47 protein-coding genes, 1 tRNA gene and 7 pseudogenes (1 of these 55 running past the window's edge) are annotated in these 57,308 nt (G+C 70.8%); 25 read left to right on the plus strand and 30 right to left on the minus strand.

Going from position 1 to position 57,308, the window contains the following annotated elements:
- The 3 genes from AOQ53_RS21690 to AOQ53_RS21700 form a co-directional block, all read right to left on the minus strand.
- A partial coding sequence (locus AOQ53_RS21690; RefSeq protein WP_236711748.1) for an aldo/keto reductase occupies positions 1-334 on the minus strand: 334 nt, incomplete at its 3' end.
- Between the two features lie 158 nt (positions 335-492).
- Positions 493-2,319, minus strand: coding sequence for an AMP-dependent synthetase/ligase (locus AOQ53_RS21695; RefSeq protein WP_059419692.1), 1,827 nt, complete (start codon positions 2,317-2,319; stop codon positions 493-495).
- Between the two features lie 223 nt (positions 2,320-2,542).
- Positions 2,543-3,475, minus strand: coding sequence for a LysR substrate-binding domain-containing protein (locus AOQ53_RS21700; protein ID WP_059419694.1), 933 nt, complete (start codon positions 3,473-3,475; stop codon positions 2,543-2,545).
- A 187-nt stretch (positions 3,476-3,662) separates the two neighbouring features.
- On the opposite strand from AOQ53_RS21700, the gene AOQ53_RS21705 reads away from it, so the two are divergent.
- Complete coding sequence (locus tag AOQ53_RS21705; RefSeq protein WP_059419696.1) at positions 3,663-4,676, plus strand: bile acid:sodium symporter family protein; 1,014 nt, start codon at positions 3,663-3,665, stop codon at positions 4,674-4,676.
- Here the strand turns inward: AOQ53_RS21705 and AOQ53_RS21710 are convergent.
- The 3 genes and pseudogenes from AOQ53_RS21710 to AOQ53_RS21720 form a co-directional block, all read right to left on the minus strand.
- Positions 4,612-5,850: a DUF4185 domain-containing protein gene (locus AOQ53_RS21710; RefSeq protein WP_059419698.1), complete on the minus strand. Its 1,239-nt coding sequence runs from the start codon at positions 5,848-5,850 to the stop codon at positions 4,612-4,614. The two genes, AOQ53_RS21705 and AOQ53_RS21710, sit on opposite strands and share 65 nt — an antisense overlap.
- 11 nt (positions 5,851-5,861) lie before the next feature.
- Positions 5,862-7,736 carry a sialidase family protein gene (locus AOQ53_RS21715; RefSeq protein ID WP_059419699.1) on the minus strand — a complete coding sequence of 625 codons (1,875 nt, stop codon included), beginning with the start codon at positions 7,734-7,736 and terminating at the stop codon, positions 5,862-5,864.
- A gap of 155 nt (positions 7,737-7,891) precedes the next feature.
- Positions 7,892-8,278 (minus strand): annotated as a pseudogene (locus tag AOQ53_RS21720) (zinc-binding dehydrogenase); the annotation flags it as partial.
- A 1-nt stretch (position 8,279) separates the two neighbouring features.
- Between AOQ53_RS21720 and AOQ53_RS46425 the strand changes: the two are divergent.
- Together AOQ53_RS46425 and AOQ53_RS41410 are read left to right on the plus strand one after the other, a co-directional pair.
- Positions 8,280-8,494, plus strand: a pseudogene (locus tag AOQ53_RS46425) (MarR family winged helix-turn-helix transcriptional regulator); the annotation flags it as partial.
- Positions 8,495-8,625: 131 nt separating this feature from the next.
- A pseudogene (locus AOQ53_RS41410) lies at positions 8,626-8,769 on the plus strand (helix-turn-helix domain-containing protein); the annotation flags it as partial.
- 175 nt (positions 8,770-8,944) lie between these two features.
- Here the strand turns inward: AOQ53_RS41410 and AOQ53_RS21725 are convergent.
- Positions 8,945-9,019: transfer RNA gene (locus AOQ53_RS21725), tRNA-Arg, on the minus strand.
- 699 nt (positions 9,020-9,718) lie between these two features.
- Between AOQ53_RS21725 and AOQ53_RS21730 the strand changes: the two genes are divergently transcribed.
- The gene (locus AOQ53_RS21730; RefSeq protein WP_059419700.1) at positions 9,719-10,729 is read left to right on the plus strand and encodes a helix-turn-helix domain-containing protein; all 1,011 of its coding nucleotides are present in this window, start codon (positions 9,719-9,721) and stop codon (positions 10,727-10,729) included.
- A 67-nt stretch (positions 10,730-10,796) separates the two neighbouring features.
- Here the strand turns inward: AOQ53_RS21730 and AOQ53_RS21735 are convergent, their stop codons facing one another.
- The 15 genes and pseudogenes from AOQ53_RS21735 to AOQ53_RS21780 all read right to left on the minus strand — a co-directional run.
- The gene (locus AOQ53_RS21735; protein WP_059419702.1) at positions 10,797-12,059 is read right to left on the minus strand and encodes a YcaO-like family protein; all 1,263 of its coding nucleotides are present in this window, start codon (positions 12,057-12,059) and stop codon (positions 10,797-10,799) included.
- The gene (locus tag AOQ53_RS21740) at positions 12,056-13,306 is read right to left on the minus strand and encodes an iron-containing alcohol dehydrogenase (RefSeq protein ID WP_059419704.1); all 1,251 of its coding nucleotides are present in this window, start codon (positions 13,304-13,306) and stop codon (positions 12,056-12,058) included. Before AOQ53_RS21740 ends, AOQ53_RS21735 begins: the two co-directional genes overlap by 4 nt.
- Positions 13,307-13,751: 445 nt before the next feature.
- Entirely contained in the window at positions 13,752-15,008 is a 1,257-nt protein-coding gene (gene mpaD, locus AOQ53_RS21745; RefSeq protein WP_078945432.1) for a daptide-type RiPP biosynthesis aminotransferase, read from the minus strand.
- On the minus strand, positions 15,005-15,850 hold the full coding sequence (gene mpaM / locus AOQ53_RS21750; RefSeq protein WP_059419706.1) for a daptide-type RiPP biosynthesis methyltransferase: 846 nt from the start codon (positions 15,848-15,850) through the stop codon (positions 15,005-15,007). The genes mpaD and mpaM overlap by 4 nt, the downstream gene beginning before the upstream one ends.
- Entirely contained in the window at positions 15,847-16,887 is a 1,041-nt protein-coding gene (mpaB, locus tag AOQ53_RS44760; RefSeq protein ID WP_059419708.1) for a daptide biosynthesis RiPP recognition protein, read from the minus strand. Before mpaB ends, mpaM begins: the two co-directional genes overlap by 4 nt.
- Positions 16,888-16,941: 54 nt before the next feature.
- Positions 16,942-18,615 (minus strand): daptide biosynthesis intramembrane metalloprotease, encoded by a 1,674-nt coding sequence (mpaP, locus tag AOQ53_RS21760; protein ID WP_059419709.1) that lies wholly within the window; start codon positions 18,613-18,615, stop codon positions 16,942-16,944.
- Positions 18,616-18,625: 10 nt separating this feature from the next.
- Positions 18,626-19,408: an ABC transporter permease gene (locus AOQ53_RS21765; protein WP_059419710.1), complete on the minus strand. Its 783-nt coding sequence runs from the start codon at positions 19,406-19,408 to the stop codon at positions 18,626-18,628.
- Between the two features lie 3 nt (positions 19,409-19,411).
- On the minus strand, positions 19,412-20,110 hold the full coding sequence (locus AOQ53_RS21770) for an ABC transporter ATP-binding protein (protein WP_236711747.1): 699 nt from the start codon (positions 20,108-20,110) through the stop codon (positions 19,412-19,414).
- The gene (locus AOQ53_RS47425) at positions 20,107-20,235 is read right to left on the minus strand and encodes a hypothetical protein (RefSeq protein WP_269085460.1); all 129 of its coding nucleotides are present in this window, start codon (positions 20,233-20,235) and stop codon (positions 20,107-20,109) included. Before AOQ53_RS47425 ends, AOQ53_RS21770 begins: the two co-directional genes overlap by 4 nt.
- A 490-nt stretch (positions 20,236-20,725) precedes the next feature.
- The gene (locus tag AOQ53_RS44765; RefSeq protein WP_167745746.1) at positions 20,726-20,899 is read right to left on the minus strand and encodes a hypothetical protein; all 174 of its coding nucleotides are present in this window, start codon (positions 20,897-20,899) and stop codon (positions 20,726-20,728) included.
- Between the two features lie 157 nt (positions 20,900-21,056).
- A complete protein-coding gene (locus AOQ53_RS44770; RefSeq protein WP_167745747.1) occupies positions 21,057-21,194 on the minus strand; it encodes a daptide-type RiPP in 138 nt (45 codons plus the stop codon).
- Between the two features lie 45 nt (positions 21,195-21,239).
- A complete protein-coding gene (locus AOQ53_RS47430; RefSeq protein ID WP_269085461.1) occupies positions 21,240-21,374 on the minus strand; it encodes a daptide-type RiPP in 135 nt (44 codons plus the stop codon).
- Positions 21,375-21,416: 42 nt separating this feature from the next.
- Entirely contained in the window at positions 21,417-21,551 is a 135-nt protein-coding gene (locus AOQ53_RS47435; protein WP_269085462.1) for a daptide-type RiPP, read from the minus strand.
- Positions 21,552-23,330: 1,779 nt separating this feature from the next.
- Positions 23,331-23,831 (minus strand): hypothetical protein, encoded by a 501-nt coding sequence (locus AOQ53_RS21775; protein WP_148640364.1) that lies wholly within the window; start codon positions 23,829-23,831, stop codon positions 23,331-23,333.
- An 84-nt stretch (positions 23,832-23,915) separates the two neighbouring features.
- Positions 23,916-24,142 (minus strand): annotated as a pseudogene (locus AOQ53_RS21780) (IS630 family transposase); the annotation flags it as partial.
- A gap of 41 nt (positions 24,143-24,183) precedes the next feature.
- Here AOQ53_RS21780 and AOQ53_RS41415 point away from each other — a divergent pair.
- A pseudogene (locus AOQ53_RS41415) lies at positions 24,184-24,443 on the plus strand (IS630 family transposase); the annotation flags it as partial.
- Between the two features lie 29 nt (positions 24,444-24,472).
- Here the strand turns inward: AOQ53_RS41415 and fdhD (AOQ53_RS21785) are convergent.
- The 5 genes and pseudogenes from fdhD (AOQ53_RS21785) to AOQ53_RS21805 all read right to left on the minus strand — a co-directional run bounded on the left by fdhD (AOQ53_RS21785) (position 24,473) and on the right by AOQ53_RS21805 (position 30,392).
- Positions 24,473-25,321, minus strand: coding sequence for a formate dehydrogenase accessory sulfurtransferase FdhD (fdhD, locus tag AOQ53_RS21785; RefSeq protein WP_059419715.1), 849 nt, complete (start codon positions 25,319-25,321; stop codon positions 24,473-24,475).
- A gap of 7 nt (positions 25,322-25,328) precedes the next feature.
- Positions 25,329-26,189 (minus strand): 2Fe-2S iron-sulfur cluster-binding protein, encoded by an 861-nt coding sequence (locus AOQ53_RS21790; protein WP_059419716.1) that lies wholly within the window; start codon positions 26,187-26,189, stop codon positions 25,329-25,331.
- Positions 26,186-27,492 (minus strand): annotated as a pseudogene (locus tag AOQ53_RS21795) (NAD(P)H-dependent oxidoreductase subunit E). Before AOQ53_RS21795 ends, AOQ53_RS21790 begins: the two are co-directional and overlap by 4 nt.
- A 6-nt stretch (positions 27,493-27,498) precedes the next feature.
- Complete coding sequence (locus tag AOQ53_RS21800; RefSeq protein ID WP_059419718.1) at positions 27,499-29,424, minus strand: molybdopterin oxidoreductase family protein; 1,926 nt, start codon at positions 29,422-29,424, stop codon at positions 27,499-27,501.
- On the minus strand, positions 29,421-30,392 hold the full coding sequence (locus tag AOQ53_RS21805) for a 2-dehydropantoate 2-reductase (protein ID WP_059419719.1): 972 nt from the start codon (positions 30,390-30,392) through the stop codon (positions 29,421-29,423). Before AOQ53_RS21805 ends, AOQ53_RS21800 begins: the two co-directional genes overlap by 4 nt.
- A 241-nt stretch (positions 30,393-30,633) precedes the next feature.
- Here AOQ53_RS21805 and AOQ53_RS21810 point away from each other — a divergent pair, with 241 nt between their 5' ends.
- The 19 genes from AOQ53_RS21810 to AOQ53_RS21895 all read left to right on the plus strand — a co-directional run bounded on the left by AOQ53_RS21810 (position 30,634) and on the right by AOQ53_RS21895 (position 54,259).
- Positions 30,634-31,965, plus strand: coding sequence for an OFA family MFS transporter (locus AOQ53_RS21810; protein WP_059419721.1), 1,332 nt, complete (start codon positions 30,634-30,636; stop codon positions 31,963-31,965).
- Positions 31,934-32,074, plus strand: coding sequence for an MFS transporter small subunit (locus AOQ53_RS44775; protein WP_167745748.1), 141 nt, complete (start codon positions 31,934-31,936; stop codon positions 32,072-32,074). Before AOQ53_RS21810 ends, AOQ53_RS44775 begins: the two co-directional genes overlap by 32 nt.
- Positions 32,075-32,226: 152 nt before the next feature.
- The gene (locus AOQ53_RS21815; RefSeq protein ID WP_059419722.1) at positions 32,227-33,165 is read left to right on the plus strand and encodes a beta-ketoacyl-ACP synthase III; all 939 of its coding nucleotides are present in this window, start codon (positions 32,227-32,229) and stop codon (positions 33,163-33,165) included.
- 147 nt (positions 33,166-33,312) lie between these two features.
- On the plus strand, positions 33,313-33,990 hold the full coding sequence (locus AOQ53_RS21820) for a GntR family transcriptional regulator (protein WP_059419723.1): 678 nt from the start codon (positions 33,313-33,315) through the stop codon (positions 33,988-33,990).
- A gap of 252 nt (positions 33,991-34,242) precedes the next feature.
- A complete protein-coding gene (locus AOQ53_RS21825) occupies positions 34,243-35,424 on the plus strand; it encodes an ROK family transcriptional regulator (protein ID WP_059419725.1) in 1,182 nt (393 codons plus the stop codon).
- A 115-nt stretch (positions 35,425-35,539) separates the two neighbouring features.
- Positions 35,540-37,057 (plus strand): sugar ABC transporter ATP-binding protein, encoded by a 1,518-nt coding sequence (locus AOQ53_RS21830; protein ID WP_059419727.1) that lies wholly within the window; start codon positions 35,540-35,542, stop codon positions 37,055-37,057.
- A complete protein-coding gene (locus tag AOQ53_RS21835; RefSeq protein WP_059419729.1) occupies positions 37,054-38,073 on the plus strand; it encodes an ABC transporter permease in 1,020 nt (339 codons plus the stop codon). The genes AOQ53_RS21830 and AOQ53_RS21835 overlap by 4 nt, the downstream gene beginning before the upstream one ends.
- Positions 38,074-38,090: 17 nt before the next feature.
- The gene (locus AOQ53_RS21840; RefSeq protein ID WP_059419730.1) at positions 38,091-39,137 is read left to right on the plus strand and encodes a substrate-binding domain-containing protein; all 1,047 of its coding nucleotides are present in this window, start codon (positions 38,091-38,093) and stop codon (positions 39,135-39,137) included.
- A 59-nt stretch (positions 39,138-39,196) separates the two neighbouring features.
- Positions 39,197-40,408: a Gfo/Idh/MocA family protein gene (locus AOQ53_RS21845; RefSeq protein WP_059419758.1), complete on the plus strand. Its 1,212-nt coding sequence runs from the start codon at positions 39,197-39,199 to the stop codon at positions 40,406-40,408.
- Between the two features lie 14 nt (positions 40,409-40,422).
- Entirely contained in the window at positions 40,423-41,421 is a 999-nt protein-coding gene (locus AOQ53_RS21850; protein WP_059419732.1) for a sugar phosphate isomerase/epimerase family protein, read from the plus strand.
- 263 nt (positions 41,422-41,684) lie between these two features.
- A complete protein-coding gene (locus tag AOQ53_RS21855; RefSeq protein ID WP_059419733.1) occupies positions 41,685-45,407 on the plus strand; it encodes a ThuA domain-containing protein in 3,723 nt (1,240 codons plus the stop codon).
- Positions 45,408-45,505: 98 nt separating this feature from the next.
- Positions 45,506-46,723, plus strand: a complete 1,218-nt coding sequence (locus AOQ53_RS21860; protein ID WP_059419734.1) for an inositol-3-phosphate synthase — start codon at positions 45,506-45,508, stop codon at positions 46,721-46,723.
- Positions 46,720-47,778 (plus strand): SCO3242 family prenyltransferase, encoded by a 1,059-nt coding sequence (locus tag AOQ53_RS21865; protein WP_059419736.1) that lies wholly within the window; start codon positions 46,720-46,722, stop codon positions 47,776-47,778. The genes AOQ53_RS21860 and AOQ53_RS21865 overlap by 4 nt, the downstream gene beginning before the upstream one ends.
- Complete coding sequence (locus AOQ53_RS21870) at positions 47,775-48,770, plus strand: sugar phosphate isomerase/epimerase family protein (RefSeq protein ID WP_059419737.1); 996 nt, start codon at positions 47,775-47,777, stop codon at positions 48,768-48,770. Before AOQ53_RS21865 ends, AOQ53_RS21870 begins: the two co-directional genes overlap by 4 nt.
- The gene (locus tag AOQ53_RS21875) at positions 48,767-49,609 is read left to right on the plus strand and encodes an EboA domain-containing protein (protein WP_099054660.1); all 843 of its coding nucleotides are present in this window, start codon (positions 48,767-48,769) and stop codon (positions 49,607-49,609) included. The genes AOQ53_RS21870 and AOQ53_RS21875 overlap by 4 nt, the downstream gene beginning before the upstream one ends.
- Positions 49,609-50,529: a TatD family hydrolase gene (locus AOQ53_RS21880; protein ID WP_059419738.1), complete on the plus strand. Its 921-nt coding sequence runs from the start codon at positions 49,609-49,611 to the stop codon at positions 50,527-50,529. Before AOQ53_RS21875 ends, AOQ53_RS21880 begins: the two co-directional genes overlap by 1 nt.
- Positions 50,530-50,532: 3 nt before the next feature.
- Positions 50,533-51,702, plus strand: coding sequence for a metabolite traffic protein EboE (gene eboE / locus AOQ53_RS21885; protein WP_059419740.1), 1,170 nt, complete (start codon positions 50,533-50,535; stop codon positions 51,700-51,702).
- Positions 51,699-53,117: a nucleotide pyrophosphatase/phosphodiesterase family protein gene (locus AOQ53_RS21890; protein ID WP_059419742.1), complete on the plus strand. Its 1,419-nt coding sequence runs from the start codon at positions 51,699-51,701 to the stop codon at positions 53,115-53,117. Before eboE ends, AOQ53_RS21890 begins: the two co-directional genes overlap by 4 nt.
- A gap of 80 nt (positions 53,118-53,197) precedes the next feature.
- The gene (locus AOQ53_RS21895) at positions 53,198-54,259 is read left to right on the plus strand and encodes a sugar phosphate isomerase/epimerase family protein (RefSeq protein ID WP_059419744.1); all 1,062 of its coding nucleotides are present in this window, start codon (positions 53,198-53,200) and stop codon (positions 54,257-54,259) included.
- 91 nt (positions 54,260-54,350) lie between these two features.
- Here the strand turns inward: AOQ53_RS21895 and fdhD (AOQ53_RS21900) are convergent, their stop codons facing one another.
- From fdhD (AOQ53_RS21900) to AOQ53_RS21910, 3 genes and pseudogenes are all read right to left on the minus strand, one after another.
- Complete coding sequence (gene fdhD, locus AOQ53_RS21900; protein WP_059419746.1) at positions 54,351-55,199, minus strand: formate dehydrogenase accessory sulfurtransferase FdhD; 849 nt, start codon at positions 55,197-55,199, stop codon at positions 54,351-54,353.
- 8 nt (positions 55,200-55,207) lie between these two features.
- Positions 55,208-55,627 (minus strand): annotated as a pseudogene (locus tag AOQ53_RS48125) (molybdopterin dinucleotide binding domain-containing protein); the annotation flags it as partial.
- 377 nt (positions 55,628-56,004) lie between these two features.
- Positions 56,005-56,976 carry a 2-dehydropantoate 2-reductase gene (locus AOQ53_RS21910; protein ID WP_059419750.1) on the minus strand — a complete coding sequence of 324 codons (972 nt, stop codon included), beginning with the start codon at positions 56,974-56,976 and terminating at the stop codon, positions 56,005-56,007.
- 263 nt (positions 56,977-57,239) lie between these two features.
- Between AOQ53_RS21910 and AOQ53_RS21915 the strand changes: the two genes are divergently transcribed.
- Positions 57,240-57,308, plus strand: the beginning of a protein-coding gene (locus AOQ53_RS21915; RefSeq protein WP_174523327.1) for a GntR family transcriptional regulator. Its footprint extends 609 nt past the window's final position; 69 of the gene's 678 nt are visible here — the first part of the coding sequence; the start codon lies at positions 57,240-57,242; the stop codon falls past the right edge of the window.

Raw genomic sequence — 57,308 nt, forward strand, 5'->3', positions numbered from 1 at the left:
CGAACGCCTTGTACGTGTCGACGTAGGTGCCCCGGGCCGGCAGCGGCCAGTGGATCAGGTACAGGTCGACGAAGTCCAGGCCGAGCTTTTCCAGCGACGTGTCGAAGGCGCGCAACGTGGAGTCGTACCCCTGGTCGGCGTTCCAGAGCTTCGTGGTGACGAAGAGCTCTTCGCGCGGAAGACCGGACGCGGCGATGGCCTTGCCCGTGCCCTCCTCGTTGCCGTAGATCGCCGCGGTGTCGATGCTGCGGTACCCGGCCTCCAGCGCCGTCGCGACGGCCGACTCGGCCTCGTCGTCCGGCACCTGCCAGACACCGAAGCCCAGCTGGGGCATCTCGACGCCGTTGTTCAGGATGATCGGGGGGACCTTGCTCACGAGCTCTCGATCCTTCGGTTTGTGGTCAGGTGTACATCTCATCGTCAACGATCACGAGCCGTGATGCATTCCTGACGGGAGAATTCAGGTGTGCGATTCATCTGTCACCTGGTAATTCACGCCCGGTACAGCGCCTCGATCTCTTTCTCGTACGCCTTTTCGATCGCCTTGCGCTTCAGCTTCAGGGACGGGGTCAGCAACCCGTGTTCCTCGGTGAACGGCTGGGCCAGGATGCGGAAGGTGCGGATCGACTCGGCCTGCGAGACAAGGGTGTTGGCCGCGACCACCGCGCGCCGCACCTCCGTCTCCAGATCCGCGTCGCGCACCAGCTCCGCCGCGGACATCCGCGGCTTGCCCCGCATCGTCAGCCAGTGCTCCACGGCCTCCTGGTCGAGGGTCACGAGGGCGGCGATGTACGGGCGGTCGTTGCCGACGAGGATGCACTGGTTGACCAGTGGATGGTCACGGACGCGTTCCTCCAGTACGCCGGGCGAAACACTCTTGCCGCTCGATGTGACCAGGATCTCCTTCTTGCGGCCGGTGATGGTGAGGTAGCCGTCCTCGTCGAGCGCGCCGAGGTCGCCGGTGGCCAGCCAGCCGTCGTGCAGGGTCTCGTCGGTGGCCTTGGGGTTGTTGAGGTAGCCCTGGAAGAGGTTCCGGCCGTGCAGCCAGATCTCGCCGTCGTCCGCGATGTGCACGGTCATGCCCGGGATGGGCTGCCCGACCGTGCCGAACCGGGTGCGTCCGGGCGGGTTGGCGGTCGCGGCGGCCGTTGACTCGGTCAGGCCGTAGCCCTCGTAGATGTGCACGCCCGCCCCGGCGAAGAACAGGCCGAGCCGCCGGTCCATCGCCGAACCGCCGGACATGGCGTGCTTGATACGGCCGCCCATCGCGGCGCGGATCTTGGAGTAGACGAGCTTGTCGAACAGCTGGTGCTGCATGCGCAGGCCCGCCGAGGGACCGGGGCCGATGCCCCAGGCCTTGGCCTCGATGGCTTCCGCGTACTTGATGGCGATGTCGACGGCCTTCTCGAACGGGCCGGAGCGCCCCTCCTTCTCGGCCTTGCGGCGGGCGGCGTTGAACACCTTCTCGAAGATGTACGGCACGGCCAGGAAGAACGTCGGCTTGAACGCGGCCAGGTCGGGCAGCAGGGCCGCCGCGTTCAGCTGCGGCTGATGACCGAACTTCACCTTGCCGCGGATCCCGGCGACCTGGACCATCCGCCCGAAGACATGGGCGAGCGGCAGGAACAGCAGGGTGGCGGCCTCGTCGCCCCGCTTGGAGTGGAACACCGGCTCCCAGCGCTCGATGACGGTGTCCGCCTCGTACATGAAGTTGCCGTGCGTGATGACACAGCCCTTGGGGCGGCCGGTGGTGCCCGAGGTGTAGATGATCGTGGCGACCGAGTCGGGGGTGACGGCCTGCCGGTGGCGGTGCACCACCTCGTCGTCGAGGCTCGCACCGGCGTCGTACAGCTCGTGCAGGGCGCCGGAGTCGAGCTGCCACAGGCGGCGCAGTTGCGGCAGCCGGTCGATGACGGTGGCGATCGTCATCGCGTGGTCCTCGTGCTCCACCACCGCGGCCGTCACCTCGGCGTCGTACAGCATCCAGAAACACTGCTCGGCCGAGGAGGTCGGGTAGACCGGCACGACCTGGGCGCCGATCGTCCACAGCGCGTAGTCGAACAGCGTCCACTCATAGCGCGTACGGGAGATGATCGCGACCCGGTCGCCGAACCGGATGCCGCTCGCCAGCAGGCCCTTGGCCAGGGCGAGCACCTCGTCGCGGAACTCGGCGCTGGTGACGTCCCGCCACTGCCCGGACTCGTCCTTGCGGCCCAGCGCGATGCGCAGCGGGTCCTCCTGGGCATGCTCGAAGACCACGTCGGCCAGACCGCCCACCGGAGGTGCCAACGCCAACGGAGGGTTGGTGAACTCGCGCAAACCCCGCTCCCCGCTCCTCAGCGCTTCGGTTGAGTGACGCTCCGCACAGCGCGGTGAAAGCTACCCCAACCGGGCAGAGGGCGGGAGGGGTGGCGAAGCGAGCAGCGCTCTTGTCCGCGCTGGTCAGGGAGGGAAAATGCGCTCACATGGGGAAGGGTCGGACAGAATCCTGACGGTTGAGTAAGTTTCGGAGCCGTAATCTCCACCGAATCTGTACGACCCGTTACGGCCCGAGGCTCGCCGTGCGCGGTGCCCGGCCGTCTCTTCTGTCAGCGCCCCGGGGGCGGATTTCGTCACTCCGGTTCAGTCGGTCACCGCCCGACAGGATCGCCGCGGCCAGGGCGTCCGCCGCGCCCTGGGCGGAGGGGCGGCGCCGGCCGTGGACCACGACGAAGTCCACCTGCCCGAGTTCCGGCAGCCCCGCCCGGTCCGGGACGCGGACCAGGCCCGGCGGGATGAGGCCGCGGGAGTGGGCCATCACGCCGAGCCCCGCCCGGGCCGCGGCGACGAGACCGTTGAGAGAGCCGCTCGTGCACACCACGCGCCACTCGCGGCCCTGCCGCTCCAGCGCCTCCAGGGCGAGCGCGCGGGTGATGCCCGGCGGCGGATAGACGATGAGCGGCACGGGACGGTCCGGGTCGAGCCGGAGGCGCTTTGCGCCGATCCACACCAGCCTGTCGTGCCGGACCAGCTCGCCGCGCGGGTCCTCCGGCCGCCGCTTGGCCAGGACCAGGTCCAGCTTCCCGGCGGCGAGCTGCTCGTGCAGCGTGCCCGACAGCTCGACCGTCAGCTCCAGATCGACCTCCGGGTGGTCGTGCCGGAAGCCCTCGAGGATCTCCGGCAGCCGGGTCAGCACGAAGTCCTCCGACGCGCCGAAGCGCAGCCGGCCGCGCAACCGGGTGCCCGTGAAGAACGCCGTCGCCTGCTCGTGCACCTCCAGGATCCGGCGCGCGAACCCGAGCATGGCCTCGCCGTCCTCCGTGAGCTCCACCGAGTGCGTGTCCCGGGTGAACAGCGTCCGCCCGGTGGCGTCCTCCAGCCGTCGCACGTGCTGGCTCACGGTGGACTGCCGCAGCCCGAGCCGCCGGGCGGCCTGCGTGAAGCTCAGCGTCTGCGCCACCGACAGGAAGGTGCGCAGATGGGAGGGGTCGTACATGGCGCCAGGCTATCGCGGAACACGATGACAGTGAGAGCGGTATGCGGGATTCCCGATCGCCGGTCCGAGGAGCAGGATGGAAGGGGGCCGTACCGGCCCTGAAGCGCACGTGAGTACCGCACGTATGTACCGCCCGTAAGAACTGAGCAAGTGGAGCACCGTGAAACGCCTGCGCCGGCCGCGTCGGATGCCGATCGACCCGTACATCCTTCTCCTCCTCGCGACGGTGGGCGTCGCCGCCCTGTTCCCGGCGCGCGGGACGGTCGCCGATGTCACGTCCGGTGCCTCCACGGCGGCGATCGCCCTGCTGTTCTTCCTCTACGGCGCGCGGCTGTCCACCCGTGAGGCACTGGACGGACTGCGCCACTGGCGGCTCCACGTCACCGTCCTGGCCTGCACCTTCCTCGTCTTCCCGCTGCTCGGCCTGGCGGCCCGCGGACTGGTGCCGGTGATCCTGACGCACCCGCTGTACCAGGGCCTGCTCTTCCTCACGCTCGTCCCGTCGACCGTGCAGTCCTCGATCGCCTTCACCTCGATGGCCCGCGGCAACGTGCCCGCCGCGATCTGCGCGGGCTCCTTCTCCTCCCTCGTCGGCATCATCGCCACCCCGCTGCTCGCGGCCTCGCTGCTCGGCGGCAACGGGGGCGGGTTCTCCGCCGACTCGCTGCTGAAGATCGTGCTGCAACTGCTCGTGCCGTTCCTCGCGGGACAGCTTCTGCGCCGTTGGATCGGCGGCTTCGTCACCCGTCACAAGAAGGTCCTCGCACTGGTGGACCGCGGCTCGATCCTCCTCGTCGTCTACACCGCGTTCAGCCAGGGCATGGTCCAGGGCATCTGGCACCAGGTCAGCCCCCTCCGGCTGGGCGCACTGCTGGTCGTCGAGGCCGTGATCCTCGCCGTGATGCTGCTGCTGACCTGGTACGGCGGCAAGGCGCTGGGCTTCGGCCGGGAGGACCGGATCACCCTCCAGTTCGCCGGCTCGAAGAAGTCCCTGGCCGCCGGACTGCCCATGGCGAGCGTCCTGTTCGGCCCGCAGGCCTCGCTGGCCGTGCTGCCGCTGATGCTCTTTCACCAGATGCAGCTGATGGTCTGCGCGGTGATCGCCAAGCGCCGCTCGAACGACCCCCGCCCGGAGGTCACCGGGCCGGAGCCAGCCGCAGCGTCACGAACCGCGGTCGGTACAGGGACACGTTCCGGCTGAGCTGGACGGCGGCGCCCGTCGTCTCCAGCCAGTTGACGTCGTAGCTCAGCACGAGACGCCCGTCGCCGCTCAGCACCGGGTGCGCCTGCGGGTTGTAGGCGGCCACCTGGCCCTGCGGCAGCGACGGGCTGAACTCCTTCGCGGGCCCGTGCCACGGCCCGGCCGGGGAGCACGCCCAGTACGAGGCCACGGTGGTCAGGCCCTTCGCGCCCGCGGCCATCGTGAACAGCACGTACGTCCCGCCGTCCCGGACGACCGAGAACGCGCTTCCCACGCCCCTGCGCTGCCCGTCCCCGAGCACCGGCCGGGGGCGGGCACCGGCCGCCCAGGCCGAGCCGGTCCAGTACCGCCAGGCCGCCGGATCCCCGAGCCTGCCCTCCGGCACCCGCGCCACGTACGCGTGCGACGCCGGGCGGGAGGCGGCCTGGCCGTCGTCGCCGCCGAAGACGTACGTCCAGCCGTCCTCCTCGACCAGCGTCGTACCGAACAGCACCCGCCGGGACGGGTCCGGTACCAGTTGCTGGTCGAGCACCTTTCCGATCGACTCCAGGCGCAGATCGGGCAGCGACAGCGTGGCCACCTCGGTCGCGGTGGGCACGCCGTAGATCCACGGGGCCTGGCCGGCCGTGCGCACCCACAGCAGCACCCGGACGACCTGCTCCGAGGAGCCGGGGGAGCGGGGTTCGACGCGGGCGGCGACCGGCCAGCGCCACTGGTTCGGCGCCGGGTCGGCGAAGAGCGGGGCGGGCAGGGTGGTCTCCAGCCGGCCGTCGCGCATCAGCACGGCCGAGTTGCGCACCAGCGGCGCGGTGGGGTCCCGCCAGGCGTGGGACTCGCCGGCCGGGTTGGGCGGGCCGTACACCCGGCCCAGGTAGGTGTCCGAGAACAGCCACAGCACCCGGCCGTCCGGCAGCCGCACCGAGTGGGTGCCGTCGCCGCCGGTCCAGTCGTCGGTGCGGGACGCGTCGTCGCCGTAGCGGGCGAACTCGGCGGTGAGGCCGTCGTCCGCCTGCCAGGAGCGGACCGTGCGCGCCCGGCAGGCGGCCTCGTCGTCCGGACTGTCGTCCTCAGGGAGGGCGATGAGCAGCGCTGCCCCGAGAACCAGGACCAGCAGCAGGCCGATCCCGGTTCCCGTGCGCTGTCGTGCTCGTGCTGTTTCTGCGTCGTCGGGCACGTGCCGTGACGTTAGTTGCTGCCGCTCACCTGGTCCATGGGGAGCCACAGCACCGTGCCCCTGGCGGCCGCGCCCTTGGTGCCCGCGGCCACCTCCCTGTCGGTGAGGGCCCGGTTCCAGACGCGGACGTCGTCGATCGCCCCCGTGAGGAACGCCCGGCTGTCCATGCGCTGGCCGATGTGCACGCCGAAGGGGGAGTTGCGGCTGACCGAGCCCGGCACGTCCGGGGTGCTGATCGGCGTGCCGTCGAGGAAGAGGGTCAGTTGCCCGCCGCCCCTGCGCAGGACCAGGTGGTGCCAGCGGCCGTCGTTGTGGGCGCCGGAGGTCCACACCGAGGCCGTCCTGACGGTCGTCGCGCCCGACCGGGTGGTGACGAGCGCCCGGACCCGGTCGCTCGCCGGCTCCCCGCGCAGCCAGACCTGCGGCTGGGTGCTGCCGATGCCGCCCATCCACAGGAAGGGCTGTTCGCCGGTCGTGGCCGTATAGCGGAAGAACAGCGAGGCCGTGAAGTCCCCCTCGCCGAGCGGCAGTCGGGACCGGTACGGCAGGCGTACGGCGTCGTCGGTGCCGTCGAAGGACAGCGCGCCGCCGCGGACACCGGCCGTCCGCCCGGCATCGCCGAGCACGGCCGCGGGCCGCGCGCCCGACGCCGCGTCGCGGGTGGTCGGGTCGGCGCCACGGCGTGGCTTCAGCCAGTCCTCGGTGAAGCGGGCGAAGCGGATCTCGTCGCGGGCGTCGACCGCGCCGCCCTCGTAGAGCAGGCCCACCGTCGAGGAGTCGACCGCCGCCATGTCGGAGTAACCGGACCAGTCCGTGGTGACGACCGTGCCCCGGTCCACGCTGTCCCAGGTGCGCCCGCCGTCGTAGGAGGAGCGGACCATCATCGTCCGGCGGCGGTCGGGATCGGCCGGGGCGGACAGCAGCATCCGGTCGCCGAGGCGCAGCGTCGCGCCCTGGACCTGTGGGGTGTAGAGGTCCGGGAGGGCGCGGAAGGGCGTGGCGAAGCTGTCGCCGCCGTCCAGGCTGAGGGTCTGGGAGCGGTGCCCCAGATCGGTGCCGTCCTGTTCGCGGCCGCTGACGAGGACGGCCCCGTCGGAGCGTTCGGTGAGCGTCACCTCCGAGGGCTTCTGCCGGAACATGCCGTCCTGCGCTATCGGCCAGGAGTCCGTGGCGCCGATCCGCCAGTGGTCGCCGCCGTCGTCGCTGACGATGAGCGCCGCGTGGTTCGCGGTGACCCGGCTGCCGTCCCACGTCTCGGTGTTGACGCCGAACACCAGCCGTCCGGCGTGCTTCCCTCGGGTGAGCTGGATGCCGTGCACGGGCCCGGTGGCGTACCAGGAGTTCCAGTGCCCGGGCAGGATCTGGTCGCTCAGGTCGCGCGGCTCGGACCAGGTCCGCCCGTCGTCGTCGCTGTACTGGAGGTGCGGTGTGCGGTCGCAGGGGACGGTGCAGTTGCCGGCGTCCGTACGGCCCGTGTTGTACGTCTCGGCCAGCAGGATCCGGCCGGTCCTGCGGTCCACGAGGGGCGCCGGGTTGCCGTGCGTGTCGCCGGCGCCCTCGTTGACGACCTGGAGCGGTCCCCAGGTGCGGCCGCCGTCGGTGGAGCGTTTGAGGACGATGTCGATGTCGGCAGCGTCACCGCAGTTGAGGACGCGGCCCTCGGCGAAGGCGAGCAGCGTGCCGGCCGTGGTCCGCACGATCGCCGGGATCCGGAAGCACGCGTAACCGGGGTCCTGGGAGGCTTTGAAGAGGACCTGTTGGTCGAACTCCGGTAACGATGCGAAGGGTTGGGCATGGGCCGCCGGGCCTGCGGGCGCGAGCAGCGCCGCGGCGGTGAGAACGGCTGTCAGGGTGGATCTCAGACGTGCGCGAAGACTTGACGGCATGGTGCGACCTGCCCTTCATGCGTCTGTCGGCTGGACCACCGGGGCATGGGAACAGACATCCGGGGAGCGGACATTCGGTCAATCGGACATCCCACGTCCCATGTGTGGGCCACAGACGGTACTTGGCTTCACAGACCCCCCACAAGGAGCGTGCGTCAGGGGATCAGGACGACCTTGCCGAGGTTGGCCCTCGCCTCGATCTCCCCGTGTGCCTTCGCCGTGTCCTGAAGGGTGAACTCCCCATGGACGGCGGGCTGGAGCTCTCCGGCGGCGAACAGCCGCTACAGCTCCTCGCGCCACTGCTCGTACAACTCCGGTTCGCCGCGGGCGATGCGGGCCATCTGGAACCCGATCACCGACTTGGTGCCCACGAGCAGGTCGTACGCCTGGACGGTGCCGCCGCCCGAGCTGTACGCCACCAGCCGTCCCTCCGGGGCGAGTGCGGCGAGGGCCGGGGTGAGCAGCTCGCCGCCGACCGCGTCCAGGGCGTAGTCGACCGGGGCGCCCCAGGTGTCGTCGCCGTAGGTGACGACATGGTCGGCGAACGACCTCCGGGCGGCGGGCCTGGTGGTACGCGAGTCGGCCTCGAAGGACCGGCGGAAGAACGCGGTGTCCCTCACCGCCCGGGGAGCCCGGCTGCTGACGCGCTGCGAGAGGCGGCCCGCGCGGCCAACGATGAGCTGCTCGCCCCGCTGTCGGAAGCCGAACGCGAGCAGTTCACGGGCATGCTGCTCCGGATATCCGGCACGGCGGACTAGTGTCCTGCGCCAGTTCCTCGTCGAGGCCCGAAGCTGGAACCGCTGTTGCTCTCCGCTGATGAGCGGGCGATGTTGGAGCGGTGGACGCGTCGGGCCACATCGGCCCAGGCCTGGCCCTGCGCGCACGAATTGTGCTGGCGTGCGCGGGGCCGGACGTGCCACTGATCGTCGCGGTCGCCCGGGACCTGCGGGTGACTGCCGACACGGTCCGCAAATGGCGGCGGCGGTTCCTCGCCGACCGCCTGGACGGCCTCGTTGACGAGCCCCGGCCGACCCGCTCGTACGCCGTGACGGGGGAGCCCAGTGCCTGTGCTCAGGACCTCGATGACGCACCGCCGCAAGCGGACCCTGGCATACAGCCGCTCCGAGCGGCACACGTCTGCACACACGCGAAGACCTCGACCGCAGCGTTTCCGCTGGTAACGGGGTCTCTGGGCACCTCCTCCAGGGTGCCCCCGGCAGGATTCGAACCTGCGCACACGGCTCCGGAGGCCGTCGATATTTTCATATGTTTACCAGGCCGGCGGCCTTTATGGCGCTGTGTCAGATCCGCCGTCTCGCATATAGCCCACGAAAAAGAAATACCCTCTGGCTGTCTAGATCCGATCGCTTGCGAATTGTTGATTTTCGGGATGCGGCCTTTTTTGGGGCGAACAGGGCGTGGCGGTGGTTCCCTGAGAATGTGGACGATCGCCGGTTTGGCTAACCGGCGATCCCGCGCTATGGTGCGCCGCTCAAAGTTGCCTCTACGTCTGAGAGCGATCTCTGTGTGCGGTCCCCATGCGGAAGACGGCTGACCCGCCAGGCGCCGAATTCCGGCCGCCTGCGGGGATGGGGCTCCTTGGATACGTCATCAAGCAGCCGCAGTTGGGGCTTGGCCGCCGCGTACCGTGTGTCCGAGCCGTGACTCACCCGGATCTCACGACGCCGTCCGGCACATCACGTGGCTGTCCTCGCGGTCACAGGCTCAAAAAGCAACCGTCTACCCGCAGGCGGTTTACGTAAACAGTCCTCACAATGGCCATACGGAAATCAGATGTGGGGAACCGGTGTGCGCCGGCGTCAAGTGATCTGATTTGTCAAGTTTTTGCTTATTCCTGATGAACAAGAGGCTTGGTGGCAGGCTAACGTGCCTGCCACTCGCGCTGAAGTTTTCGCTCCGGCTAGGACGGCCGTCGGCGCGGCCACGCCCTTGGCCGGGGCCTTTCTTCCTTAGGGGAAGCCGTGCAACGAAACATCATTGCCGATCTGGGGCTTTCGGAAACCGAAGAGGCGGCCTACCGCTACCTTCTGTGCACCCCAGGCGCGACCGCCCAGGAACTGGCTACCGCCCTCGATGTTCCCGCGGCAGATGAGGTAATCAAGCGGTTGCTCGATCAAGGGTTGATCCGCCAGCAGTCACCGGACGGGCGTGTCATGGCATACCCGCCGGTGAGTGCCATGGAAGCCCTGATCGACAGACAGCTCCACGACCTGCACGAGCGGATGCGGCGCACCACCGCGTGCCGCCACGTCATCGACACGTACATGGACATCTGGACGCAGGGCATCCGGGAGCAGAATGCCGACCAGGGGCAGGCGCTCGGTGTCGAGCGTGTGGAGGGAATCGACAGCATCCGCGCCCGGCTGGACGATCTTATTTTCTTCGCGCGCGATGAGGTCCTGTGCACCCACCCGCGCGGCCCGCTGTCCCCAGAAGCGCTGGCGGACGCGCGGCCCCGGGACGCCTTGCTGCTCAAGCGGGGTGTCAGCATGCGTTCGATCCTGCACACGAGCGCCCTGTCGGACCCGCTCACGGCCACCCGGCTGCGGGAGATCGCGGCCGCCGGAGCCCGGGCCCGGGTGTCGGACTCGCAATTCGAACGGATGGTCATAGTCGACCGCAGTAAGGCCCTGGTCCCCATCGACCCGGGGAACACCGCACGTGGTGCGCTGCTGGTGCACGAACCCGGCGTTGTGGCCAGTTCGGTTGCTCTCTTCGAGCGCATCTGGGAGGGCGCGCAGCCTTTGGAGAACGTGACTGCCGACGATGCGGGACCGACTCATGAGCTTCAGGAAGTCGAGCGGAAAGTGCTCGCCACACTGTGCCGGGTGGACAAGGACGAGATCGGGGCGAGGGAAATCGGTGTCTCCGTACGGACCTATCGTCGGCACGTGGGGGATCTGATGCGGCAGCTGGGCGCCAGCAACCGTTTCCAGGCCGCGTTGCTGGCCCGCGACCGCGGCTGGATCTGACGTGACGAGCGGCGGTGGGCCAAGGGCACGCAGATGAACATCTCAGACCACACCGTCCGTACGCGATTCATATCAGCGGGTGGGGGTGCGGCGAATGGCCGGACCGTGCCCGAAGCCCCGTACGTGCCTCGGCGGTCTCCAGCCGGAAGCGGTTCCAGCCGAATGAGCACCGTTCGTCGATGCGCAGCGGCTGCAGTCCGGCGGGTATCACCTTCACCACGGCCCAGCCCATGGCGCGCACGGCCGGCGGCAACCGGTGGCTCAGGTCGACGGCCAGGGGACGTGCGCCCTGGGCATGCAGGCCCGCCAGGATTTCCTCCGTCGACGGCTGCCCGGGGGTGAGCCGCAGGGCCGCGGAGCCGGGCTCGAACCCGTCGCACCACCGCCTCACCGTCTCCCTCCCCTCAGCCGATGCGAACCACCGTGCCCGGTCCATGTCTTCGGTGACGATGCCGGGCACGGGCTCGTCCGCGTACCGGGGACCGACCAGCCGCAGACACGACATCACCTGGAGGGCCTCCTGCAGCGCGCCCGCAAGGCTCTGGCCAGGGTCGGTGGAGGCGTTGCATCCGACGGCCGCGCCCTGGTCCCCCAGGAGGATGCCCACCACGCACGTCACGCCGTCCACCGCGGTGGGCACCTCGGCCAGTACCGGTTCCCATCCGCCTGCCCGGGCGTGGCGCAGGGCGGAGCCGAACCTCCGCCAGGACGGAGAGCCGGGGGCTGCCGCGATCGAGACCTCCGGGTCGATGCGCCGCAGGGTCAGCGCACGAACCCAGGCGACGGTCAGCGCGTCCCGTTCGATGACCTCAAGCAGCGCCGAGCGCAGCGCCATCCCGGGCCCTGCGCCGGCGGCCGCCCCGGACGGGGTGGGGTCGAATCCGTCGCTGTCCTCCGGCCGGGGTGGGTGGTCGACGAGCCCCGCCGGCACCCACATCCGGTGGCCGTCGAGCAGCCTGCGCGCCGGGTACCAGGTCCGCACCTGTCCCACGCAGTCCTCGGCGCCCAGCCCGGCCTCGTGGAAGCCGAGTACGTCGCCGTCCAGGGCGGTGGATGGGCCCCTGCGGCCCTCTCCGGGCAGCGGCTGGAGCGCGAACCGTTCGACGGCTTCTCCCGTGGCCCGGACCAGCACGTCCGCACGGTTCACCCCGTACGCGCCGACCACCTCGTGGGAGATCGGCTGGGACGGGCCGCCGGACACCGGCTCTCCCTGCTGCCCGGCCAGATGAACCAGTCCCCGCCACTGGGGCTCGCCGGTGCCCGGGGGGTGCAACTGCCAGCCGCGGGTGAGCTGTGCCTCAGGGGCGAGGGTCGCGAGGACGTCGATCACAGCTGGCTCCTCCGCGGTCGCGGCTGGTCGATGATCTCCCGGTAGAGGGCGGTCAGTTCGGCGGCGCTGAAGGCGCCCAGCATGGGCTGGCTCCCGCCCCAGGCTTGTGCGGTTCGCCAGGCCAGCTCCTGGGGCGGCGGGGCCTCGGTCTTCCGCAGCGCCGGTACGTCCCACGCGGCGACCAGGGCGCGGAATCCGGCGACGGGGTCGGTGGGCAACCGCATGGGTCCCAGGGCGCGCCACAGAGCCTGCCAGGCGGTGTGCAGCCGGGCCGGGTCGCCGAACCGGGTGTCACCAGCGAGCAGCCTGGACCACACCACGGGTGCCACCGAGACGGTGGCAGTCATCTTGCGTACGCCGGCGAGCGTGGACAGTTCGTTGGACAGGTACCAGATCTTCCCGCCGAACGGGTCACGCCCCAGCGCCGTCCAGCCAAGCACGGTGCGTGCGCTGAGCAGGGCGATGTCGATGCGCAGCGGGGCGGGCACGTCGTACCGCGCGTTGGCCGCCTCAGCCCCCGAACGGCCCAACTGGGCCAGCAGCGTCAGCAGTTCGGCATCGGAGGCACCCGGGCACTGTCCGACCGGCGGCAGGGCACAGATGTTGAGCAGCCGCATCATCGCCTCAAGCACCCCTTCCAGCAGCAGCCGCCGGGGCAGGCCCGCCGTGGCCGCAGGGTCGAGGGCGGCGGTGCCCGGGGTGAGCGCGTCACCCGTGACGAGCTTTCGCCGGTCGCAGGCGAGGACGGTCGCCAGGGAACTGACCTCGGCGGCGGTTCCCACGGTGGTGGGGACGGCGGTGAACCGGGGCACCGGCCTTCGCCCGGGCGGACAGAGGATCAGGCCAGGCATGGTGGGGCGGCGTATGAGAGTGGACAGCTCAGGGCGGCTGAGGATCGCCCGGGCCACGGCGGCGGCGTCCAGCACACTGCCGCCGCCGATCGCCACCACGTGCCGGACATCACCCAGCGAGTCGGCGATTTCCCCCGAGCTCGCGAGGGTGATGGACCCCGGGTGCAGCCCAAGGCGCCGCAGCCGTTTCCCGGCTGGGCCGACCAGACGGTCGACGAGGCCCTCGGGAAGGCTGGTGTCGGTCACGAGCACCGTCGTGCCATCGGAGCGGGCCTGGCGAACGGCCTCGCGGGCGGCGCCCTGGCCGATCAGGAGTTCTGTGGGCCGACTCCACCGGGCCGGCTGAAAGGCAGTGGCGGGCTCGGCACGAACCGCGAGCGGTACCACGGTGGTCACTGGTGGGCCCTCCCTTCCGCGGGCCCTGAGAGGCTCGTGGTCAGATGCCGGTGAGAGCGGGGGTGACGGCCTGGGGCGGTCGCTCTGCGAGAGCCCCGATGACACTGCCGCCCCCGGCTCTTCCGGAGCTGTCGACCGGAAACAGAGGGACGCGCCGCAGAGCGCCAGTCAGTGACCGCCCGGCAACCAGCTCCGTCACCGGCCTGTCGCTGCTGGACAACAGCCGCCACGAGGGCGCCTGGGCGGCCGACATCCACCCATGGGTCCGAGGCCGCGGCATGGACCACCCGCACGCCACCCGGGTCCCGGCCCGCGCACGGGCCCGCGTGATCCACCGCTGCTGGCTCGACCACGAGCCCAACGACCCCGCCCGAGACGGTGCGGTACGACACTTCTTGGCCCAGCCCGAACTGGTTCAAGCGGCCCGAGGGTGACACAGGGGGTGTCATCGCGCCTCCACCAGTCCCTTGTGTACGGCCGTGCCCAGTTCGTGCGCCTCCTCGTCGGTGAGGGTCAGCGGCGGGACGAGCTGTACGCTCCCCGGGCCCGGGTGGGCCAGCGTCCCATGGCCGCGGATCGCGGCGATGGCCTGCTGCACCCGCTCGGCGCTGTACGGGGTGCCGTCGGGCTCGGCCAGCTGGATCCCGCGGAAGCAGCCCCGGCCGGTGACGGCGGTGACGGAGGGCAACTCGGCGACGAGCTCCGCCAGCAGCGCGTCGAGCGCGCGCGCCACCCGGGCGCCGGACTCCAGGGCGGACAACTCCGTGAACTGTGCCAGCGTCGCCAGGATCGCGGCACATGTCGGCGGTGTCCCGGCCTGTGTCTCCCCGTGCACCAGCAGCGCGTCGGCCCGCTCGAAGGCGTCGCAGACGGCGTGCGACGCCAGAACCGCGGAGGCGGCGCAGGTGCCGTTGGTCAGCCCCTTCGAGGTGACCATCAGGTCCGGGGCCTGCGCCCAGGCGGAGCTGGCGAACAGCGGCCCGGTACGGCCGTATCCCGTGGCCACCTCGTCGGCGACGAGCAGGAAGCCGTACTCCCGGCGGAGTTCCAGCAGCGCCTCCAGCGTCGTGCGCGGCAGTTCGTGGGCGCCGGAGCCGAACACCGGCTCGCACACCACCGCCGCCACCCGGTGGCCCTCGCGCCGCATCAGCCGTTCGAGGTCCTCCGGGCGGCCGGCGTCGACATGGCGGACGAGCCGTGTGTCCACTCCGTACAGTTGCTGGCCCAGTTCCTCACCGGACAGGGAGAACGCCCCATAGGTCAGCCCGTGGTAGCTGCCCTTGAAGCCGACGATCAGGCGGCGCTGGGGCTCGCCGGTGAGCAGGGCGTGGTGGCGGGCGACCTTCATCACCAGGTCGTTGGCTGAGCTGCCGGAGGTGGAGAAGATCACCCGGCGGAAGACCGCCGGCCCGGCGGCTTCTGTCAGGGCGCGGGCGGCCTCCAGGGCGTAGGTGTGCGAGTAGCGGAAGAGCGTCAGGTACGACGCCTCGCGCATGGCCCGGTCCACTGCGTCGGCGATGGCCGTGTTGCCGTAGCCGAGGTTGACGTTCCACAGGCCGCTGGTGGCGTCCAGGACCTCGGAGCCGTCGTCGAAGCGGAGCCTGGCGCCGGCCGCGGCCACGGCCCGCCGCTCCGGCTTGGCGTACGCCCCGGGCGGTACGAGCAGTTCCCACAGTGGGTAATGCGGCTCACGAGGGTTCACGACGGCCTCCTGGCGATGACAAGGGTGTTCCCGTCGGCGGTGCCGGCGAGGGGATCTCGCACCGGGCTGACGGACTCGATCTCGAAGCCCGCCGCGACGAGTTCGGCGCTCAGCCGGTCAGGGGTCACCAGGTGCACGAACGAGGTGAGCAGCAGAGGGCCGGCACCTCGGGCGACGCTCAGCGCGGCTACGTGGCGGGCGGCGAGTCCCGGCTCCACGTACGAGATGAGGGTGATCACGGCGTCGTCGGCGACGAAGGTGTGGATCTCCTCCTCTCCGGGTCGGACCCGCGGCGTCTCCACGGTGACCAGGAAGCGGCCACCGGGCAGCAGGTGCCTGTGAACGTTGCGCAGGAAGCCGGGCCGTTCGCCGGGGGGCACCAGCCCGATGGTCGTGATGCCGAGCAGGGCGGCCGCGAAACGCGTGTCCAGATCGAGCGCGGTCATGTCCTCGCGGAGCACGGTCAGACGGTCCGCGGCGCGGTGCGCAGGGAGCCGCCCGACCTGGGCGGTGAGTTCGCCCAGCAGCGAGTCGGACGTGTCCACCCCGGTGACCTGGTGCCCGGCGAGCAGCAGCGGCAGGGTCAGCCTTCCGGAACCGCAGGCGAGTTCCAGCACGGGCCCCCCGGTGCCGCGCAGTGCGGTGAGGACCTCGGTGATCTCGCTGCGGTCATGGCTGGTGACCAGGTGGTAGACCGGGCCGCCGAGATCGTCGTACAGGTCGGCGATCCTGAGGTCATCGCCCAGCGCCGCGGCGATTCGGGTGGCGGTGCCCGGCGGGATGTGCCGGGCACCGGTCCGCGGCGCCACCGACGGCGTGCTGATCGCTGTCCGGCCGTTCATGCCGCCCTCATCTCCGGCAGCCGCAGGCGGGAATAGAGGCCGGGGACCTCGTCCGCGCCTACCCCCAGCGCCGCGGCGGCGACCGCGTCGGCCTGGCGCTGGTCGCCACAGGCGATCTTCGCTTCGACGAGTATCGCCACGTCCTGGCCGACCTTGAACGCCCGGCCGCCGTTCGGATAGAGCAGGAAGCATGTGCCGTCGTCGGCCCTGGCGATCAACGGGAGAGCCGCGCTCTCGACCGGCTCGGCCGGGGCCTGCGGGCACAGCCGCATACCGAATCCCGATATCCGTACGGGGCCGCCCGCAACCCTGCTCAGGGCTCGGACGGCGTCCAGCGCCTGTAGGTATCGGGGCAGCCAGGGGCGTTCGGCACGGGCCCGCTCCAGCGTCCTGGACGGGAGCACCCCGTCCAGGGAGGGATCGGTGGCGTGGGTGGCGACCGCGGCCCGGATCGCGGCGGCACCGTCCCTGAGCGGCGCGAGGTCGGCACCGCCCGGCGCGGTGCGGACCATGCCGTCCGCGGTGACGTACAGGCGAGCGACCCCGGTGGGCGCCATGCCGGCGAGCGCCGGGGCGTCGGCCAGTACGACGCCTGGGTTCAGCAGCCACTGAGGCAGGCTGCCGTCGGAGACGGCGAGGTCGGCGTCGGCCAGGAAGGCGGTCAGATCGTCCTCTCCGGTGATGCGCACGACCGTCGGGCCGACCAGCGCGACGAAGCCGAGCGCGACATAGTCGAACACCTGGATGTGGAACTCGCCCCCGACCACCAGGTCATCACCGCAGTTGAGCACGCTGCCCTCGAGGGCCACGGCGGGAACCGGCAGGCTGTCCGCGACGCCCGGCTCCGCGAAGATCACCCCGTCCGCGTCCAGCAGTCCGGAGGCGGCCAGCGCCGGCAGGTCGGCCCCGGCCTCGGCGACCACCTCGAAGGCGGTGTCGGACACCGCGTCGTAGTGTCCGCGGAGCCAGCGCTCAAGGTGGACGGTCGCCTGCAGGGGGGATCGCTCCGGCTGCGGCCGGAGAGGTGTTGTGGTCATGAGCACTCCAACATGAAGCGAGGAAACGGAAGGTGACGTTCCGAGGCGAGTTCGTCAGTGGATCAGGGAGGAAGTCAGGTAGTCGCACAGACGGGAGCCCAGCGACTCCCGGCCGAGGTCGACCCGCGCGGCGCCCGCGGCGGCGGGAAGTACGGCATCCCCGCTGAGCGGACGCACGGTGGTGGGGACCTTGAGGTCAGTGCGCACGGGGATGACGGCGCTGAGCGGAACCCTGGCGGTGCGCGCGGCACCGGGGGCGAGGGTGGTGCGGCCGAGTGTCCTGCCGAACAGGAAACCTTGAGTGCGCAGCAGCACGGGCGCGCCGACCGTTACGGAGGACGAGTCGGTACCCGGCGGCAGGACGAGGACGGGCCGGCCGTGCACCGTCGCGTAACCCGCCGGCATCTGCCGGTCGACCGTGACCTGGGTGAGCAGCACGGTGACGGCGGCCAGCGCGGTCAGCGCGACACCGGCCAGGCGCAGGACCGATCCGCCGGCTGTCCGGACCTCTCCCACAACGCGGCGCAGCACCTTGCAGGCCTGGAAAGCCAGCGCCAGCACCAGGAGCCACAGCAGGAGGGCTCCGAACGGGAGACCGCCGATCAGTCCGGCGACGACCGTCAGCCCGGTGCCGATCAAGTACAGCGGGAAGACCTGGCAGGCCACGCCGTAGGCGACGGCCCAGCGTATCTGGGGCAGTTCCCGCGGACGGTGGCCTCCCGCGACGCGGATCAGCGTCGCGGCGCGAGCGTCGGCCATGGCCTTGGCCCGGAGGTTGGGGATGTCCACGTGGCTCATCAGCGCCAGGTAGCCGTCGAACTTCACCAAGGGCAGGAGGTTGAAGACGCCGTACAGATAACAGACAACCGCGAAGATGAGCAGGCTCGAACGGACCTGCCCGCTCGTGGCCGGCGCAGCGAGTGCGGCAGTCGCGCCGATGACGGTCTGGACGCCGACCCCGGCGAGCGCGACGGCCACCCGCTGCTCCTTGCGGGGCAGCCGCCAGCCGTCGGAGACATCGCAGAAGAAGGCCGGGGTGAGGTAATAGAACATCATCCCGACCCGGGTGGGGCGCTGACCGTAGTGGGCGAGCACCGCGCCGTGGCCGACCTCGTGCACCCCGGTGACCAGCAGCACCCCGGTGAAGACGCTGAGGTACGTCTGTGCGCTCGGGGGTGTGGACACGGCCTGCCACACCGTCTGCGCCTGGGCCGTCAATGCCATCAGCCCCGCGATCACCAGCAGGAGAAGGACCGTAAGGCCGCGCCGGGAGAGCAGCGCGCGAGTGACCGGGAGAAGCCGGTCCATCAGGCGGTCCGGGTTCCACAGGGTGAACTGCAAAGTCATCGGCGGTACGAAGCGCAGCCGGCCCGCAGTGACTTGGGCAGACCGACCCGCCGGCTTCCGGCGGACGCTGCCCCCGCCTGACGTACCGTGCGCGCTTTCGCCCGACGCGCCGCCCACCCCGTCGGAGTCTGCCAGCAGGCCGAACCGGGCGAATGACTTCAGCGCCTCCCGTACGCGCTGTTCCGTCCAGGGAGCGCCGAGGTCCTCGGCGAGCCCGGCCGGTGAGCAGGTGCCGTCCAGGCGGTCGAGCAGCCGGGCGGCGTCCGCCCCGACCCTGAAGTAGCGCTCACCGTTCTGTACGAGCCAGGGTGCCCCGTCGTCCTGCGGTGGATGCACCCGCACGTCCGGCAGCCGGGCAAGCAGGGGTGTCGTGGTGGCCATGACTGCTCCTTCACACCAGATCGCGGCGGGTGAATGCCTGCTGGGCGGCCAGGGCCGCGGCAGCGCCCCAGGCGAGCAGCAGCAGCACCCCGTACGGAGCGGCCAGCCGGTCGGGGAACGCCGGGTCGCCCAGCACCGCGTCCTGGGCGCCACCGGGCAGGAACCGCCCCACGGAGGGGAAACTCTTCAACACCAGCGTCTCGGCCGTGGTGGTCCACACCATCAGAACCACGATCGCCAGTACCTGGCTGCGCAGCAGGAAGCCGATCGCGGCGCCCCACGGACCGGCGAACACGCAGACCAGGACGATGGCCCCGCTGATGGTCCACGTACGGCTGTCCATGACCAGCGAGACGTCATGGGCCCGGAACGCCAGCCAGGCGACCACAAGGGCACCGCCCGCTGAGGCGATCCCGAAGATCAGCCCTCCGATCGTGGCCGTGCCCAGCTTGACGGCCAGCAGAACCGTCCGCGAGGGAGCGTGCAGCACGCTGCGGCCGATGGCACCGGACCGGTACTCGTTGGTCACCAGAACCGCGCCGAAGAGCATCGCGAACAGCGTTCCGGCGAAACCGAGACCGACGACGGTGTGGGAGACTTCCGCCAGGCTGGCTGGTTGCGGGCCACGGGTGGCGGTGGACAGTTTCTCGCCGAGGCCGCCCAACTGCGATGCGGTGATCAACACGGTGTTGACGACAAGCATGGTGGGCAGCGCGAATCCGCTGCGGGCCTTGAGCAGTTCGGCCGACATCTGATGGCGGACACGGCGGCGGAGGACGGTGGACTCAGACATGGGTCAACTCCTTTGCGCGCTTGCCAGTCCGAGGTAGGCACTCTCCAGGCGCTCCGGGTCTCCGTCGCCCAGCTCCCGCAGCGATCCGCAGAACAGCACCTGTCCGCGGAGCACGACGACGTCATCGACGCTGCGCGCCACTTCGGAGAGCATGTGACTGGCCAGGAGCACGGTCCGGCCCTCGGCGGCCAGTGCCCCGACGAGGTCGCGCATCCAGTGGATGCCCTCCGGGTCGAGGCCGTTGAGGGGTTCGTCGAGTACCAGCAGTTCAGGGTCGGGGAGCAGTGCGGTGGCCAGGGCGAGTCGCTGACGCATGCCCGTGGAGCAGGAGCGGACCCGTTTCCCTGTGGCTCCCTCCAGGCCTACCGTGCGCAACACCTCGTCGGTCCGTTCCGCTGACAGGCCCAGGGAACGGGCGACGATGTCCAGTTGGCGCCGCACGGTGACATTGGGGTGGAATCCCAGGGAGTCCATGGTCACACCGACGCTGCCGTGGACCGTCACCGTGCCGGAGTCGGGGCGTACCAGGCCGAGCAGACACCGCAGGGCGGTGCTCTTGCCCGCGCCGTTGGGCCCGAGCAGCCCGGTGACCCGGCCTGGCCCGACCTCGAACGACACGTCCCGCAGTACGTGGTGGTCGCCGTAGCTCTTGTTGAGCTTCTCGAACACAGCGGTGGGCGGCGACGCGGAACCCCCGATCACGGCCGCTGTCCGTCCCCCCGGCGCATGGCGAGCATGCTGCCGAGCACGGTGACCCCTCCGACGAGCGCCGCGATCGGGGGGAGGGTTGTCTGGTTGGCCAACGATGAGCCAGAGAGCTTGGGCATGGCAGGTCTCCTGCGGTGAAACTGCTGCATATTGGGGGTAAGTGCCCGAGGTGGAAGGGGGCCGGGTGACGGTCGGCCCCGCTCCACCCCAGGCGTTCGTCTCCGCCGGGACGCAGATGGTCAGTTCGCGTCCATGGAGAGTGAGATCACGTGAGGGCGACCGCACCCGCGACGGCGAAGGGATAGACCACGTGGCCGATGGCTCACGTGGTGCCGGCGATCACGGGGCCGGGTTCGAGGCCGGCAGGAACGGGCCGAGACCGGGAGCGTGGAGTCCCTCGAGTTGCTCGATCCCGAAGGCCGTGTCCGCGGGGTTGTGCATTCATTCATGTCATGTACCTTTCAAGACTGCCGCCCCTGCTGGGGATGAGCCTGAGACGTGCTGCTCGGTACGACGCTCAGGTGGTGCCCGGGGTGGAGGGGGCCGTGTGACGGTCGGCCCCCCTCACCCCGGCGCTCAGCCTGAGGGACTTGCCGGGCGGTACGACTCTCAGGTCAGGGCGATGGCGACGCCACCGGCGACGGCACCGGCGGCAGCGGCGACGGCGGTACCGGCGAGCGGGCCGCCGTGCAGCAGCCAGTGCAGGAAGCCGGGAGCGTGGAGCCCCTCGAGCTCCTCGACCTCGAAGGCCGTGTCCGCGGGGTTGTTCACGTGCTCGTTCATGTCATGCACCTTTCGGGTAGTCCTTGCTCGGTCTGAGACTTGACCGGTGTGTGGTACGACGCTCAGGTGATGCCCGGGGTGGGAGGGGGGCCGAGTGACGGTCGGCCCCCCTCCACCCCGGCGCTCAGCCTGAGAGGCTTGCCGCGCGGTACGACTCTCAGGTGAGGACGAGGCCGATGGACGCGGCCAGGGCACCGGCGGAAGCGCCGGCGTAGGCACCGGCGACGATCTCCCAGAAGCCGGGAGCCTGCATCGGCTCGAGCTCCTCGATCTGAAGCTCCGTGACGTTCTCCATGATGTTTCTCCTTTCAGATTCTGCTTGTCAGTCGATACGTTGCGGTCAGGTGAGGAAGACGGTCACGCCGGTGACGAAGACGGTCGCGCCGCCCCCGAAACCCTTGAGGAACTCACCCCAGTTCCACAGGGCTTCCAGCGACTCGAGTTCCTCGACCTGCAGTTCCATCAGGTTTTCCACGATGCACTCTTCTTCGTTTGTTCGTGAGCCGGGACGTCGCTGTCAGGTGAGGAAGACGGCAACGCCGACGGAGAAGGCGGTCGCGCCGGCCCCGAAGCCCGAGCCGAACTCGGCCCAGTTCCACAGAGCGTCCAGCGTCTCGAGTTCCTCGAACTGCAGATCCAGATCGGTGCTCATTTCTCCACCGTCCTTTCGTTGGTTGGTATGGCGATCCCGCACACCGCTCCGGTGTGCGTAAGCCGGCCGGCCAGGTGAAAGACGCACTTTCATTTCCGTCACCCCTGCGGACGACAAAGGATCTCACGCGCGCCAGATGATGTCCCGCGCGGGCGGGACAGAAATCGGATGCGTTCGGTTCCGTTGCGCTGAACGCAGTTCGGACGTTCATCGGAACCTTATTCTCTGCCGATTTCCTCCGGCACGAAGAACAATGCCAGAGGGTCACGTCTCCCGGGGAGAGTAAGAGGCTTCAGCTTTGTGCAGTGCGCATTGCAGCCTCCTGCCACAAAGTCAGGCGCTGTTCCCTTCCCGACCCCGTCCCCGGGGGCCACGGCCTCGGGACAGGGCTGTCCGTTCTTGCCGAACGCACGACCTGTGGAGGCTGTCACCTGGACCGGGGCGCCGACTGTGCGCTCGCGAGGCTCGAAGGACGGCGGGACCGGGGCCTCCGGCAGGGAGTGCCGGGCGTCAGGGGTGATGCGGCCGACGACCCCCGGTGCGGCGCAGTCACCCGCGCCCAGGTCATTCCTCCGTCCCGTCCCCGAAGCCGCATGGCGCCGCGACGGCTGGGGCGTGGCATGGTTGCCGTCCAAGGGACCGCAGCTCTGAACGCCTGCGCCGGGCCTGCCTGCGGCGGACGTATATGGGGAGCGCTCGCGGTCCGGGGGACAAGGGTGTTGCCCGGCTCCTCTGTTGCGGCGGTGCAGACCGGAGGCGGAGCCGGGGAGACGTGTCCGAGCGCCGCGCGAGGCGTAGCGGGAAGCGGTTCACGGCAGACGAACACGCAGGTCTGCAGACGGGTGCTGCCGCTCACGCGATCCGTGGCTCGACGCCGCCCGCCCGGACCGGAACACGGTGATCCGTGCTGCTCCTCAAGCACGCGAATCGCCAGGTGACCGGCGGCCCAGGCGGGCCGCCGGTCACCTGGCGACAGTGCTGAGGTGCTCAGCGAGACGATTGACTCGCGACCTCCGCGCAATATTCGGGAGTGTGCCTGCTCAACCTCCGCAACAGGAGGCTCTGGCGAACCTGAGCTGAGTCCGCCAAGCCAGGAACGGGAATCAGGTAAATGGGCCGGTCCTCAGTGCCTTTCGGCGGTGCCTCATTACGAGCTTGCCGACAGCGGCCGCATGCAATGGGGGTGATGACCTGTTATGGGATCAAAAACCTGAGGCCGGTGCTCAGCCGGGACCGCTCCGGGCGCGGCACCGACGGCAGTCGTCAACGGCCGGACAATAGGCCCGTACGGCCTGCCGGCGCAACAGCTGCCAGGGTCGCCAACTCCTTCCCCGGGCGAAAGCAGAACGTAGCAGTTGCTGCGGGCCGGGATGGGGGCCGCGTGAGCAGGCACTGCCATCGCCACAGAGGTGATGATTGCCATGGTTCCCACAGAGGCGAGGCTGACAGCGCCGCGTGAAACAGAAATGGTCTTTCTCATCGAAGGCTCCTCGGGTCGGGTTTCCTTGCGCGCTGAGCTTATTGCCGGTGCCGACGTCGTTGAAGACAGCGAGATTGCAGTTTCATGCATGCGACTGGCAGGGGTGTGCCATGCGGAGTCAGGAGGCGCGGACCGCTGTCGTCGGAGCGAACTGACGGCGGGAGTGAGCCGGCCCGGCACGGGGTGCTATCGACGTGAAGCGGAATCGGATCCGGGCGCACCGGTGGGCAACAAAAAAGGCCTTTCGCCCCCGATCAACGGGGGCGAAAGGCTCTTCGCTGAGCAGACCTTACGTCCGCTCACTTCTCCCAGGTGGTGAAGCGCATAGTGGTGTGCAGCCCGGAGGCGGTAACAGCCCACTTGGAGTTGCCGTCCTGCTGACCGCCACGGGCGTTCACGGACTGCGGCGGCGAGGGGGAGTCGTCGGAGACCGGCTTCTCGTCGCCACCTGTGGTCTCGTCGGCGGGAGCACAGCCATAACGCGGGCCGGAAAGGCAGTGGTCTGTCTCAGCTGAAGTGGCGGGGCCGGCCCCGCCACTGGTGTTCTGGCTGACCGATGAAGGCCGGAAGTAGTGGCTCACCTCCCCTCCGGCATCCGCAGACACGCACATCGCGGCGATGCCGAAGGCGCCTGCAATGACGGTGACGATTGCTCTGCGACAAGTCGATCCGACGTTCATCTGGGCACTCTCCTTGTTGTCTCGCCCCCGCGGAAAATGCTCGCGAGACCGGTTGCTCATCACAAGGTGAGAGTTCTGCAGGTTCGTGCACTCCGGCTGCAGGATCATGCCAGCTGCCATCCCGCCCCTGCACCTGCACTCCGTGCAGCGACCCCGAGACGGTCCCACGGCGCCGCCGAAGCGGGAGCGAAACAGGGAGGCTCACGCTTTCTCCGATGGGTCCAAGTAGAGGCCCACGACGTCGCGGACCTTGTCGATGAACAGCGGATCGGTGGACGACAGCTGGAACGTCTGCGAACGGTGCGGGGCGAGCGCGCATGCCCGCCAGATCCGTGAGACGGCCGACTGCGACATGCCGTGGCCGCCGCCATCGACCTGGTTGACCAATGGGTGGCGTTCTTCGGCTTCTCCTCCAGCGTCTTGACGATGACCCGCTAGACATCCGCGTCGGTGATCTTCCGGGGAACACCGTCAACTGTGCTTCACTCCGACCTACGCGTCCTGGGCCAACCCGGTCGAAGCCCACTTCGGACCACCGCGGCAGTTCACCATCGCCAACTCCCACCACCCGACCACGCCGTGCAGACCCGGGCCCTGCACGCCTACCTGCGCTGGCGCAACGCCAACACCCGCCACCGCGACGTCCTGGCCGCCGAACGCCGCGAACGTGCCCGCATCCGTAGCGAGAAAGGCATCCGCTGGGGCGGCAGACCCCTGCTTGAGGCGGCATGACTCCGCGTATCACTGCCGAGAAATGATCTTCAGTCCTGGGCGGCCGCGGCCCGCAGGGCGATCCGGTCCTCACCCGCGTACACGTTCATGGAGCTGCCCCGCAGGAAGCCCACCAGCGTCAGGCCCGCCTCGGCGGCCAGGTCCACCGCGAGCGAGGACGGCGCCGACACCGCCGCCAGGACCGGGATACCGGCCATCACGGCCTTCTGCGCCAGCTCGAAGGAGGCCCGGCCCGAGACGAGCAGGACCGTCCGCGACAGCGGCAGGTCCCCGTTCTGCAGGGCGCGGCCGACCAGCTTGTCGACCGCGTTGTGCCGGCCCACGTCCTCGCGGATGTCCAGCAGCTCGCCGTCCTCCGAGAAGAGGGCCGCCGCGTGCAGGCCGCCGGTCCGGTCGAAAACCCGCTGGGCGGCGCGCAGCCGGTCGGGCAGGCTCGCGAGCAGCTCGGGGGTGACCTGGAGCCGGGGAGTGTCGGCGATGGGCCAGCGGGCCGTCGTGCGCACCGCGTCCAGCGACGCCTTGCCGCACAGGCCGCAGGAGGACGTGGTGTAGACGTTCCGTTCCAGCGTGATGTCGGGGATCACCACGTCCGGGGCGGTCTGCACGTCGACCACGTTGTACGTGTTCGAGCCGTCGGCGGTCGCCCCGGCGCAGTAGACGATGTTCCGCAGGTCCCGCTGCCCGCCCAGCACCCCCTCGCTCACCAGGAAGCCCGCCGCCAGCGCGAAGTCGTCGCCCGGCGTCCGCATGGTGATCGCCAGGGGCTTGCCGTTCAGCCGGATCTCCAGGGGCTCCTCGGCGACGAGCGTGTCCGGACGGCTGGAGACCGCCCCGTCCCGGATGCGGAGCACCTTGCGTCGTTCCGTGACTCGTCCCATGTCCTGATCAGCCCCGGTTCTGTACGTGCTGGTAGCCGAAGCGGCCCTTGATGCAGAGATTGCCGTGGGTCACCGGGTTGTCGTGCGGCGAGGTGACCTTCACGATCTCATTGTCCTGCACGTGCAGCGTCAGGTTGCAGCCCACTCCGCAGTACGCGCACACCGTGGTCGTCTCCGTCTGCCGCGACTCGTCCCAGGTACCCGCCGCGCGCATGTCGAACTCGGACTTGAAGGACAGCGCGCCCGTCGGGCACACCTCGATGCAGTTCCCGCAGTACACGCACGCCGAGTCGGTCAGCGGCGCGTCGTGCTCGACGGCGATCCGGGCGTCGAAACCGCGCCCGGCGACCGAGATCGCGAAGGTGTTCTGCCACTGGTCGCCGCAGGCGTCGACGCACTTGTAGCAGAGGATGCACTTGTCGTAGTCACGCACGTACAGGTCGTTGTCGACCTTCGGTTCCTCGTTGAGGCGGGCCGCGTCCGGGCCGAAACGGTCGGGCTTCGCCTCGTACTCCTTGAGCCACTCGGCGACCCGCGGTGTCGTCGACAGATCGACCGAGGACGCGAGCAGTTCGAGGACGACCTTCCGGCTGTGCCGGGCCCGCTCGGTGCCCGTGCGCACCTCCATGCCCGGCTCGGCCTTGCGGGAGCAGGCCGGAACGAGGATCCGGGCCCCCTCGACCTCGACGACACAGACCCGGCAGGCGTTCTTCGGCCGCAGGGTGTCGCCCTCGCACAGGGTCGGGATGTCCTTCCCGGCCGCCCGGCAGGCGTCCAGAATGGTCGAGCCCTCGGGGACCCTGGCCTCCTCGCCGTCGATCGTGAACTCCAGCATGCGGCGCGGGATCCCCAGCGGTGTGACGGTCATTCGTACGCCCCCAGACGGTCGATGGCGGATTCCACGGCATTCCACGCGGTCTGGCCGAGACCGCAGATCGAGGCGTCCCGCATCGCGCGGCCGACCTCCCTCAGCAGGGCGATGTCCCCGGCGGCGTCGGCGCCGGTGCGCTCCACGATCCGGTGCAGCGCCTCCTCCTGCCGCACGGTCCCGACCCGGCAGGGCACGCACTGCCCGCACGACTCGTCGCGGAAGAACTCCGCGATGCGCAGCAGGAGCCGGGGGAGGGGCACGCTGTCGTCGAAGGCCATGACGACCCCCGAGCCGAGCGTCGTGCCCGCCTCCCGCGTGCCCTCGAAGGTGAGCGGGGTGTCCAGCTCGTCGGCCCGTACGAAGCCGCCCGCCGCCCCGCCGAGCAGCACCGCCCGCAGCCCGTCCCGCACGCCGGCGAGCGTGAGCAGGTCGCCCAGCGTCGCGCCGAACGGCACCTCGTAGACGCCGGCCGCTCCACGGTCCCGGAGACGCAGAACAGCTTCGGCCCGGTGGACCTGCCCGTGCCGATCGCCGCGCCGCGCCCGACCAGGCCCGAGTCGGTGACCTCGCGGATGACCCCGGCGGGGCCCAGCTCGAAGGCCCGGCGCAGGGCCGTGTAGCCGCCGTGGGCGCGGTAGTCGTCGAGGGACGCCGGGTCGACCACGCCGACGCGGTGCAGCAGCATCAGGCCGTCCTGTCCGGCCTGGGGCACCGCGAGCGCGGCCGGGGGCTCTTCCGGCGCCGAATCGGGGGCGCTCGCGGCGAGGACGGCTCGTTCGACGGTCGTCGGTGCCGACACCGCCGTCCGCACCGGATCCCCGGCCCTGATCGCGAGCGCGGCCGGGGCCCGCTCGCACAGGCCCAGACAAGGGCTGCGCTCCACCGCGACGCCACTGCCGGGACCGAGCCGGGCCTCGATCCCCGCGCACAGCTCCGGCGCCCCGGCCGCCGCGCACGCCAGGTCCGTGCACACGTGGAGCACGGTCGCCGGACGCGGCTTGACGGAGAACATGGCGTAGAAGGTGGCGACCCCGTACGCCTCCGCCGGCGGCACCGTCAGCCGCCGGCACAGGTAGTCGAGGGCGCCGTCGCTGATCCAGCCGACCCGGTCGTTGATCGCGTGCAGCCCCGGCAACAGCAGGTCGCGGCGGTCCCGGGCCGCGCGCCCGCCACGGGCCCACCTCAGATCCGCGTCGGAGCGGTCGGCGCCCTCCCAGGAGGACTCCGGAGGGCCCAGCAGGGCGTCGACGGCCGCCCGTTCGTCGTCCGTCGGTTTGCTGTCACCGAAGTGCAGGTCCACGGTGCGTCACCCCACGATGGTCGCGACGGGCAGCTTCTCGATCCGGATCGCCGACGCCTTGAACTCCGCCGTCCCCGCGATCGGGCAGTTCGCCTCGATCGTGAGCGCGTTGGTGTCCACCTCGTCCGGGAAGTGCATGGTCATGAAGGCGAGCCCGGGCCGCAGCGCGGTGTCCACCCACACGGGCGCGGTCACCGACCCGCGCCGCGAGGTGACCTGGACCTGCTCACCGACCACCACCCCGTAGCGCTCGGCGTCCTCCGGGCACAGTTCGATGTACTCGCCGCGCCGCAGCGGCGAGGCGTAACCGCCGCTCTGCACACCGGCGTTGTACGAGTCGAGCCGTCGCCCGGTGGTGAGCCGGATCGGGTACTCCTCGTCGGTGAGGTCCACGGGCGGGTCGTGCTGCACGATCCCGAAGGGCGCCGGCCGTCCGCGCCTGTCGGGGTCGGGCTCCCACAACCGGCCGTGCAGATAGGTCGGTTCGAGCCGGTCCGTGCCCGGGCAGGGCCACTGGATGCCCTGGTGCTCCTCCAGACGCTCGTACGTCATGCCGTAGTGGTCGGGCGAGACCGACCTGAGCTCGTTCCACACGGTCTCGGCGTCGGCGTACTTCCAGTCGTGGCCGAGGCGGGCCGCCAGGTCGCAGATGATGTCGATGTCCTCGCGGGCCTCGCCGGGCGGGGTGACGGCCTTGCGGACGCGCTGCACGCGCCGTTCGCTGTTGGTGGTCGTGCCGTCGGTCTCCGCCCAGCCGGCGGTGGCCGGCAGGACGACGTCCGCGAGTTCGGCCGTCTTCGTGAGGAAGATGTCCTGGACGACGAGGAAGTCGAGGGCCTTCAGCCGCCGTACGGCCTGCTCGCTGTCCGCCTCCGACTGGGCCGGGTTCTCGCCGACGCAGTAGACGGCCTTGAGCGTGCCGTCCTCCATCGCCTCGAACATCTCCGTGAGGTTCAGGCCGTAGTGCGGCTGGATGACGGTGTCCCACGCCGACTCGAACTTCACCCGTACGTCCGGGTCGAGGATGTCCTGGAAGCCGGGCAGGCGGTTGGGGATCGCGCGCATGTCGCCGCCGCCCTGCACGTTGTTCTGCCCGCGCGGGGGTTGCAGGCCGGCGCCGTAGCGGCCGACGTGCCCGGTGAGCAGGGACAGATTGATCAGGGCACGGACGTTGTCGGTGCCGTTGTGGTGTTCGGTGATGCCGAGGGTCCAGCACAGCTGGGCGCGCTCGGCGCGGGCGTAGGCGTGCGCCAGCTCGCGGATGGCGGCGGCCGGTACGCCCGTCACCTTCTCGGCCAGCGACAGCGTCCACGGCTCGACCAGCGCCCTGTACTCCTCGAAGCCGGTGGTCGCCCGCTCGATGAACGCCTCGTTGGCGAGGCCCGAGTGGATGATCTCGCGGCCGATCGCGTGCGCCATCGGGATGTCGGTGCCGACGTTGAGGCCCAGCCAGCTCTCGGCCCACTCGGCGGTCGACGTCCGGCGTGGATCGACCGCGTACATCCGGGCGCCGTTCTTGATCCCCTTCAGCACGTGCTGGAAGAAGATCGGGTGCGCGAAACGGGCGTTGGAGCCCCACATCACGATGACGTCGGTGTGCTCGATCTCCTCGTACGACGACGTCCCGCCGCCCGAGCCGAACGCCGCCGACAGGCCCGCCACGCTCGGGGCGTGGCACGTGCGGTTGCAGGAGTCGACGTTGTTGGTGCCCATGACGACCCGGGCGAACTTCTGGGCGACGTAGTTCATCTCGTTCGTCGCCCGGGCGCAGGAGAACATGCCGAACGCGCCGCGGTAGCGTGCCAGACCCCGGGCCGCCCGGTCCAGGGCCTCCTCCCAGGTGGCCCGGCGGAAGGGCTCCTCGCGTGAGTCCCTGACCAGGGGGTGGGTGAGCCGGGTGTAGGTCTTCGGGCTTCGGTCGCGTTTGCTCATGCGGCGCTCCTCAGCGCGAGCAGGTCCGAGATGGCGTGCACGGTGCGCAGGGTGGGCACGTCCACGCCGGTGATGTCCGCCAACTCGACGACTGCCGCGAGGAGTGCGTCGAGTTCGAGCGGTTTGCCGCGCTCCAGGTCCTGGAGCGTGGAGGTCCGGTGGTCGCCGACCCGCTCGGCGCCCGCGAGCCGGCGCTCGATGGAGACGCCGACCTCGCAGCCGAGGGCGTTCGCGACCGTGAGCGTCTCGGTCATCATGATCTCGATGACCTTGCGGGTGCCGCCGTGCAGGCACATCTGCCGCATGGTCGCGCGGGACAGCGCGCTGATCGGGTTGAAAGAGATATTGCCGAGCAGCTTGAGCCAGATGTCGCTCCGGAGGTCCGGTTCGACCGGGCACTTCAAGCCGCCCGCCTGCATGGCCTCGCTGAACGCCACGCACCGCGTGGACACGCTGCGGTCGGGTTCGCCGACGGAGAACCGCGTGCCCTCCAAGTGCCGGATGACGCCCGGCCCTTCGAGCTCGGTCGCCGCGTAGACGACACATCCGACGGCCCGTTCGGGCGCGAGCACCGCACTGACCGCGCCGTCCGGGTCCACGCTCTCGACGCGGTGGCCGTCGTAGGGGCCGCCGTGCCGGTGGAAGTACCACCAGGGGATGCCGTTCTGGGCGGCCACGACCGCCGTCGTGGCGCCCAGCAACGGCGTGATCAGCGGCCCGCAATCCGCGTACGCGTTGGCCTTCAGGCCGAGGAAGACGTAGTCGACCGGGCCGACCTCGGCCGGGTCGTCGGTCGCGTGGGGGTGCGCGGTGAAGTCGCCGCGCGGGCTGCGCACACGGACTCCGTGCTGCCTCATGGCCGCCAGATGCGGTCCACGGGCGACGAGATGAACATCGGCGCCCGCGCGGTGGAGCGCGGCGCCGACGTAGGCGCCGATGGCACCGGCGCCGAGAACTGCGACTTTCACGGGAACACTCCGTTCGGTTTGAGGGATACCGCGGAGGTGACTGCCGTCGGGCGGGTGAGTGCCGTCAGGCGAGTGAGTGCCGTCCGGCTTGAGTCCGACCTTGTGTCGACGAAATATTGTCTACAGTGTGGATGATGGGGTCCGCGCGATGACCGTTCGGCGCATGCTGGATACCGCTCACCGCATACGATCGACGCGCCGCCTTCTCAACTCCCCTGCGACTGCCTACCGTTCCGGGTTCATGAGTCCCCCAGTCGCGCCCCCGGGCTGGAGCCGCTGGCTCGTCCCGCCCGCCGCTCTCTCCGTACATCTCTCCATCGGCCAGGCTTACGCCTGGAGCGTGTTCAAGCCGCCCCTGGAGTCCGCGCTCGGCCTGAGCGGCACGCAGAGCGCGCTGCCTTTCCAGCTGGGCATCGTCATGCTGGGCCTGTCCGCCGCGTTCGGCGGCACGCTCGTGGAGCGCAACGGCCCGCGCTGGGCGATGACCGTCGCCCTGGTCTGCTTCTCGTCCGGCTTCCTGCTCTCCGCGCTGGGCGCGGCCGTGGAGCAGTACTGGCTGATCGTCCTCGGCTACGGCTTCGTGGGCGGCATCGGCCTCGGCATCGGCTACATCTCACCCGTCTCCACCCTCATCAAGTGGTTCCCCGACCGGCCCGGCATGGCCACCGGCATCGCCATCATGGGCTTCGGCGGGGGCGCGCTCATCGCCTCGCCGTGGTCCGCGCAGATGCTGGAGTCGTTCGGCGGCGACAGCTCCGGCATCGCACTGGCCTTCCTGGTGCACGGGCTGACGTACGCGGTCTTCATGCTGCTCGGTGTGCTGCTGGTTCGGGTGCCGCGCACGGAGAAGCCGGTGGGCAGCGGGCCGAGCGTCCTCACCGGCCCGCAGGTCTCCGCGAACCAGGCCATCCGCACCCCGCAGTTCTGGTGCCTGTGGATCGTGCTCTGCATGAACGTCACCGCGGGTATCGGCATCCTGGAGAAGGCCGCCCCGATGATCACGGACTTCTTCGCGGACACCTCCACGCCCGTGTCGGTGACGGCCGCCGCCGGCTTCGTCGCGCTGCTGTCGGCGGCGAACATGGCGGGCCGCATCGGCTGGTCGTCGACGTCCGACCTGATCGGCCGCAAGAACATCTACCGCGTCTACCTGGGCGTCGGCGCGCTGATGTACGCGCTCATCGCCCTGTTCGGCGACTCCTCCAAGCCGCTGTTCGTCCTGGGCGCGCTGGTCATCCTGTCCTTCTACGGCGGCGGCTTCGCGACGATTCCGGCGTATCTGAAGGACCTGTTCGGCACCTACCAGGTCGGTGCCATCCACGGGCGGCTGCTCACCGCCTGGTCCACGGCCGGGGTGCTCGGACCGCTGATCGTGAACTGGATCGCCGACCGGCAGGAGGAAGCCGGCCGGCACGGCGCGTCCCTGTACGGAATGTCGTTCGTCATCATGATCGGGCTGCTTGTCGTCGGCTTCGTCGCCAACGAACTCGTCCGGCCCGTCCACCCGCGTCATCACATCCCGGCACCGAGGGAGGCCGCCCATGTCCGGCGACAGCAGTCAGAGTCCGCCTAGCCCGGACCGGCGGTGGCTGATCGCCTTCGCCTGGGTGTGGGTGGGCGTACCGCTCGCCTACGGGCTGTACGAGCTGGTCCGCAAGGCGACCCAGCTGTTCACCGGCTAGGCGTCCGACAAGTGCTCGGTCGTCCGAGGTCCTGACCGAAGCTGACAACGCGAGCACCTGTTTCCTGTCGCCTTGCCTGCCGTCGTACCCGCGAGTCACTGATCACACTGGTGGATCCCGCTACCCAAGTTTCCACGAGGGGGACCGCCCACATGAACGGCTCGCGCATCGCCGCCGTCGGCCACTACCAGCCCGCCAAGGTGCTCACCAACGCGGACCTGGCGGCCATGGTCGACACCAGTGACGAGTGGATCAGGAGCCGGGTGGGCATCAGCACGCGCCACATCGCCGGCCCCGACGAACCCGTCGACGAGCTGGCCGCCCACGCCGCCGCCAAGGCCCTCGCGGCGGCCGGGCTGACACCCGCCGACATCGACCTGGTGCTGGTCGCCACCTCCACCGCCGTCGACCGCTCGCCCAACACGGCCGCCAGGGTCGCCTCCCGGCTCGGCGTTCCGCAGGCCGCCACGATGGACCTCAACGTGGTGTGTGCCGGCTTCACCCACGCCCTGGCCACCGCCGACCACGCCGTCCGCGCGGGGGGCGCGAGCCGCGCCCTGGTCATCGGGGCCGACAAGATGTCCGACGTGACCGACTGGAGCGACCGCACGACGTGCGTGCTCGTCGGCGACGGGGCCGGGGCCGCGGTCGTGGAGGCCGCCGACGAGCCCGGCATCGGGCCGGTGCTGTGGGGCTCGGTGCCCGAGATGGGGAACGCGGTGCGGATCGAGGGCACGCCGCCGCGTTTCGCGCAGGAGGGGCAGAGCGTCTACCGCTGGGCGACGACTCAGCTGCCGCCCATCGCGCGGCGGGCGTGCGAGCGGGCCGGGCTGGAGCCAGCCGACCTCGCGGCGGTCGTACTGCATCAGGCCAACCTGCGCATCATCGAACCCCTCGCGGAGAAGATCGGCGCCGTGAACGCGGTCGTCGCGCGCGACGTCACGGAGTCCGGCAACACGTCGGCCGCGAGCATTCCGCTCGCTCTGTCGAAGCTGGTCGAGCAGGGTGCGGTCGCCACGGGCGACCCGGTTCTGCTGTTCGGCTTCGGCGGAAACCTGTCGTACGCCGGGCAGGTCGTCCGCTGCCCGTGAGCCCCGTTGCCGTGTGACGCGGTCAACTCCCCGAAGCCCTGGCTCTTGTGCGCCGTAGACTGTAGACGAAAGACAATCGATACTGGCTCTGTGGCGACACCGGCTTCCGCCGCGCTGTGCACGGCCCTGCCGAGGAGGGGGACCGCGATGCTGTCGACAGGACTGCCCCAGGGGGCGGTACCCAAGCTGGAACGCCCGGGTCCGCTGCGCGACCGCGTCTACGAGGCGCTGCTCGAACTCATCACCACCCGTGCCCTCCAGCCCGGCCAGCACCTCGTGGAGAGCGAGCTCGCGGGGCATCTGGGGGTCTCCCGGCAGCCGGTGCGCGAGGCGTTGCAGCGGCTCAACACCGAGGGGTGGGTCGATCTGCGGCCTGCCCAGGGAGCTTTCGTGCACGAGCCGACGGAGGAGGAGGCCGACCAGCTCCTCACGGTCCGTACGCTCCTGGAGGCCGAGGCGGCCCGGCTCGCCGCGGCGGGCGCGGACAGCGCCGGCGTCGCCGCGCTGGAAGCGCTGTGCGCGGAGGGCGAGAAGGCCGTCGAGGCGGACGACGTGGACGGGGCCGTCACCATGAACGCCCGCTTCCACGCGAAGATCATGGAACTCGCCGGCAACGCCGTGCTCGCCGAACTGGCCGCCCAGGTCGACCGCCGCGTCCGCTGGTACTACACGCCGGTCGCCCGCCAGCGGGGCCACCAGTCCTGGATCGAACACCGCGCGCTCATCGCCGCGATCACCGACCGCGACGAACAGCTGGCCACCCGCCTGATGCGCGAACACACGGAGCACACGAGGCGCTCGTACCATGCGCGGGCGCGTTCGTAGGTCCGAGCGGACGGTCAGCACCACCTGAGTCCGGGGCGCTGTCCCAGAGCGCTTGCCTTGCAGCCGACAGCTGCGAGGCAGGGCGCCCGCCACTCGCCTTTGTCCAGTGAGTGGGAAAAGTAGGGGGCAATTCCTGCGCGACTTCTTCCCACCTTCGGCAGCCGCTGCTACGTTCCCTCCGAAAGCAAGCCACCGATGTGGCGGAAAACCGGCGCAGAGGCCGATTGAGGCGGGGAGGGGCTCGTGAGACGTATGACCGCGCGACCCGGAAACGCCCACCAGGCCCGGCTGCTCAAGCTGTTGCGCGACGGCGGCCCCAACTCCCGGGCCCAGCTGGGCGACCAGGTCGACCTCTCGCGGTCCAAGCTCGCCGTGGAGGTGGACCGGCTGCTGGAGACGGGGCTGGTCGTGGCCGACGGCCTCGCCGCCTCGCGCGGCGGTCGCCGCTCCCACAACATCCGGCTCAACCCCGGGCTGCGCTTCCTCGGCGTCGACATCGGCGCGACCTCGGTCGACGTCGCCGTCACCAACGCCGAACTGGAGACCCTCGGGCACATCAACCATCCCATGGACGTACGCGAGGGCCCGGTCGCGGTCTTCGAGCAAGTCCTGGCGATGGCCGCCAAGTTGAAGGCCTCGGGACTCGCGGAGGGGTTCGACGGCGCCGGCATCGGCGTCCCGGGCCCGGTCCGCTTCCCCGAGGGCATCCCGGTGGCGCCGCCGATCATGCCGGGCTGGGACGGCTTCCCCGTGCGGGAGGCGCTCAGCCAGGAACTCGGCTGCCCGGTCATGGTCGACAACGACGTGAACCTCATGGCGATGGGGGAGCAGCACGCGGGCGTCGCCCGCACCGTCGCCGATTTCCTCTGCGTCAAGATCGGCACGGGCATCGGCTGCGGCATCGTCGTCGGCGGTGAGGTCTACCGCGGTACGACGGGCAGCGCCGGCGACATCGGGCACATCCAGGCCGTGCCCGACGGCCGTCCCTGCGCCTGCGGCAACCGGGGCTGCTTGGAGGCCCACTTCAGCGGGGCGGCCCTCGCCCGTGACGCCACGGAGGCCGCCCAGCAGGGACTTTCCGCCGAACTGGCCTCGCGGCTGGAGACCAACGGCGGGCTCACCGCCGTCGACGTCGCCGCCGCGGCCGCCGCCGGCGACGCCACCGCACTCGACCTGATCCGCGAGGGCGGTAACCGCACCGGCCAGGTCATCGCCGGCCTGGTCAGTTTCTTCAACCCCGGCCTGGTGGTGATCGGCGGCGGGGTGACCGGCCTCGGCCATACCCTGCTCGCCGCGATCCGCACGCAGGTCTACCGCCAGTCGCTGCCGCTCGCGACCGGCAACCTGCCCATCGTCCTGGGCGAGTTGGGACCAGCCGCCGGAGTCATCGGCGCGGCCCGGCTCATCAGCGACCACCTGTTCTCACCCGCGTAACCCTTCTCGACAGCACGGCTCACCCAGCACAGCTCCCTGCTCCGCCCTGCCTCGAAACACGCCTGCCCGACAAGCGCCCTGCAACCGGCCCGCACGCCAGCCAAGGGGAATCCGCATGGCACCACAACCACCGCTGCTCAGCATGTCCGGCATCACCAAGTCGTTCCCCGGAGTCCGGGCCCTCGACGGCGTCGACCTCGACGTCCAGGCCGGCGAGGTGCACTGCCTGCTCGGCCAGAACGGCGCCGGGAAATCGACCCTCATCAAGGTCCTGGCCGGCGCCCACCAGCCCGATACCGGCACCATCCGCTGGCGCGGCGAGGAGGTCGCACTCCGCTCGCCGATCGCCGCCATGCGTCTTGGCATCGCCACCATCTACCAGGAACTCGACCTGGTGGAGCACCTGTCGGTCGCCGAGAACGTCCACCTGGGCCACGAGCCGACCACTGCCGGGTTCGTCGTCCGGGGGAAGGCCGCGAAGGAGTCGACAGCCGCCCTGCTCAAGCGACTTGGACACGCGGAGATCGGTCCGGCCCGGCTCGTCGGGGAGCTGCCCGCGGCGCAGCAGCAGATCGTGTCCATGGCCCGGGCGCTCTCCCACGACGTGCGGCTCATCGTGATGGACGAACCGTCCGCCGCCCTCGACCCGGACGAGGTCGACAACCTCTTCCGCATCGTCGGCGACCTGACCGCCGCCGGTGTCGCCGTCGTCTACATCTCGCACCGCCTGGAGGAGATCCGGCGCATCGGTGACCGGGTGACCGTGCTCAAGGACGGGCGGGCCGTGGCGAACGGACTGCCCGCGAAGACGACACCGACCCGCGAGGTCGTCGCGCTCATGACGGGCCGCAACGTCGAGTACGTCTTTCCCGACCGGCCCGTCTCCCCGCCGCCCGGCGAACCGGTGCTCACCGTCCGGGGCCTGTCCCGCGCCGGGGAGTTCGAGCCTCTCGACCTTGAGGTACGGCCGGGCGAGATCGTCGGCCTGGCCGGACTCGTCGGCTCGGGCCGCTCCGAGATCCTGGAGACCGTCTACGGCGCCAGGAAACCGACGTCCGGACAGGTGCTGGTCGACGGCGAGCCCTTGAAGCCGGGCAGCGTCCGGGCCGCCGTCCGGGCCGGACTCGGACTCGCCCCCGAGGAACGCAAGGCGCAGGCCCTGCTGATGCTGGAGTCCGTCACCCGCAACGTGTCGGTCTCCTCCATGTCCCGTTTCTCGCGCGGCGGCTGGATCGACCGGGGCGCCGAACTCGGCGCCGCCCGGGCCGCGACCCGCGAACTGTCGCTCAGGCCCGACAACCCGTCGGTGCCCGTGCGCACCCTGTCCGGCGGCAACCAGCAGAAAGCCGTCCTGGCCCGCTGGCTGCTGCGCGGCTGCCGGGTGCTGCTGCTCGACGAACCCACTCGCGGCGTCGACGTCGGCGCCCGCGCCGAACTGTACGCGGTCGTCCGCCGGCTGGCCGACGAAGATCTCGCCGTGCTGCTGGTCTCCAGCGAGGTGCCCGAGGTGCTCGGCCTCGCCGACCGCGTCCTGGTGCTGCGCGAGGGCCGTGTGGTCCACACGGCACCCGCGCGCGAACTCGACGAACACCGCGTACTCGACCTGGTCATGGAAGGAAGCCCGGCGTCATGACGCAGCCCGTCTCCCCGCCGCGGGACAGCAGCACCGACAAGGTGCCCCCGGCCCAGCCCCCCGCCTGGCGCGGCACGCTGGCCCGCGCCGACGTCCGTACCCTCTCCCTGCTCGGCGTGCTCGCCGTGCTGGTCCTCATCGGCGCCGTCACCAAGCCCGACGCGTTCCTCGACACCCGCAACCTGCAACTCGTCCTGACCCAGGCGTCCGTGATCGGCGTCGTCACCGTCGGCATGACCTTCGTCATCGTCTCCGGCGGCATCGACCTGTCGGTCGGCGCGATCGTCGCCCTCGCCTCGGTGTGGGCGACCACCGTCGCCACCCAGGAGTACGGCTTCGCCGGAATCCTCTTCACGGCGGTCGTCGTCGGGGTCGGCTGCGGCCTGGTCAACGGGGTGCTCATCGCCTACGGCGCGATGGTGCCGTTCATCGCCACCCTCGCCATGCTGGCCTCCGCCCGCGGCCTCGCCCTCCAGATCACCGACGGCAAGACGCAGATCGTGACCGTGCCGGCCGTCCTCGACCTGGGCGAACGCGATGCCTACGTCCTCGGCGTCCCGCCCCTGGTCCTGGTCTTCGCGGTCGTGACCGTCATCGGCTGGCTGGTGCTCAACCGCACCACCTTCGGCCGCCGCACGGTCGCCGTCGGCGGCAACCCGGAGGCCGCCCGGCTCGCCGGCATCGACGTCCGCCGCCAGCGGCTCTACCTCTACCTGCTGTCCGGGCTGTGCTGCGGCATCGCCGCCTTCCTGCTGATCGTCCTGTCCGGCTCCGGACAGAACACCAACGGCAACCTCTACGAACTCGACGCCATCGCCGCCGCGATCATCGGCGGCACCCTGCTGACCGGCGGCCGCGGCACCATCACCGGCTCCGTGCTCGGCGTCCTGATCTTCACCACGATCACCAACATCTTCGCCCTGAACAACCTGCAGAGCGACGTCCAGCAGATCGCCAAGGGCGCGATCATCGTCGCCGCCGTGCTGGTCCAGCGCCGTACCGCGAGCACGACCTGAGGAAAGGGTTCACCGCCATGACCGAGACCACGAGCCGCAGAGGACTGCTCTTCGGAGCCGCCGCCGTCTCCGCCGGTGCCCTCCTCACGGGGTGCACGAGCAACGAGCCCTCCGACTCCAAGGACGAGCCGGCCGCGAACGACCAGCCCGCCGCCGACGACAAGCCCGGCAAGCAGGTCACCATCGGCTTCGCCGGACCCCAGGCCGACCACGGCTGGCTCAACGCCATCAACGACAACGCCGAGAAGCGGGCCGAGAAGTACTCCGACGTCACCCTGGAGATCACCGAGGGCTCCAACGACACCGCCCAGCAGATCGGCCAGATCGAGACACTCATCAACAAGAAGGTCGACGTCCTGGTGGTGCTGCCCGCCGACGGCAAGGCCCTCACCCAGGTCGGGCTGAAGGCGATGCGCGCGGGTATCCCGGTCGTCAACCTCGACCGCATCTTCAACTCCCCGCAGGCCTACCGCTGCTGGATCGGCGGCGACAACTACGGCATGGGCCTCAACGCCGGCCACTACATCGGCGAGAAGCTCAAGGGGAAGTCGAACGCCCGCGTCATCGAACTGGCCGGCCTGGACAACCTGGAGCTGACCAAGCAGCGCACCCAGGGCTTCGACGACGCCCTGAAGAACTACCCCAACATCAGGAAGGTCGCCCGTCAGGCCGCCGAGTTCACGGTCGAGTCCGGGCAGGCCAAGATGGCTCAACTGCTCCAGGCACAGTCGAAGTTCGACGCGCTGTGGAACCACGACGACGACCAGGGCGTGGGCGCGCTGCGCGCCATCGAGCAGGCGGGGCGCGACGACTTCCTGATGGTCGGCGGCGCCGGCGCCCTGTCCGCCTTCCAGGCCATCGAGCAGGACGACGGCGTGCTCAAGGCGACCGTCCTCTACCCGCCGACCATGGCCGCCTCCGCGATCGACCTCGCCCGCGCCCTCGGCCAGGGCAAGGGCATCGGCGGCATGGCCGAGTTCGAGATCCCGGCGTCCATCACGCTCTACTCGGCCGTCGTCGACAAGACCAACGTCGACCAGTACATGCCCACCGGCTTCCGGTGACCGGTTCCGCCCGCACCCCCCACGTGCGCCACCCCGACCAGGACGAGGAGGACACCCGTATGGGACAGCCGCAGCAGCAGTCAGATGGGACCGAGGCAGGCAAGCCACCCCTGCGCGTCGGGATGGTGGGCTACGCCTTCATGGGCGCCGCCCACTCCCAGGGCTGGCGCACCGCGGGCCGTGTCTTCGACCTGCCGCTGAACCCCGTGCAGGCCGTGATCTGCGGCCGGGACGCCGCCGCCGTGAGGGCGGCGGCCGACCGTCACGGCTGGGCCTCCACCGAGACCGACTGGCGCGCCCTCGTCGAGCGCGACGACATCGACCTCGTCGACATCTGCACCCCCGGCGACAGCCACGCCGAGATCGCGCTGGCCGCCCTGGCCGCGGGCAAGCACGTCCTGTGCGAGAAGCCGCTGGCCAACACCGTCGAGGAGGCCACCTCGATGGCACGGGCGGCCGAGGAGGCGTACGCACGGGGGCAGGTGGCGATGGTCGGCTTCAACTACCGCCGGGTGCCGGCCACCGCCCAGGCCCGCCGGATGGTCGCCGAGGGCCGCCTGGGCAGGCTCCGGCACGTGCGCGTCACGTACTTGCAGGACTGGCTGGTCGACCCGGAGTTCCCGCTGACCTGGCGGCTGCGCAAGGAGCAGGCCGGCTCGGGCTCGCTCGGCGACCTGGGCGCGCACATCATCGACCTCGCGCAGTACCTCGTGGGGGAGCCGCTGGCAGGCGTCTCCGCGCTGACGGAGACCTTCGTACGGCAGCGGCCCCTGCCCACCGGCGCCACCCGCGGCCTGTCCGCCGTCTCGTCCGCCGGCACGGGAGAGGTCACCGTGGACGACGCCGCCCTGTTCACGGCCCGCTTCCCCTCCGGCGCCCTCGCCTCCTTCGAGGCCACCCGCTACGCCACCGGCCGCAAGAACGCCCTGCGCATCGAACTCAACGGGGAGCGCGGGTCGCTCGCCTTCGACCTGGAGCGGCTCAACGAGCTGTCCTTCCACGACGGCACCGAACCCGGGGCGGAGGCGGGCTTCCGCCGCATCCTCGTCACCGAACCCGACCACCCCTACCTGGAGGCCTGGTGGCCGCCGGGCCACGGCCTCGGCTACGAGCACACCTTCGTCCACCAGGCCCGCGACCTCGTCCACGACATCGCCGAGGGCCGCCGCCCCGAACCCTCCTTCACCGACGGGCTCCAGGTGCAGCGCGTGCTCGCGGCCGTGGAGGAGAGCGCCGAGAAGAACTCCGTCTACACGCCGATCGCGGTCTGAGGAGGCTGACGCGCATGGCGCGCACGTTCACGCTGTTCACCGGCCAGTGGGCCGACCTGCCGCTGGAAGAGGTCTGCCGGCTCGCCCGCGACTTCGGCTACGACGGGCTGGAACTCGCCTGCTGGGGCGACCACTTCGAAGTCGACAAGGCGCTCTCCGACCCCGGGTATCTCGACGGCCGCCGGGCGCTCCTCGACAAGTACGGCCTCAAGTGCTGGGCCATCTCCAACCACCTGGTCGGACAGGCCGTCTGCGACGCCGTCATCGACGAACGCCACCAGGCGATCGTGCCGGAAGAGGTGTGGGGCGACGGGGACCCGGAAGGGGTCCGGCAGCGGGCAGCGGACCGAATCAAGGACACCGCGCGCGCCGCGGCCGCCTTCGGCGTCGACACCGTCATCGGTTTCACCGGCTCCGCCATCTGGCACCTGGTCGCCATGTTCCCGCCCGCCACCGACGCCATGATCGAACGCGGCTACCAGGACTTCGCCGACCGCTGGAACCCGATCCTGGACGTCTTCGACGCGGAGGGCGTGCGGTTCGCGCACGAGGTCCACCCCAGCGAGATCGCCTACGACTACTGGACCACGGTACGTGCCCTGGAGGCCGTCGACCGGCGCCCCGCCTTCGGCCTCAACTTCGACCCGAGCCACTTCGTGTGGCAGGACCTCGACCCGGTCGGCTTCCTCTGGGACTTCCGCGACCGGATCTACCACGTCGACTGCAAGGAGGCCCGCAAACGCCTCGACGGACGCAACGGCCGGCTCGGCTCCCACCTGCCCTGGGGCGACCCCCGGCGCGGCTGGGACTTCGTCTCCGCCGGGCACGGCGACGTCCCCTGGGAGGACGTCTTCCGGATGCTGCGCTCCATCGACTACCAGGGCCCGGTCTCGGTCGAGTGGGAGGACGCCGGCATGGACCGGCTCCAGGGGGCGCCCGAGGCGCTGACCCGCCTCAAAGCCTTCGACTTCGAGCCGCCCAGCGCGTCCTTCGACGCCGCGTTCAACAGCTGAACCACGCACTCGGCGCTGGTCGGGGACGGGACCCGGTATCACCGCCGGCTCCCCCTCCGACCTGCCCGGATCCTGCTTTGTCCTGTGATGGGAGAAAGTCCAACCGGCCCTGACCCAAGGGGTGTTCGCCCCGGGCGGGCGCGGTTACCTTCCTTGAAGTGTTCAGGACACACACACCTCCGGGGTGACGGCGCACCCCGGCGCCCGCACCGCACGTCTTCGCACCCATTCCGTACGGCCCACCCCGTTCCCGGAGGGACTTCGTGCACAGAACGAGACCAAGAAGCACCCGCACTCCCAGGCGTCCCAGGCTTCACACCGCCGTCGCTCTGTTCACCGGCCTGCTCCTGGCCGTGGGCACCCCGGCCACCGTCGCCGTGGCCCACCCCGGCCAAGCGGAGCAGGACGAACCGGCTGCCGCAGAGGGCCAGTTCCAGCAGGTGCCGCTCGCCAAGGGCGAGCCCGAGACGGGCGAGCCGATGTCGCTCGCCGTGCTCCCGGACCGCAGCGTCCTGCACACCTCGCGCGACGGCACGCTGCGCCTCACCGACCAGGGCGGCGTCACCCGGATCGCCGGCAGGATCCCCGTCTACAGCCACGACGAGGAAGGCCTCCAGGGCGTCGGCATCGACCCGGACTTCAAGAACAACCGGGCGATCTACCTCTACTACGCCCCACCGCTCGACACGCCCGCGGGCGACGCCCCGGAGACCGGCACCGCCGAGGACTTCAAGAAGTTCGACGGCGTCAACCGCCTCTCCCGCTTCGTCCTCAAGGCCAACGGCACGCTGGACATGGCCAGCGAGAAGAAGGTCCTCGACGTCGCGGCCTCCCGCGGCACCTGCTGCCACGTCGGCGGCGACATCGACTTCGACGCGGACGGCAACCTCTACCTGTCGACCGGTGACGACACCAACCCTTTCGCCTCCGACGGCTACACGCCGATCGACGACCGCGAGGGCCGCAACCCCGCCTTCGACGCCCGCCGCAGCTCCGCCAACACCAACGACCTGCGCGGCAAGATCCTCCGCATCAAGGTCGCCGAGGACGGCTCGTACACCATTCCGGCGGGCAACCTCTTCGCCCCGGGCACCGAGAAGACCCGTCCCGAGATCTACGCCATGGGCTTCCGCAATCCGTTCCGGATGAGCGTCGACGACAAGACCGGCATCGTGTACGTCGGCGACTACGGCCCCGACGCGGGCGCCGCCGACCCGAAGCGCGGCCCGGCAGGACAGGTCGAGTTCGCCAAGGTGACCAAGGCGGCCAACTTCGGCTGGCCCTTCTGCACCGGCGACAACGACGCCTACGTCGACTACGACTTCGCCACCAAGGAGTCCGGCGAGAAGTTCGACTGCAACGCCCCCAAGAACACCTCGCCGTACAACACGGGCCTGGTCGACCTGCCGCCCGCGCAGGCCGCCTGGATCCCGTACGACGGCGGCTCCCTGCCCGAGTTCGGTGACGGCTCCGAGTCCCCGATGGCCGGCCCGGTCTACCGTTACGACCCCGGACTCGACTCCAGCGTGAAGTTCCCCGAGGCGTACGACGGCGACTTCTTCGCGGGTGAGTTCGGCCGCCGCTGGATCAAGCGGATCGAGCAGAACGACGACGGGTCCGTCGCGAAGATCAACGACTTCCCGTGGACCGGCACCCAGGTCATGGACATGGAGTTCGGCCCCGACGGCGCGCTCTACGTCCTCGACTACGGCGTCTCCTGGTTCCAGGGCGACGAGAACTCCGCGCTGTACCGGATCGAGAACGCCGAGGGCGGCTTCTCGCCGATCGCCGAGGTGAGCGCCGACAAGACGTCCGGAGCGGCCGGCCTGAAGGTCAAGTTCACCGGCTCCGCCAAGGACGCAGACTCCCCGGACCTCACCTACAGCTGGGACTTCGGCGACGGCACCAAGGGCGAGGGCCTCAACCCCACCCACCAGTACAAGAAGGTCGGCACCTACAGCGCCACCTTCACCGCGAAGGACCCCGAGGGCAACACCGGCAACGCCAGCGTCCGGATCGTGGTCGGCAACACCGAGCCCAAGGTGAGGATCGACGTCCCCGGCAACGGCACCCTGGCCGAATTCGGCAAGCCCGTCCCGTTCAAGGTGACCGTCACCGACCCCGAGGAGACGATCGACTGCTCCAAGGTGAAGGTCGTCTACAGCCTCGGCCACGACTCCCACGCCCACGAGCTGACCAGCGAGATGGGCTGCGAGGGCACCCTGGAGCCGCCTCCCGGCGACGGCGGCCACGACCCCAACGCCGACATCTACGGCGTCGTCGGCGCCGGCTACACCGACGGCGGGGCGAACGGGCAGGAGGCCCTGACCGGCACCGCCCGCACCGTGCTCCAGCCGCTGCACCGCCAGGGCGAGCACTTCACCACCCAGTCGGGCGTGTCGATCGTCGACAAGGCCGGCGCCAACGGCGGCAAGACCGTCGGCGACATCAACGACGGCGACTGGATCTCCTTCAGTCCCTACCGGTTCGACGGGCAGAGGAAGATGACCGTGCGGGCCTCCTCCGGCGGCGCCGGCGGCTTCATCGAGCTGCGCACCGGCTCGCCCGACGGCCCGCTGCACGGATCGGCGTACATCCCGCCGACCGGCGGCTGGGAGACGTTCCAGAACGTCGACGTGCCGCTGCGGTCGCTGCCCAAGCGCACCACGGAGATCTACCTGGTCTTCAAGGGCGGCGAGGGCGCGCTGTACGACGTGGACGACTTCGAGTTCTCCAAGGAGCCGTTCAAGGGCGGCAAGAAGGTCCTGGTCTTCTCCAAGACCGCCGGCTTCCGCCACGACTCCATCCCGGCCGGCATCACCGCGCTGAAGGAGCTCGGCGGCCCGGCCGGCATCACGGTCGACGCGACCGAGGAGGCGAAGCAGTTCACCACGGCCAACCTCGCCAAGTACGACGCGGTCGCCTTCCTGTCCACCACCGGTGACGTGCTCAACGCCGAGCAGCAGAAGGCGTTCGAGAACTACGTGGCGGGCGGCGGCGGTTACATGGGCATTCACGCCGCTGCCGACACCGAGTACGACTGGGAGTTCTACGGCGGCCTGGTCGGCGCCTACTTCGACTCGCACCCGGCCATCCAGAAGGCCACCGTCCGCGTCGAGGACCACGACCACCCGTCCACCGCGCACCTGGACGACGCCTGGGAGCGCACCGACGAGTGGTACAACTACCGCACCAACCCGCGTGAGCAGGCCAAGGTCCTCGCCACTCTGGACGAGACGACGTACCAGGGCGGCACCATGAAGGGCGATCACCCGATCGCCTGGTGCCAGAGCTATGGCGGCGGCCGGTCCTTCTACACCGGCGGCGGCCACACCAAGGAGTCCTACGCCGACGAGGCATTCCGCGCCCATCTGCTCGGCGGCCTGAAGTACGCCACCGGCCAGGTGAAGGCGGACTGCAAGCCCAGCAAGGACTACCGGAAGATCTTCAACGGCCAGACCATGGACGGCTGGAAGCAGGCCGGCCCCGGCAAGTTCAACGTCAAGGACGGCACCCTGGAGTCCGAGGGCGGCATGGGCCTGCTCTGGTACCAGGCCAAGGAGCTGAAGTCGTACTCCCTCAAGCTCGACTGGAAGATGCGGGGCGACGACAACTCCGGGATCTTCGTGGGCTTCCCCGCCTCCGACGACCCCTGGTCCGCGGTGAACAAGGGCTACGAGATCCAGATCGACGCCACGGACGCGGCCGACCGCACCACGGGCTCCGTCTACTCGTTCAAGTCGGCGAACATCAAGGCCCGTGACCAGGTTCTGCGGCCGCCCGGCCAGTGGAACTCCTACGAGATCAAGGTCCAGGGCGAACGTCTCCAGGTGTTCCTCAACGGAGTCAAGATCAACGACTTCACCAACAAGGACCCCGAGCGGAGTCTGACCGACGGCTACATCGGCCTCCAGAACCATGGCGCCGGCGACCAGGTCTCCTTCCGCAACATCCAGTTGAAGGAACTGCCCGTCAAGGGCGACTGAACGGCGGCGGGCGGGGGACGCCGGACCCCCGCCCGCCGTCTCCCGTCCCTCCCGTCCCTCCCTCCCCCCCGGGTTCGCGCACGACCAGGAGGCTGCACATGTCCGCGTCCCTCTCCCGACCGCGTGTGGGGGTGTGGCTGATCGGAGCCCGCGGCTCCGTCGCCACCACCGTCGTCACGGGGTGCGCCGCCGTCACCGCGGGACTGCACCCGCCCACCGGCATGGTGACCGAGACACCGGCGTTCACCGGCAGCGGTCTGCCCGCGCTGTCCGACCTCGTCTTCGGCGGCCACGACACCGTCGACTGCCCCCTGCCCAAACGCGCCGAGACCCTGACCGCCGGTGGCGTCCTCCCGCCGGGCACCGCCAGTCCCGTCGCCGCCGAACTCGCCGCCGCCGACCGGGAGATCAGACCCGGCGGCCCCACTCCGGGGGACACCAGGAGCGAGGCCGAGCTGATCACGGCCTTCGCCGACGACATACGCGACTTCGTACACCGCCATGAACTGGAGCGGGCCGTGGTGGTGAACGTCGCCTCCACCGAACCCGCCTGCCAGGGGCCCGACGCCCCGCCGCCGGCCAGCACCCTCTACGCGCTGGCGGCCCTGCGCGCAGGCTGCCCCTACGTCAACTTCACCCCCTCCGAGGGCATGCACCACCCCGTCGCCGCCCGCGAGGCCGAACGGAGCGGCCTGCCGTACGCCGGCCGCGACGGCAAGACCGGCCAGACCCTCCTGCGCTCGGTGCTCGGCCCCATGTTCGCCCAGCGGGCCCTGTCCGTCCGCGCCTGGTCCGGCACGAACCTGCTGGGCGGCGGCGACGGCGCCGCCCTGGCCGACCCGGCCGCCGCGGCCGCCAAGAACGCCGGCAAGGAACGGGTCCTCACCGACACCCTCGGCGCCACTCCCCAGGGCGAGACCCACATCGACGACGTCCCCGCCCTCGGCGACTGGAAGACCGCCTGGGACCACATCGCCTTCGACGGCTTCCTCGGCACCCGCATGATCCTCCAGACCACCTGGCAGGGCTGTGACTCCGCCCTGGCCGCACCCCTCGTCCTCGACCTCGCCCGGCTGACCGCCCGTGCCCACGAGACGGGCCTGTCCGGCCCGCTCGACGCCCTCGCCTTCTACTTCAAGGACCCGGTGGGGGACGCGCCCTCGGGCCTGGCCGAGCAGTACGAGGCACTGACCGGCTTCGCCCGGAGCCTTCGGGGGGCGGAGCCGGGAGAGGGCGCGGGTCTCCGGCAGGACCCCGGAGAGGGCCGAGAGCTCGGTTCGGCGGAGCAGGCCAAGGGGATGGGGGGCCTCCGGTGAGGCGGCGGAAGCGTCCTTGTGGAGGCTCGGGCAGTACGGGCGACGCCTCCCATGAGGGGGACGTCGGCGGTACGGCACCCACCCCGCCACGCGGCTGCGCCGGCCGCCCGGCACGGGGACGCGTCTGGGCCGAACTCCTCCGTCTTCCGGCCCTGTTCAGCGTGCCCGGCGACGCCCTCGCCGGCACGGCCGCGGCCGGCGCACGGCCCAACGCCCGCACCCTGCTCGCCATCGGCTCCTCCCTCTGCCTGTACGAGGCCGGCATGGCCCTCAACGACTGGGCGGACCGCGAGGTGGACGCCGTGGAACGCCCGCACCGCCCCCTGCCCTCCGGCCGCATCCGCCCCGCCGCCGCGCTCACGGCGGCCTGTGTCCTCACCGGAGCCGGACTGGCCCTGGCCGCCCGCGCCGGCCGCCCGGCCCTGGCCGTCGCCGCACCCCTGGCGGCGACCGTCTGGGCGTACGACCTCACCCTGAAGCACACACCGGCCGGGCCCGTGGCCATGGGCGCGGCCCGGGGACTGGACCTGGTCCTGGGAGCCGCAGCCACCACCGGCCGTATCCGCCAGGCAGTGCCCTCCGCCGCCCTCCTCGGCACCCACACCCTGGCCGTCACGACGGTCTCCCGCCAGGAGGCCCGGGGCGGCTCACCCCTGGCTCCTGTGGCGGCACTTGCGACGACGGCCCTGCTGACCCGCCTGGTGACCCACCGCCTCGCGAGCCTTCCGGAAAGCCGCCGGGAAACAGCCGCCCAGGCCCTGCCGGGCCCGCGATCCGCCCGGCCCCGACCGCCTGAGCCGGGTCGACAGCCCACGGCACACCTCACCACCGCGCTCGCGGCCGCCTATGCCGCAACCACCGCCCGCCCCTACTTCCACGCCGCCCTCAATCCCTCACCTCCCCTCACCCAACGAGCTGTCGGCGCCGGCATCCGCGCCACGATCCCGCTCCAGGCCACCCTGACCGCCCGCTCCCGGGGCACGGCCACCGCCCTCCTCATCGCGGCCCTCGCCCCACTCGGAGCGAGGTTCGGGAAGAAGGTGAGCGTCACATGAGCTCCGATGCCCGAGCCTCCGGCAGCCGAGCCACGCCGGCTGAGCCGGCCCCCGCTGCCCTCCGCTTCGGCTACGGCACCAACGGTCTCGCCGACCTCCGGCTCGGCGACGCGCTCTCCCTTCTCGCCGACCTCGGATACGACGGCGTCGGACTGACCCTCGACCACATGCACCTCGACCCGCTCGCCCCGGACCTCGCCGCCCTCACCCGCCGGGTCGCGCACCGGCTGGACGCGCTCGGACTGGGTGTCACGGTGGAGACGGGCGCCCGCTATGTGCTCGACCCGCGCCGCAAACACGGCCCGTCCCTGCTGGACCCGGACCCCGGTGACCGGGCCCGCCGGGTCGGCCTCCTCCTCCGGGCCGTACGGGTCGCGGCCGACCTCGGCGCCCACGCGGTCCACTGCTTCAGCGGGATCGTCCCGGACGGCACCGACACGGACACCGCGTGGAAGCGCCTCGCCGAGACCCTCATGCCCGTCCTGGACGCCGCCGCGTCCGCCGGCGTTCCACTCGCCGTCGAGCCCGAACCGGGTCACCTCCTCGCCACCCTGGCCGACTTCCATCACCTTCGCCGCACCCTCGGCGACCCCGAACCTCTCGGCCTCACCCTCGACATCGGCCACTGCCAGTGCCTCGAACCCCTCCCTCCCGCCGACTGCGTGCGTGCCGCCGCACCCTGGCTGCGTCACGTCCAGATCGAGGACATGCGACGCGGTGTCCACGAGCACCTCCCCTTCGGTGACGGGGAGATCGACTTCCCACCGGTCCTGGCGGCCCTCGCCGCCGCCGGCTACCAGGGCCTGACCGTCGTCGAACTGCCCCGCCACTCCCACGCCGGCCCCCACTACGCCGGACGCTCCCTCCCGTTCCTCCGGCACGCCGAGCAGACCGCGGCCACCGTCTCGCCGCACCCTGCTCCGGCCCACCAGCAGGCCGCGCCACCCCACGGCGCTCCCTCCACCACCCCTGAAGGGAGCAGCACCCCATGACCCACCCGCGCACCACACCGGCGGCGAGAACCGGCGGCCCCCAGGACGACGCCCCAGCACACGGGGACACCGCCGCGCGGGACGCCCAGGGCCCCGAGTCCGCCGCCGCACCAGACGCCCAAGCTCCCGAGGACGCCAACCTCCTGCCCACCACGGACACCCACAGCACCCAACCAACCCTCGACACAGCCCTGGCCTCCTCGCCGGCCGACCTCCGCCGCCACCTCACCACCCACCTCGACCCCGCCGCCCGCGCCTGGCTCGAGCACGCCCTCGACGAGGCCGCCGCCCACCCCGGCCTCCACGGGCCCATCTCCGCGTGGGAACTGCGCCTCGCCGAGGCAGGCCGGCGCTGCGGTGCCGCGTACGCCGACGCCGCACGCGTCCTCATCCTCGACGCGGCCCGTGCCGGGACCGACGCCCTGACGCGGGTGTACTTCCAGGGCACCGCCGGCGAGCGCCGCGCCGTCCTGCACGCCCTGCCGCATCTCGTGTCCGGGCCCGGCGCCCTCCCGCTCGTCGAGGACGCCCTGCGCACCAACGACACCCGGCTCCTCACCGCCGCCGTCGGCCCGTACGCCGCCCGTCACCTGGCCCCCCACGACTGGCGCCACGCCGTACTGAAGTGCCTGTTCACCGGCGTCCCCGTCGACCGAGTGGCGGACCTGCCCCGGCGGGCCCGCGGCGACGGCGAACTCGCCCGCATGCTGGGCGACTACGCCGCCGAACGCACCGCCGCCGGCCGCACCGTCCCCGAGGACCTGTACCGCGTCCTGGACCTGACCGAGTCCGCCGGCCCGGCCCCCGGCACGGACCACCCCCACGGCAAGGAGTCCTGATGCGCATCTTCGACCCCCACATCCACATGACGTCCCGGACCACGGACGACTACGAGGCCATGTACGCCGCCGGTGTCCGCGCCGTCGTCGAGCCCTCCTTCTGGCTCGGCCAGCCCCGCACCTCGCCCGCCTCCTTCCTCGACTACTTCGACTCCCTCCTCGGCTGGGAACCGTTCCGCGCCGCGCAGTACGGCATCGCCCACCACTGCACGCTGGCGCTCAACCCCAAGGAGGCCAACGACCCGCGCTGTGTGCCCGTCCTCGACGCACTGCCCCGGTATCTCGTCAAGGACAACGTCGTGGCCGTCGGCGAGATCGGCTACGACTCCATGACGCCCGCCGAGGACACCGCCCTCGCCGCCCAGCTCCAGCTCGCCGCCGACCACGGCCTGCCCGCCCTCGTGCACACCCCGCACCGCGACAAGCTCGCCGGTCTGCGCCGCACCCTCGACGCCGTCCGGGAATCCGCACTGCCCCCGGAACGCGTCCTGGTCGACCACCTCAACGAGACCACCGTCAAGGAGGCCAAGGACAGCGGCTGCTGGCTGGGCTTCTCCGTCTATCCGGACACCAAGATGGACGAGGAGCGGATGATCGCGATCCTGCGCGCCTACGGCACCGAGCAGGTCCTGGTCAACTCCGCCGCCGACTGGGGGAAGAGCGACCCCCTGAAGACCCGCAAGGTCGGCGACCTGATGCTGGCCGAGGGCTTCGGCGAGGACGACGTCGACCAGGTGCTGTGGCGCAACCCCGTCGCCTTCTACGGGCTCAGCGGCCGCCTGAACCTCGGCGTCACCGGCACGGAGGCCACCCACGAGGGCAACTCCATCCTCCGCGGCGTCCCGAAGGACCCGCACGAGCCGGACCCCGGCCCCGGAGACGGCGACGAGCCGGCCCGCGTCCCCGCCGCGGAGGCGTGACCCATGCGCTTCCGCCACCCCGACGGCTCCACCGTCCACCTCGCCTACTGCACCAACGTCCATCCCGCCGAAACCCTCGACGGCGTCCTCGCGCAACTCCGTGACCACTGCGAACCCGTCCGCCGCCGCCTGGGCCGCGACCGGCTCGGCATCGGGCTGTGGCTCGCCAGGGACGCCGCCCACACCCTCGACACCGACCCGTCCGCACTGCGCGGCCTGCGCACCGAGCTCGACCGGCGTGGTCTGGAGGTCGTCACCCTCAACGGCTTCCCGTACGAGGGCTTCGGCGCCGAGGAGGTCAAGTACCGCGTCTACAAGCCGGACTGGGCCGACCCGGAACGCCTCGACCACACCACCGCCCTGGCCCGCGTCCTCGCCGGCCTCCTCCCCGACGACGTCGGCGAGGGCACCATCTCCACCCTGCCCCTCGCCTGGCGCACCGCGTACGACGACGAGCGCGCACAGGCCGCCCGCACCGCCCTGCTCACCCTCGCCGAACGCCTCGACGCCATCGAGGAGCTGACCGGCCGCTCCCTCCGCGTCGGGCTGGAACCGGAACCCGGCTGCGTCGTCGAGACCACCCGCGACGCCATCGCCCCGCTCACCACCATCGCCCACGACCGCATCGGCATCTGTGTCGACACCTGCCACCTCGCCACCTCCTTCGAAGACCCGCACACCGCCCTGGACGCCCTCACCGCGGCTCGCGTCCCCGTCGTCAAATCCCAGCTCTCCGCCGCCCTGCACGCCGAACACCCCCATCTGCCCGAGGTCCGCGAGGCTCTCGCCGCCTTCGCCGAACCCCGCTTCCTGCACCAGACCCGTACGGCCACCGCCGCGGGCCTGCGCGCCACCGACGACCTCGACGAGGCCCTCGCGGGCCACGCCCTGCCCGACGGCGCGCCCTGGCGCGCCCACTTCCACGTCCCCCTGCACGCGGCCCCCGCCGCACCCCTCACCTCCACACTCCCGGTGCTGAAGACCGCACTGACCCGGCTCGTCGGCGGCCCGGTCCCGCTCACCCGCCACCTGGAGGTCGAGACCTACACCTGGCAGGCCCTCCCGCCCGAGCTGCGCCCCCGCGGCCGCAGCCAGCTCGCCGACGGCATCGCCGCTGAGCTCACCCTCGCCCGCGACCTGTTGACGGACCTCGGACTGAAGGAGCTGCCATGAGCACCCAGCCGTCCGCCCCGGGCGCACACCCGGCCCGGCCAGGACCGACCCCCCTCCTCGTCCTCGACGTCGTCGGCCTCACCCCCCGTCTCCTCGACCACATGCCCCACCTCAAGGCGCTCGGCCGGTCCGGCTCGCACGCCCCGCTGGGCACCGTGCTGCCCGCCGTCACCTGCGCCGCCCAGTCCACGTTCCTCACCGGCACCATGCCCTCGGAGCACGGCATCGTCGGCAACGGCTGGTACTTCCGCGAACTCGGCGACGTCCTGCTGTGGCGCCAGCACAACGGCCTCGTGGCCGGTGACAAACTCTGGGACGCCGCCCGCCGCGCCCACCCCGGCTACACCGTCGCGAACATCTGCTGGTGGTACGCCATGGGCGCCGACACCGACATCACCGTCACCCCCCGTCCGGTCTACTACGCCGACGGCCGCAAGGAACCCGACTGCTACACCCGGCCGGTCGCACTGCACGACGAACTCACGGAAAAACTCGGCACGTTCCCCCTCTTCCACTTCTGGGGCCCCGGAGCGGACCTCGTCTCCAGCCGGTGGATCATCGACGCGACCCGCCACATCATCCGCACCCGGCATCCGGACCTGACGCTCTGCTACCTCCCTCACCTCGACTACGACCTCCAGCGATTCGGCCCCGACGACCCGCGCTCCCTGAAGGCGGCCGCCGACCTGGACGCCGCCATGGCACCGCTCCTGGACGACGCCCGCGCCGAGGGCCGCACGGTCGTCGCGCTGTCCGAGTACGGCATCACCCGCGTGAACCGGCCCGTCGACATCAACCGCGCCCTGCGCCGCGCCGGCCTGCTGGAGGTGCACACCCAGGACGGCATGGAGTACCTCGACCCCATGGCGTCCCGTGCCTTCGCGGTCGCCGACCACCAGATCGCCCACGTCTATGTGCGCCGCCCCGAGGACCTCGACGCCACCCGGGCCGCCCTCGACGGCCTGCCCGGCATCGAGCAACTCCTCGACGACGAGGGCAAGAAGGCCCACCACCTCGACCATCCGCGCGCAGGCGAACTCGTCGCCGTGGCGGAACCGGACGCCTGGTTCACGTACTACTACTGGCTCGACGACGCCCGCGCGCCCGACTTCGCGCAGCTCGTCGAGATCCACCGCAAACCCGGCTACGACCCGGTCGAGCTCTTCATGGATCCCCTCGACCCCTACGTCAAGGTCAAGGCGGCCACCGCACTGGCGCGCAAGAAACTCGGCATGCGCTACCGCATGGCGGTCGTGCCCCTGGACCCCTCACCTATTCGCGGCAGCCACGGCCGCCTTCCGGCGAGCGACGACGACGGTCCGCTCCTCATCTGCTCCACCCCCCGCGCTGTCGGTGACCGCGTCGCGGCCACCGATGTGAAGTCACTGCTGCTCCGACTCGCCGGTCTCGCCTGAGGACGGACCCTCAGTCCCGACTGGTCACAAGTGAAGCACTCACCACTGACAACGCCCCGCGATCACGAGGAGTTCCACGCATGAGCCGCTTCTCCCAGCCCGACCCCGAGCTCACCCACCGCCTCAGCAGACGAGGCATGCTCGGCGTGGCCGCAGGCGCCACCGCCGCCGCCCTGCTCGGTGCCGCCGCTCCCGCGACCGCCGCCACCGGCAACGCGACCGCGGCGACCACCGGCACGGCTTCCGGTGCCAGGGGCCGCGGCCGCCTCGTCCTGCCGCCCGGCCGCCTCGGCATCCAGCTCTACAGCCTCCGCGACAAGGTCTCCACCCTCGGCTTCGGCCCCGTCTTCGCCGAACTGGAGAAGTACGGCTACGACGAGGTCGAGTTCGCCGGCTACACCCAGGGCTCGGCCGGCCCCATCACGCTCGCCCAGCTCAAGCGGCTGGCCCGCAACCACGGCCTGAACCCGATCGGCAGCCACGTCGGCTACTACTCCAGCGACCCGAACGCCTACACCTTCGCCCAGAACCTCACCAAGGTCCTCGACGACGCCCAGGCCCTCGGCCTCAAGCACATCGGCACGGCCGCCGGCCCGTTCCGCTACGGCTCGACCGTCGACGCCTGGAAGCGCGCCGCCGAGGACTTCAACACCTACGGCGCCGCGGCGAAGGCCCGGGGCATGAAGTTCTACCAGCACAACCACTCCGAGGAGTTCTCCTTCGCCACCGACAATCCCAAGGTCCGCCTCTACGACGTCCTGCTCAAGGAGACCGACCCGGACCTCGTCCACCTGGAGATGGACATCTACTGGGCGTACGTCGGCCAGTTCCGCTTCTCCAAGCGGCCCGACGGCACGCCCGCGCCGTTCGAACCGCTGAACTACGTCCTGAGGCAGCCCGACCGCTACCCGCTCTTCCACGTCAAGGACGGCGAGAGCGACCCGTCGAACCCGTACGGCTACCGCATGACCGACGTCGGCGACGGCGACATCGACTACCAGCGGTTCATCTCGGCCGTGACCCGGCTGCGCGGCCACCGCATGGCCCACCACTGGCAGGCCGAGCACGACAACCCGGCCGAGTCCTTCACGTTCGCGCGCCGTTCGAGCGCGCATCTGCACTCATTGCGCGAGAAGTGCTGACAGGGCACGGACACGACTGAGGCAGGACCCCGACGGCGCAGGGGGCGCTCCCCGCCGTCGGGGCCCCGCCGTCGTGTCGCGGGGAGTGCTGTCAGCCCTGGGTGGCCGCAGCCCGCAGGGTGAGACGGTGCTCGCCCGCGTACACGTTCATGGAGGTGCCGCGCAGGAAGCCGATCAGGGTCAGGCCGGTTTCCGCGGCCAGGTCGACGGCCAGGGAGGAGGGTGCCGAGACTGCCGCCAGGATGGGGATGCCGGCCATCACGGCCTTCTGCGCCAGTTCGAAGGAGGCCCTGCCCGAGACCAGCAGGATCGTGCGCGAGAGGGGCAGGTCGCCGTTCTGCAGGGCGCGGCCGACCAGTTTGTCGACCGCGTTGTGGCGGCCGACGTCCTCTCGTATGTCGAGCAGGTCGCCTTCCTCGGCGAACAGGGCGGCGGCGTGCAGGCCCCCGGTCCGGTCGAAGACCCGTTGAGCCGCGCGCAGCCGGTCGGGGAGGCGCGCGAGCAGGTCGGGTTCGACCCGGACCGGGGGTGCGTCGGAGATGGGCCAGCGGGTGGTGGTGCGGACGGCGTCGAGGCTCGCCTTGCCGCACAGGCCGCACGATGAGGTGGTGTAGACGTTGCGTTCGAGGGTGATGTCGGGGATGACCACGCCGGGTGTCGTGCGCACGTCCACCACGTTGTACGTGTTCGACCCGTCGGCCGTCGCCCCCGCACAGTAGACGATGTTCTGCAGGTCGGACGCGTGGGCCAGGACGCCCTCGCTGACCAGGAACCCGGCGGCGAGGGGGAAGTCGTCGCCGGGAGTGCGCATGGTGATCGCGAGCGGTTTGCCGTTGAGCCTGATCTCCAGTGGTTCCTCGGCGACGAGTGTGTCCGGGCGGCTGGAGACCACCCCGTCCCTGATCTGGATCACCTTGCGTCGTGCCGTGACTCGTCCCATGACCGGCCTCAGCTCCGTACCGCTGCCACCGGCAGCTTCTCGATGCGGACCGCGGCGGCCTCGAACTCCGCTGTCCCCGGGATCGGACAACTGGCCGTGACCGGCGGCGCGCCCAGGTCCGCCGCGTCGGACAGGCGCATGGTCGTGAACGCCAGACCGGCTCGTAACGTCGGGTCCACCCACACCGGGGCCGTCACCGAACCGCGCCGAGTGGAGACCCGTACCTCCTCACCGACCACCACGCCGTAGCGCTCGGCGTCCTCCGGGCTCAGCTCGATGCACGTGCCGCGCCGCAGTGGTGACGCGGAACCGCTTTTCTGTACAACGGTCTTGTACGAGTCGAGCCGACGCCCCGTGGTGAGGCGGATCGGGTACCACTCGTCCGTCAGGTCCACGGGTGGGTCGTACGAGACGAGTCGGAAGGCCGCCCGCAGGTCCCGCTCGGTCGTCGTTCCGGTGAGGAGGGCCAGGTTGGACAAGGCACGTCCGGTGTCGGTGCCGTGATGGTGCTCCACGACGAACGGCGTCCGCGGCCGGCCCTGATCGCCGGGTGCGTGGCCGTGCGCCAACTCCCTGATGACGACGGCCGATATGCCCGTCACCTTCTCGGCGAGCGACAGCGTCCAGGGCTCGACGAGCTGTTGGTACTCCTCGAAACCGGTCGTCGCGCGCTCGATGAAGGCGTGGTCGGCGAGGCCCGCCCGGATGATCTCCCGGCCGATCGCATGGGCCAGCGGAACCTCGGTACCGGCCTTCGGCCGGATCCGGCGGTCGCCGGACCCGGCACTGTCGGGTCCTCGTACGCTCATGCGGCGGCCTGGTGGGCGAGGAGGTCGGAGAGGGCGTGGACGGTGCGCAGGGTGGGCACCTGGACGCCGGTGATCTCGGCGAGTTCGATGACGGCGGCGAGGAGGACGTCGAGTTCCAGCGGCTTGCCGCGTTCCAGGTCCTGGAGGGTGGAAGTGCGGTGGTCGCCGACGCGTTCGGCGCCGGCGAGGCGGCGTTCGATGGAGACGCCGACCTGACAGCCCAGGGCCTCGGCGACGGCGAGGGTTTCGGTCATCATGGTTTCGATGACCTTGCGGGTGCCGCCGTGCAGGCACATCTGCCGCATGGTGGCGCGGGCGAGGGCGCTGATGGGGTTGAAGGAGATGTTGCCCAGGAGCTTGAGCCAGATGTCGTTGCGCAGGTCGGGTTCGACCGGGCATTTGAGGCCGCCGGCCTGCATGGCCTCGCTGAATGCGAGACAGCGCGCCGAAATGCTTCGATCGGGCTCGCCGATGGAGAACCGGGTGCCTTCCAGGTGCCGGACCACGCCCGGCCCTTCGAGCTCCGTCGCCGCGTAGACCACACACCCGATGGCACGCTGGGGCGCGAGTACCGCACTGACCGCGCCCGCAGGGTCCACGCTTTCGATGGGGTGGCCGTCGTGGGGGCCGCCGTGTTGGTGGAAGTACCACCAGGGGATGCCGTTCTGGGCGGCGATGACCGCGGTGGTGTCGTGCAGCAGAGGCTCGATGAGCGGCCCGCACGCCGCGTACGAGTTGGCTTTGAGGCCCAGGAAGACGTAGTCGACCGGCCCGATGTCGGTGGGGTCGTCGGTGGCGTGGGCGTGTGCGGTGAAGTCGCCGCGCGGGCTGAGTACTTGGACGCCGTGGTGGCGCATGGCCGTGAGGTGGGGTCCGCGGGCGATCAGGTGGACGTCGGCGCCGGCGCGGTGGAGCGCGGCGCCGACGTAGGCGCCGATGGCTCCGGCGCCGAGGACTGCGACTTTCATGATGGGGAGCTCCGTTCGGTTGAGGGTGACCGAGGAACTGCCGACTTTGTCGACTGAATATTGTCTACAGGATGGAACCGACAGTCAGCAAGAGCCGTGACGGCACTCGTCGTCGTCCGCGGCCCGTGAGCTGCTGGTATGCCCGTCCAAGGCGAGCCCACGCCCTGGGTCCGCGCGTGCCTGTGCGCCGTAGACTGTAGGCGAAAACCAATCCATAATTGGCCTGCCAGCTGCAGCGACGACGCTGCCCAGGAGGGAGCGCGATGTTGCCGACGACGGGACTGCCACAGGGCGCGGTGCCCAAGCTCGAACGGCCCGGCCCGTTGCGCGAC

The sequence above is a fragment of the Streptomyces azureus genome, assembly GCF_001270025.1.
Lineage (GTDB): Bacteria > Actinomycetota > Actinomycetes > Streptomycetales > Streptomycetaceae > Streptomyces > Streptomyces azureus.

Coding starts and splice junctions, on each gene's coding strand:
- AOQ53_RS21825 (WP_059419725.1), top strand. CDS start 34,243: ATGACCGCGCGACCCGGAAACGCCCACCAGGCCCGGCTGCTCAAGCTG.
- AOQ53_RS21890 (WP_059419742.1), top strand. CDS start 51,699: ATGAGCACCCAGCCGTCCGCCCCGGGCGCACACCCGGCCCGGCCAGGA.
- AOQ53_RS21880 (WP_059419738.1), top strand. CDS start 49,609: ATGCGCATCTTCGACCCCCACATCCACATGACGTCCCGGACCACGGAC.
- AOQ53_RS21870 (WP_059419737.1), top strand. CDS start 47,775: ATGAGCTCCGATGCCCGAGCCTCCGGCAGCCGAGCCACGCCGGCTGAG.
- AOQ53_RS21810 (WP_059419721.1), top strand. CDS start 30,634: ATGAGTCCCCCAGTCGCGCCCCCGGGCTGGAGCCGCTGGCTCGTCCCG.
- AOQ53_RS21715 (WP_059419699.1), bottom strand. CDS start 7,736: ATGCCGTCAAGTCTTCGCGCACGTCTGAGATCCACCCTGACAGCCGTT.
- AOQ53_RS21705 (WP_059419696.1), top strand. CDS start 3,663: ATGCCGATCGACCCGTACATCCTTCTCCTCCTCGCGACGGTGGGCGTC.
- AOQ53_RS21835 (WP_059419729.1), top strand. CDS start 37,054: ATGACGCAGCCCGTCTCCCCGCCGCGGGACAGCAGCACCGACAAGGTG.
- AOQ53_RS21840 (WP_059419730.1), top strand. CDS start 38,091: ATGACCGAGACCACGAGCCGCAGAGGACTGCTCTTCGGAGCCGCCGCC.
- AOQ53_RS21700 (WP_059419694.1), bottom strand. CDS start 3,475: ATGTACGACCCCTCCCATCTGCGCACCTTCCTGTCGGTGGCGCAGACG.
- AOQ53_RS21895 (WP_059419744.1), top strand. CDS start 53,198: ATGAGCCGCTTCTCCCAGCCCGACCCCGAGCTCACCCACCGCCTCAGC.
- AOQ53_RS21850 (WP_059419732.1), top strand. CDS start 40,423: ATGGCGCGCACGTTCACGCTGTTCACCGGCCAGTGGGCCGACCTGCCG.
- AOQ53_RS21875 (WP_099054660.1), top strand. CDS start 48,767: ATGACCCACCCGCGCACCACACCGGCGGCGAGAACCGGCGGCCCCCAG.
- AOQ53_RS44770 (WP_167745747.1), bottom strand. CDS start 21,194: ATGGAGAACGTCACGGAGCTTCAGATCGAGGAGCTCGAGCCGATGCAG.
- fdhD (WP_059419746.1), bottom strand. CDS start 55,199: ATGGGACGAGTCACGGCACGACGCAAGGTGATCCAGATCAGGGACGGG.
- AOQ53_RS21860 (WP_059419734.1), top strand. CDS start 45,506: ATGTCCGCGTCCCTCTCCCGACCGCGTGTGGGGGTGTGGCTGATCGGA.
- AOQ53_RS47435 (WP_269085462.1), bottom strand. CDS start 21,551: ATGAGCACCGATCTGGATCTGCAGTTCGAGGAACTCGAGACGCTGGAC.
- mpaB (WP_059419708.1), bottom strand. CDS start 16,887: ATGACCACAACACCTCTCCGGCCGCAGCCGGAGCGATCCCCCCTGCAG.
- AOQ53_RS44775 (WP_167745748.1), top strand. CDS start 31,934: ATGTCCGGCGACAGCAGTCAGAGTCCGCCTAGCCCGGACCGGCGGTGG.
- AOQ53_RS21775 (WP_148640364.1), bottom strand. CDS start 23,831: ATGGCAGCTGGCATGATCCTGCAGCCGGAGTGCACGAACCTGCAGAAC.
- AOQ53_RS21815 (WP_059419722.1), top strand. CDS start 32,227: ATGAACGGCTCGCGCATCGCCGCCGTCGGCCACTACCAGCCCGCCAAG.
- AOQ53_RS21820 (WP_059419723.1), top strand. CDS start 33,313: ATGCTGTCGACAGGACTGCCCCAGGGGGCGGTACCCAAGCTGGAACGC.
- AOQ53_RS21765 (WP_059419710.1), bottom strand. CDS start 19,408: ATGTCTGAGTCCACCGTCCTCCGCCGCCGTGTCCGCCATCAGATGTCG.
- mpaP (WP_059419709.1), bottom strand. CDS start 18,615: ATGGCCACCACGACACCCCTGCTTGCCCGGCTGCCGGACGTGCGGGTG.
- AOQ53_RS44765 (WP_167745746.1), bottom strand. CDS start 20,899: ATGAACGAGCACGTGAACAACCCCGCGGACACGGCCTTCGAGGTCGAG.
- AOQ53_RS47425 (WP_269085460.1), bottom strand. CDS start 20,235: ATGCCCAAGCTCTCTGGCTCATCGTTGGCCAACCAGACAACCCTCCCC.
- mpaM (WP_059419706.1), bottom strand. CDS start 15,850: ATGAACGGCCGGACAGCGATCAGCACGCCGTCGGTGGCGCCGCGGACC.
- AOQ53_RS21845 (WP_059419758.1), top strand. CDS start 39,197: ATGGGACAGCCGCAGCAGCAGTCAGATGGGACCGAGGCAGGCAAGCCA.
- fdhD (WP_059419715.1), bottom strand. CDS start 25,321: ATGGGACGAGTCACGGAACGACGCAAGGTGCTCCGCATCCGGGACGGG.
- AOQ53_RS21790 (WP_059419716.1), bottom strand. CDS start 26,189: ATGACCGTCACACCGCTGGGGATCCCGCGCCGCATGCTGGAGTTCACG.
- eboE (WP_059419740.1), top strand. CDS start 50,533: ATGCGCTTCCGCCACCCCGACGGCTCCACCGTCCACCTCGCCTACTGC.
- AOQ53_RS21910 (WP_059419750.1), bottom strand. CDS start 56,976: ATGAAAGTCGCAGTCCTCGGCGCCGGAGCCATCGGCGCCTACGTCGGC.
- AOQ53_RS21830 (WP_059419727.1), top strand. CDS start 35,540: ATGGCACCACAACCACCGCTGCTCAGCATGTCCGGCATCACCAAGTCG.
- AOQ53_RS21800 (WP_059419718.1), bottom strand. CDS start 29,424: ATGAGCAAACGCGACCGAAGCCCGAAGACCTACACCCGGCTCACCCAC.